Source organism: Amycolatopsis sp. (assembly GCF_025464955.1).
Classification (GTDB): domain Bacteria; phylum Actinomycetota; class Actinomycetes; order Mycobacteriales; family Pseudonocardiaceae; genus Amycolatopsis.
The window spans coordinates 1-53,655 of record NZ_JAODNM010000161.1 but is presented as its reverse complement, the minus strand read 5'-3'; the positions used below and the strand labels follow the sequence as shown (position 1 = coordinate 53,655).

The following is a 53,655-nucleotide window of genomic DNA, read 5'->3' as shown; positions in this document are numbered from 1 at the left end:
CCGAAGTCTCGGGCTGGCTCGGGATAGCCGTGGCCGCGGGGTGCTTCGCGCACTGCCTCGGGGACTCCTTGACGGTGGCGGGCTGCCCGTTTCTGTTCCCCATCCCGATCGCCGGCGAGACCTGGTACGAGATCCGGCCGCCGCGCGCGCTGCGCTTCCGGACCGGCAAGAAGGTCGAGAACAGGCTGATCTTCCCGGTCTTCGCGATCGCCGCGGTCCTCTTGGTACCCGGGGTCTGGGCGTTCACCACCAGCACCGCGCACCGGCTGTTCGTCCCGCCTGCCTCGCAGACCGCGAACCCGTGAACTGGCGCGGCTATCCTGCGCGGTTGTCGGCCTTCGGGCCGGTGCCCTCTCTGGCGCACATCGTCGCGGCCTGATCCACGTGCTCGGCCGCGGCGATCGCGAACCGGTCCCAGATCCGCTCGCTGGCGTCTTCCAGAAGCGGGTTTCCAGACAGGGCGTTCAGGCATCGGTGAAAGGTGAGGTTGGCCCCCCACACGGCGCTGGCGTCGTCCTCCGCCGCAAGCTCGTCCATCTTGTCGCTCGCTTCCCGAGTTCGGTGAGCTGACGTGGCGACAGGCGCGGCCTCGTTCAACACCTGAAGTCCACATAGGACATCAGAGTGCGGCGGCGTAGGCCTCGGCTAGGCGTTCCATGACGTTGGGGCCATTCCGTTCCGGTGCTGGTTCGCCGAGGTGGATGGCCCGCAGGTCGGCCATGAACTCGGCCCATAGTTCGGGGCCGCCGGCGGCGAGCAGTTCCGCGCGTACACGGAGCTGTTTCGTCGTCGGGCGGTGGCGCAGGCCCCAGTCGCCGAGTTGAGCGAAGATGGGCACCAGCTGAATCGACGACTCGGTCAGGCTGTAGGCCGCGCGCCGACCCGGTCCGGCGTCTTCGCGGGTCAGCAAGCCCGAGCCCACCAGCCGTTTCAGCCGATCGGCCAGGATGTTGGAGGCGATCCCCTCCTCGGAGGTGGTGAGCAACTCCCTGAAGTAGCGCCGATTCCCGAACATCACGTCCCGCAGCACGAGCAGGCTCCAGCTGTCACCGAACGCCTCGACCGCGGCGTTGATCGGACACCCCGACCGCGCCTCCGCCAACTCGCACCTCCTTTCCCAGCTGGTTGCAATCTACCACCAGTTGCCCTAGGGTGAGTCTTCCGGTTGCAAAACGCAACCAGATTCCAGGAGGCGTCGAATGAACGACACCGAACCGCAGACCGCAGGGGGGAAGGTGCTCTGGCACTTCCTGATGTCGCTGGACGGCTTCGTGGCGGGGCCGAAGCACGAGATGGGCTGGATGACCGGGATGTCGGTCCGTCCGGGCCTGCACACCGAATACATCGAGACCACGGGCGCCGTGCTGGGTGGTCGAGACGGCTGGGACGTCGTGAACGACAGCCGGCCGTACGGCGGCGCTTGGCAGGGCCCGATCTTCGTGCTCACCCATCATCCCGAGGACGCGGAACCCGCCGACGGAGTCACCTTCCTGAACTGCGGTCCGGCGGAGGCGGTGCGCATCGGGCTGGCCGCGGCCGGCGGCAAGAACCTCGAGGTCTTCTCGCCCGACATCGGCCGTCAGTTGCTCGAACTGGGCATGATCGACGAGATCGACCTGCACCTCGCGCCGGTACTGCTGGGCGAGGGCATCCGGCTGTACGACAACCCCGGCAAAGTGCCGATCCGCCTGCACCTGGTCGGCGCAGGCGATCCGACAGCCGTTGTCAACGTGCGATACCGACCCGTCACAACCGCGGTTCAGTGACTGCCCTGGATCAGCTTGAGCAGTTCGGGGTCACCGGCGATTCTGCGTTGCTGGATTTCCGCGATCCTGGACGGCAGGTCCAATTCGTCATCGTCACCGACATCGAACGCGCTGAGCAGGCTCGTGCATGTCAACCTGGCCCGTTCAGCGTCGGCGAGAGGCACTGGAGACCGGCTGGAAGCGACTGCAAGGACGTATGGAGTCGGGCCGTGCGATGGGAGACGCCAAGGTTACTTGACCGCGATGACGTCGATCGGCCGGATGTCCGGGTCCTTCGCCAGCAGGTCGGCGGCGACCTTGCCCAGTTCGATCGGGACCTGGCCGTTGAGGTGCGCCTGCCTGCCCTCCTCGGCGTCGAACGTGTCGAAGATGCCGTAGGTCGTGTCGCTCACCTTGAACGCGTACCAGGTGACGGTCTTCGACTCGGCGACGGCCAGTGCCCGGCCGGCCTCGAGGAACGCGGCCAGGTCATCGCCCTTGCCGGGCTTGGCCTCCAGGAGGGCGAGTAGTCCACAGCTGACGGTCATATCGTCGTTTCCCTTCTTCGGTTCGTCACCAGGCTATCGACGGGTTGGGCACGTCCGGCAGTGGCGGATGCGCCGTTTTTGATACTATTCCCGACATGCGGATCGCGGTGGCAGCGCTGGACGGACTGTTCGACTCGGGCCTGAGCGTGGTCCTCGACGTGCTGGCGACGGCGAACTCGCTCCGGGACGACGCCGCGGGCAGCCCGTCGCCGTTCGAGGTGGTCGTCACCGGACTGGGCAGCACGGCTCGCACGGGGCACGGCCTCGCCGTGCAGACCGTGCCGCTGTCCGACCTCGGCGGGGTGCCCGACGTGTTCGTGATGCCCGCGTTGGCGGTGCAGGCACCTTCGCTCGTCATCAAGACCGTGCGCGAGCATCCCCTGGTGGAGCGGATCCGCGACCTTCGTGATGCCGGGGCGATGCTCGCCGCGGCGTGCACCGGCACGTTCTTCCTCGCGGAGTCCGGTGTTCTCGACGGGCGGGTGGCGACGACAAGCTGGTGGCTCGGATCGGCGTTCCGCAGTCGGTATCCGGCGATCGCCCTGGACGACAGCCGCACCCTCGTCACCGACGGGCAGGTCACCACGGCCGGGGCCGCGTTCGCCCACATCGACCTGGCGATCTCGTTGGTACGCCAGCACAGTCCCGAGCTCGCCGAGCTGGTCGGCCGGTACCTGGTGACCGGCGACCGTCCTTCGCAGGCCGCCTTCGCCGTGCCGTCGCTGCTGGCCGGCACCGACCCGCTGACAGCCGAGTTCGAGCGGTGGATCCGGGACCACCTCGCCGAACCGTTGCAGGTCGCGGAGATCGCTCGGAAGCTCGGGGTCAGCGAGCGCACGTTGCAGCGCTCCACCGCGGCCGTGCTGGGCATGTCGCCGCTGGACTTCATTCAGGAGGTCCGCATCGACCAGGCCACCTACCTGCTGCGCACGACGAACCGGACCGCCGGCTCGGTCGCGGCCGCCGTCGGATACCAGAACGTCGGCACCCTGCGCGGGCTGGTCCGTCGGCGCCGCGACACCACGCTCAGCAACTTGCGCCGGACCTGAACCGCGGGAAGTGGTCAGCGTTCTGCTTGTCGCGTGGCCAGGGCGGTGCGCGCCTGTGCTGTCCACTGTGGCGCGTTCCAGCGTTCCGCGACGGCGATCGTCTGGGCGAACGAGCCGTATCCGTTCGCAACTCGCCGTCGACTTGCGGTCTCTTAGAAACTAAGAGACCGCACAAAAGTACAAAAGTGCCCCGCAGGGGGGTGGGAACACCGGCGGGGGCGGCGGTGTTGGAGCTGGGGTGACGGTCGAGAAGCCAGCGCTGCGCGCGGATGCCAGGCGCAACCGGGAGCGTGTCCTGGCTGCCGCCGAAGCGGCGTTCGCCGTCGACGGGTTGGCCGTGCCGCTAGACGAAATAGCGCGCCGCGCCGGGGTGGGTGCGGGCACGGTGTACCGGCATTTCCCCAGTAAGGAAGCGCTGTTCCAGGCCGTGGTGCTCGATCGGCTGGCGGTGTTCTCCGCGGAGGCGCGGACGCTACTGGAGGCGAGCGATCCCGGCGAGGCCTTCTTCGACTACTTCAAGCGCGTGATCGTGCAGGTGTCGCTGGACAAGGCGCTCTGTGACGCGCTCACGGAGACCACCGGCTCAGGGTTCAAGGCCGAGGCGGATGACGACTTCCGTGACGGGCTGGCCGAGTTGCTCGCCAGGGCCCAGCGCGCGGGCGCGGTCCGTGCCGACCTCGACCCAGCCGATCTGAGGGCGCTCGTGATCGGTTGCCTCGCGGTGGAACGGCACGCGCCGCCCGGGCACCATCATCTCGTCGACGTCGTCCTCGACGGACTCCGCGTCACGCAAGTCACTCGGCGTAGCTTCCGGTAGGTCGTGCAGGCGGCGCACCGGTGAGCACAGCAGCCAGATCCACGGGCCGACCATGCCGACGTAGAACCCCAGCGCCGGATCGGGTGGGTCATGACCAGCCCCAGCCCTTCCGCGATTTCGCTGCGAAGATCCTTCTGCGCAAGGGGTTCCGGTCGCGGTTCCGGCGCCCGGATGCGACGCAGCCACAGCGCCGACCACAGGAAGCTCAGCGCGTCGGCCAGGATCGCGGCCGGACCGCCGAACGCCTGGATCAGGAACCCCGCGGCACTCGGCCCGGCCACCGCGGCGACGGACTGACCAGGCGAGGCAGGTACGTCGGATGGGCGACGTCGAAGAAGACGCTGAACACCCCGGCCAGCAGCACCGCCGCGAGCAACCACCAGACGGTGAGGACGCCGAATGCGGCGGCGACCGGATCGCGGAGCAGTCCGCCCTTCCGCGTGGTGTGGATCTCCCCAGGCATCTCTTCACGATGACACTGGATACCGGGACTGTCGAGAAAGTTGAGCCCCCCACACTCAACTTTCTCGACTGTCTCCCCGTCGTGGTCACCCCCGTGAACCACGACACTGAGTCTGCCGCGCCGCCCGGTCGCCCGGTATCGGGAACAACCCTGGCCTGACCCGGAGATCTGACCCTGACGGGCGAGGCGCGGCGCCTTGCACACTGCGTAACAGAAACTAAGATCAACACGAGTTCACTAGTAGACGTTTCCGGCGTCAGAACGAGTTTGGTCGAGAGTTGAGGTAACTCTCCGTTATTTAGTCAGCTGTGACCTTCGGGCCGTGCCGAGGAGGTATCGGCGTGTTCGGACAGAGAGCTGAGCCAGGTCCGCTGGCGATCGGTGTGCTTGCCGGGTTCGCGCTCGGGCTGCTGGTCGCCGGGATCATCGTGGCCGGCCGCACGGATATGCGGCCGACCCTTTCGACGAACGTCACCGAGCCCGCGCCCAGTTCGCAGGCGGCCGTGCCGGTGGTCGAAACCGTGACGAGCCAGCCGACGCCGTTGACGGTCACCCACGTCGTGCCGCCGGTGCCGGCACCCACGGTGACCAGCACGGTCACCGTCACCGCGCCGCCGCAACCGCCGACCTCGCTGCCCGTGGCGACTGAGCAGCCTTCGCGCATCATCGCTCCCTCACGACCGCCCATCTGGCCGTGAGGGAGACGGGCTACCCGATGTCGCGGCGGCGGAAGGAAGCCAGTCCGACACCGAAGGCAGCGGCGGCGACGATCAGCAGCCACACCAGCGGAGTGGCAGTGAAGGGCGCGCTCGGCAGTTTCGGGATGTGGGTGAACGGCGAGATGTCCATGACCGCCTGGCCGAGGTTCGCGGCCGGGCCGATCAGCGTGATCAGCAGGAACACCGACACCACGCCCCAGGCCCCCGCGGACCAGCGCGGCCGGACGCCGTAGAGCAGCATCGCGGCACCGGCGACCACCCACACCGCGGGCACCTGGGCCAGCATCGCCTTGAGCATCGACGTCACCTGCCCGCTGACGTCGTGCATCTGCAGGCCGCTGAACAGGCCCGCCGAAGCACCCGCGACGACCAGCACCAGCACGCTCCCGAGCAGCGCGAACACCAGGTGCCCGGCCGCCCAGCGCAGCCTGCCGACCGACGTCGCGAGCAGCGGCTCGACCCGCATCCCGGTCTCTTCCGAGCGCATCCGCAACGTCGCCTGCACGGCGTACAGCGCGATCACGACACCGAAGATCGCGCCGAGCGACGCGATGTAGGCCTGGACGACGGCGGTCGAACCACCCATCCGTTCGAAGATCTGCCGTGCCTGCTCGGAGTCACCGATCACGCCGTCGATGCCGTTGACGAGCGACCCCAGAACGCCGCCCATCACCGCGAAGCCGATCAGCCAACCGATGAGCGCTCCGCGTTGCAGCCGCCAAGCGAGGGCGAACGGCGACTTCAGCCGCGCCGAAGCGCTGGTAGGACCGGGCCTCGCTGCCCACAAGCCCATGCCCAGGTCGCGGCGAGGCAGGAGGAAGTACGCCACGCCTGCCATGGCGGCGCTCGCGGTGAGGAGCAGCCCCAGGATCCACCAGCGTTCGCCCGCGTAGGCGCGGAGTTGTGTGTTCCAGCCGATCGGCGACAGCCACGAGAGCCAGCTGACGTCTTTGGACGAGTCGCCGGCGGCGCGAAGCAGAAAGACGACGCCGAGGATCGCCGAGCTGATCCCGTTCGCGGTGCGGGCGTAGGTGACGAGCTGTGCGGCGGCGGCCGCCACTCCGGTGAACACCCAGCCGACCAGTGCGAGACCGAGGCCGAACGCGACCGAGCCTGTCACGGGCAGCCCGGTGACGACCAGCCCGACAGCGGCGATCAGGCCGCTGGCTAGCGCGGCCGCGCCGGCGACCGACACGGCCGCGGTCAGCGGGGCGAAGCGCCCGACGACAGCGGACGCCAGCAGCTCCAGGCGTCCGCTGTCCTCTTCGGCCCTGGTGTGCCGGACGACGGCGAAGATGCAGGCCAGCGCCAGCAGCACCGGTAGGAATGTGCCGTACTTCCACGCCGTGTAGCCCCCGGCGGTGGACAGGTCGAACGCCGGGCCGTAGATCAGCCTCACCGACGGGCTCGCCCCGAGTCCCGCGGTGAGCGACGCACGAGAGGCCGCCGTCGCGTAGATCGAGTTGTAGGTGCTGACGGTCGCTGCCGGGATCAGGCCGATGACGTACACGCTGATCGGCAAGGTGATCCGGTCGCGGCGCAGGGCCAGGCGGAACAACTGCCAGGTGCCGGCGAACGAATGGGACGGCCCGGCCGTGACAGCGGGTGCGGGCCGGTCGAGCGTCGACGTCATCGCGCGCTCGCTTCGTCGGTGTAGTGGCGCAGGAACAGCTCTTCGAGGGTCGGCGGCTGGCTGACCAGGCTGCGAACGCCGACCTGCGTCAACTGCACCAACGCCTTGTCGAGGGAGTGCGTCTCGACGTCGAAGCGCACCTTGTTGCCGTCGACCTTGAGGTCGTGGACGTCGGCCAGCTTCGTGAGTCCGTTGGGCGGGCCGTTGAGTTCGGCGGTGATCGACGTCCGCGTCAGGTGCCGGAGCTCGGCGAGCGTTCCGGTCTCCATGTTGCGCCCGTTGCGAATGATGCTCACCTTGTCGCACAAGGCTTCCACCTCGGCGAGGAGGTGACTGGACAGCAGCACTGTGCGGCCCTGCTCGCGGTCCTCTCCGATCACGTACTGGAAAGTGGCTTCCATCAGCGGGTCGAGGCCCGAGGTCGGCTCGTCGAGGATCAGCAGGTCCACTCGGGACGACAGGGCCGCGATGATCGCGACCTTCTGCCGGTTGCCCTTGGAGTAGGTGCGGCCCTTCTTCTTCGGGTCGAGATCGAACCGCTCGATGAGTTCGGCGCGGCGGCGCTGGTCGAGCCCGCCCCGAAGCCTCCCCAGCAGGTCGATCACCTCGCCGCCGGACAGGTTGGGCCAGAGGCTGACGTCCCCGGGGACGTAGGCGAGCCGCCGGTGCAAACTCGCCGCGTCCTTCCACGGGTCGCCGCCGAGGAGCCGCACGGTCCCCGAATCCGCGTGCAGCAGGCCGAGCAGTACCCGGACCGTGGTCGACTTCCCCGCGCCGTTCGGGCCGAGGAAGCCGTGCACCTCACCGGTGGCGACCTGGAGATCCAGGCCGTCCAAGGCGTGTGTCCGGCCGAAGGACTTGTGGAGGCCGGAGATGGCGATGGCGTTTTCCATGGCCATGAAGGTACACTTATTTCACAAAGTTGTGAAGATACGTAAAAGTGTGGATCGAGTGGGTCTCGTCTGCCGGATCGGAGAAGATGACCTTCATGACGACGTCGGAGAACCGCGACGAGGATGCCGTGCGGCGCTATGTCGAGAATCTGGGCCTGGTGCTGTCCCAACTCGGTATGCAGCGAATGGCGGCGAGGGTGTTCGCCGCGGTCATGGTCACCGACGAGGGCAGGCTGACCGCGGCCGAGCTGGCCGAGCAGCTGTCGGTGAGTCCGGCCGCCATCTCCGGCGCGGTCCGGTACCTCGAACAGGTCGGGCTGCTGCTGAAGGAGCGCGAGCCCGGCGAACGGCGTGACCACTACCGCCTGTACGACGATCTCTGGTACTCGACGTTCCTCAAGCGCGACCGCAACCTCATCGTCTGGCGGGACGCGGCGGCGGACGGCATCGTCGCGCTCGGTGCGGACACTCGCGCCGGGAAACGGCTCACCGAGATGCAGGACTTCCTGTCGTACCTGCTCAGGGAGATTCCCGCGTTGTACGAGCGCTGGCACACCGAACGTGAAGCCCGCTTGAAATAGCCCTCGAAACAACCGTCTGTGACCGGTTGACCGCTGGACGTGTGAGGGACCGCGCTCATGTGAGCGCGGTCTCCTCGATTCCGGGGAAAAATAGCTTCTTTGTGTATCTGGCGGGATCCTCATTGCGTCTTATGGAGCAACAGAGGAGGACACGATGACGACGAACGACATCGCCGAAGAAGAGTCCACGGTCGAGCCACTGGCCACCGCCGGGACCACTTCGACCCTGCCGCCTGCCGAGCCGAAGACGAAGTCGAAGCCGAAGCCCAAACACAGCCTGCGCCCGAACAACGGCTGGGAAGCCAACACCCCGCCGCCGGAACCGCTGGTACCGCCGGAACCGCTGGTCAACTGAACCACCGAAGTTCCATCGAACTGGTGATGGCCGACAGCCGAGGGGGCCGCCGGCCATCACCTTCCGATCCCCGAGACGAGGGGCTAGGGGATCGGAACACCCAGGGGGAGTGCAGCCGCGGGGGACGGGGCTGCTCTAACGGGTGGGAAATGGCCGGCCGGTCTTCGAGAGTGATCTCGAAGACCGGCCGGCAACTCCTGTTTGCGCAGGTGAACGAAGTGAGTGACATTATGTATCTCGGCTCCACCCGTGCCCTCCTCTCCTGCGAAGGGCCCGCGACACTTGCATCGGATACTGGCAGCACTGATTTTTTGGACAGGCGAAGCGGGGCAGAAACGGTGACCGAAGTCGAAACCGCCGAGATGGACCCTCCCTGGGAGGGGCTGAGCGGACCCGAACTCCATGCGGCGTGCCTGCAGGCTGCGCGCGACGGGAACCGGCAGGCGATGAACCGCCTGGTCGAGGAGCTGACGCCACTGGTGTGGCATGTCGCCCGCGGCCATGGCCTTGATCGCCACACCGCCGAGGACGTCGTCCAGACCGTGTGGCTCGCGTTGTTCAGCAGCCTCGACTCGATCCTCGACGCGCGGGCGCTCGCGGCATGGTTGATCACGACCGCGCGCCGTGAAGCGCAGCGGCCGCACGGTCGCAAGGTCCAGCCCGTCCCGCTGTCGGACGAGGTGGCCGAGAGCATGCCGAGCACGCATCCGGCGCCGGAGGAAGAAGCCCTCCGCGCGGACCGCGATCGGCGGCTCTGGGCGGCTTTCACCCAGCTTCCGCAGCGCTGCCAGGAGCTGCTGAGGCTGACCGTGCTCGCCGGCCGGGCCGAATACCAACTGGTCGCCGACACGTTGCGCATGCCGCGCGGCAGCGTCGGACCGACCAGGGGCCGCTGTCTCACCACGATGCGCGAGCTGCTGGACAACGAAGGGGGAATCCGATGAAGGACATCGGAGGGGCGCCGGGACAGTTGTCTCCCGACGACCAGATGCTGCTTGCCGAGTTCGGCCTCCTTCTCGAGCAGGTGGATCCCCCGCCGGGCGGGCTGGTGGAGCGGGTCCAGTTCGCGATCGCGCTCGAGGACCTCGACGTCGAGGTCGCGCGCTGGGAGCGGGTCGACGCGCTGGCCGGGGTGCGCGGCAGCGACCAGGGCACGATCACGTTCACCGTCAGCGACCTCACCGTGATGATCAACCTGACCAAGATCGGGAAAACCCACCGGATCGACGGCTGGTTGGTACCTGCTGGTGAATACGGGGTCGAAGTCCGCGTCGCCGAGCACGGGTCGACCTCGACCACCGCGGACGTCGGTGGCCGGTTCGTGCTCGACGAAGTGCCGTGCGGAACCACGCAGATCGTCGTCCACATCGGCGATGCCGCGTGCCGTCGCACCGTGGTCACGCCCACAGTTGTGCTGTAAGCCCCGGACGGCTGCTACCGACCGGGTGCGTCGTGTGCTCCCATAGGTCAGTGCCCGAGCCGCGATCGTCAGTCAGTAGCGCCGTCAAGGCCGCTACCGACCTCTACTCGCGCGCCATGGCGGCGTCGGCGGACAATCGCCCGGTGGCCGCCGTGCGGTTGTTCAAGCTGGCGCTGCGCCGGCTCGGCACCCGCGGGTTCGACGATCCCGAATGGCTCGAGATCCGCGCGCGGACGCTGATCACGCTCTGCTCGGCCGAAGCGGAGGTCGCGACGTCGTCGGTCGCGCTCGCCCATCTCGACACCGCCGCGGAAACCTGGCAACTGCTTCCCGAAGGCGAGGTCCGGCGGTCCCTGCAGCTGCTCTCGGGGCTTCAACGCGCGCTCGTGTTGGCCAGGTGGGGGCACCTAGCCGACTCGATCGCGCTGTTCGACGTCCTGCTGCCGATGCTGGACGCGGAGGTCAGCGACGACAAGTTCGTACTGACCAAGAACGTGCTCAACCGCAGTTACGTCCACATCCTGATGAACAACCCCGAAGCCGCGCTGGCCGATCTGAAGTGGGGACTGCGGCTGGCCGTCGAACACGGCCACCGGCGGCTCGAAGCGAAACTGAGGCTCAACCTCGGTGAACAGGCCCAGCTTGTCGGCGACGTTCCGGCTGCGCTCAACCACTTCGAGGAGTCCGCGCGGTTGTTCGCCGAGGTGAGTCCCACCTCGCTGCCGCTAGTCCGGATGAACCAGGCCAGAGCGTTGCTTTCGGCAGGCCTGGGCGAAGAGGCCGGCCGCCACATGGACGAGGCGTTGCCCGTACTCCGCTCGAACGGCTCCGGGCAGGACATCGCCGAGGCGGAGGTCGTCCGGGCGGCCGCCGCGATCCTCGAAGGCGACTACCGCCTGGCCAGGAAGTTCGCCATCGCCGGTCGGCTCCGGTTCATCCGGCGAGGCAATACCCGCTTCGCGGAGATCGCCGCGCTCACCGCGCTGCGTGCCGACGCGATGGGCGCGCTCGACGAGCCGAAACGTCGGCCGCCCGCGCGGCTACCGGTCCAGCTCACCGAACTGGCCGAGCGGCTGGGCGCGCTCGGACTCCGGGATGAGGCCGCTGCAGCGTGCCTGCTTGCGGTGCGTGTCCGGCTGCGGCGAGGCGAGGTCGAGGAGGCCGAACGACTGCTCGCGCTGGTGCCGAAGCCCCGGCCGACGATGCCGATCGACCACCGGATGCTGCTGCGGTTGTGCCGGGCTGAGGTCGCGCTCGCCACCGGACGTCGTCGCGTGGCGCTGGCGCAGGCCAGAGCCGGGTTCACCGAGCTCGGGCACGTCCGCGACCGGATGGGCGGCCTGGACCTGGTGTGCGGCACGGCGGTGCACGGGCAGGCGCTCGGCCTGCTCGCGCTGGGGCTGGTGTTCGACGGCGCGCACACGCAGGCCGGCGCGCGACGGCTGTTCGCCTGGCTGGAACGCACCCGGGCACAGGTCTACCGCTACGAGCCGCTGCCGATCATCGAAGATCCGGTGCTGGCCAAGCACATCACCGAGATGCGGCACGTCCAGCGATCGATCCAGCAGAGCCGCCTCGCCGGGAAGCCCGTCGGCGCGTTGGAGCTGCGGTACACCTGGCTGCAGGGCGAAGTGAGCCGTCTTGGTTGGTACACCAGCCGATGGGGGCGCCCGCGGCCGGTCTGCGCGCCGGCCGAGGTCGCCGCCGAGCTGGGCGAGAGGGTGTTGGTCAGCCTGGTCACCGACGGCGTCGCACTGGCGGCGGTCGTGGTGCGGGACGGGAAGTTCCGGCGGGTCAAACTGGGTCCGCTCGCCGAGATCGTGGAGGCGGCGAAGCAACTCCACGCCGACCTCGACGCACTGGCGCCGGACCAGTTGCCCGCGCCGCTCGTGGAGGCCGTCACCGGATCCGCGCACCGGCGTGCCGACACGCTGAACAAGCTGATCGTCGAGCCGCTGCTGGAGCTCATCGGCGATCGCGAGCTGGTCATCGTGCCGATCGGTCCGCTGTACGCGCTGCCGTGGGGCGTGTTGCCGGGACTGCGCGGCAAGCCGCTCTCGATCGCGCCTTCGGCGACGGCGTGGGTGTCGGCGTCGGTCCGGCCACACAACGAGACCGTGCTGCTCGCGGGCGGGCCCGGGGTGCCGGGCGCCATCGGTGAGGTCCGGAAGCTGCGGTCGGTGTACCCGCACGCGATCCTGATCGACGGCACCCGCGCAACTAGCGCCGCCGTGCTCGCCGCCCTCGACGGCGCCGGCACCGCGCACCTGGTCGCGCACGGCGCGCACGAACCGGCGAACGCGTTGTTCTCCCGGCTGGAACTGGTCGACGGCCCGTTGTACGCCCACGAAACCGCGCGGCTGACCGAGCCGCCGGAGCAGGTCGTGCTGGCTTCGTGCGAGCTGGCGATGAGCCATATCCGGCCCGGTGAAGAGGCACTCGGCTTCGCCGGGACGTTGCTGGCGAGCGGGTCACGGACGGTCATCGGCGCCGTCGCGCGGGTCGGCGACATGGCCGCCGCGGCCGCGATGGCGGACCTGCACGGGCTACTGGCGGCCGGCACGCCCACCGCCGTCGCCCTCGCCGAGGCCATCGCCGTCGACCCCCTGCGGCGCCCCTTCCTCTGCCTCGGTGCGGGTTAGTCTTACCCCAGGAAGTCGGCGAGGGGGACGGGGGTGAGGCCGTCTTTCTTGGCTTCCGCGAGGAAGGCGTTGTAGTCCTCGACGAACGTCTTGCGGAAATGCATCAGCACGATGTCACCGGGCCGCAGCTTGTTGCCGACCTGGAACTGGACGACGCCGTCGTTGACCGCGGCCGACCACAGCACCGAGGCGCGCATGCCGCACGCGGCAGCCGCCTTCAGCGTGTTCGAGTCGTAGTTGCCGAAGGGCGGGCGGAACAGCGTCGGGCGCTGGCCGAGTCCCTTCTGCAGGTCGTCGGCGTCGTCGCAGATTTCCTTCTTCTGGAACTCGTACGGCTTGCCCTTGAGGTTCGGGTGGTCGACCGTGTGGTCGCCGAGCACGGCGCCGGTGGAGTCCAGGATCGACTTGAAGTAGGCCTCGTGCCCGTGCACGTACTTCTGGTTCAGGAACAGCACGGGATGCCCGCCGGAGTCCTTGATCAGCTGGGGCGCTTCCGGTTGCGGGATCGCGCCGTCGTCCATGGTGATGAAGACGTACGGCTTGTCGGTGGTGATCCGCCGGACCACCGGGACCTCGCCGTTCGCGATCGGCGCGGCCTTCTGCTGGATCTGGCCGTACGGGTACGGCCCCGAGGCGACCGGCACGGCTGGGGCGCCGGCCGCGGGGTTGGGCTGGTCCGGACTCGGTGTCGGCGAAGTCGTCGATCCTGGTGACGAGCATGCCGTCAACGCCAACGCTGCCACGCCCATCGCGGCCAGCGCTCGCCATCGAGCCCCCGACCGTGTTTTGTTGGTCACCCCGAGTCCCCTTTCCCTTGCGATGCAAGGTCTCCGGGGTCATCGACCCCGAAAGGAGGACGCGCTAAAGGGGGAAAGCGTTGTCAGCTCTTACTGATTGTGTTCGATCCCACTGATGATCATGCGCGCTCGGCGGCCTTGATGAGCAGTTTCGAGATCAGCTGAAGCGCGCCGCGCAACGCGGCGAGCGTCGCCGGACCCGTCCCGGGCATCGCCTCGGTGAACGAACCGCTCCAGCGAAGGTCCGTGCCACCGGCCGCGTTCGGGGTGAGCAGCAGCTCGGCGGTGTAGTCCTTGGCCGGGTTCGGCGGTCCGATGAGCGTGTAGACGTGCCGCCGATCCAGCTCGTATTCGAGGGTCTTCTCGCGGACGAACACCGGCCACATGCCCAACTTGCGGATCGCCCCGACCCCGCCCGGCGCTGGATCCCCTTGGCGTTCCCAGCTCGACTGGACGATGAGCGGCTTCGCCCAGTCCGACCACCGGCCGCCGTCTGTCTCGAGCCGGAACAGCGTCGCCGCGGACGCGCTGCTGACCCGGTTGATCTCGAACGAAAACGTCCTAGCCGGCATGTCGCCCCGCCCTTGTTGACATGGGGATAATTAACTTCGCCGCGAACCCTACCGGACAGTGTTCGGCTCGGTCGGTGTTCCTGCGCACACGCAGAGCGGCGGTGGCGCCCGCGACCAGGGCAAACGTTCGCGTCCGGTTTGGCCGCGGCCACTGGTGGCCGTCAAGATGGAGGCGTGAGCACCACGCGCCCCGACCTGGCCGCCCCGCACTGGCTGGTCCAGCTCCTCCGCAGCAAGCAGGCGCCCGTGCCGTGGAACATGGTGGCCCGCGCGGTCGTCGCGTTGGCCGTGCCGCTCGCCCTCGCCTACGCACTCGGGGACATCTCCGTCGGCGCGTTGATCTCGACCGGCGCGCTCCCGGCTGTGCTGTCGGAGTCGCCTGGCCCGTACCGCTACCGCGCTCGTCGTCTGGGAGGGGCGTCGGCGGCGGCGGCGATCGGGTACCTGATCGGCCTGCTGGTCGGCGCCCAGCCGCTCGTTTCGCTCGTAGCCGTGTCGCTCGTCGCGGCGGTGTCCGCGCTGATCAGCGCGGCCGGCAGCAACGCTTCCGTTGCCAGCCTGCAGATGTTCGTCTTCTGTGTGCTCGGGACCGGCCAGCACGCGGTCGGCGCGCCGCGGATCGAGCTGCTGCTGGGCTGTTTCGTCGTGGGCGGGGTGTGGAGTGTGCTCGTCGCGCTGGTGACCTGGACGGTCCGCGCGACCAGTCCGGAGCGCACCGCCGTCGCCCATGTCTACGTCGAGTTGGCGGCCATGCTGTCCGCGCCTGACGAGCCGGTTTCGAGGGTCGCGCGGCACCGGCTGACCACCGCGATGAGCACCGCATACGACCGGCTTCTGACCGCGAGGTCGTGGCTTTCGGGCCGTGACGACGCCTACCGGGAGCTGCTCAACCTGCTGTCCGCGACGACACCGGCGGTCGAAGCGGGCGTCGCGACGGTGAACTCCGGCGTCCGCGCGCCCGCCGAGGTCGTCGACTACCTCGTCGCCGCGTCGACGGCGGTGCTGGCTCACCATCCGCTGCCGCTCGCGCCGAAGCCGCCTTCCGACGTCGACGGGCGGCCGGTGATCGCCGCGCTTTACCGCGGGCTGGCCAAGATCAGCAAGGGTGACGACCGGGAACGACGCCGGCCCGAGCCGCTCTACCGGCGGTTGAAGGGCTGGGTGTCGTCGCTGGCCTCCGGGCCGTTGACGTGGTTCGCGGCCGGCCGGCTGACGTTGTGCGTGGTCCTCGCCGAGCTGTTCGGCATGGTGGTGCCGCTGGAACGGAGCTACTGGATCACCCTGACCGTCGGGATCGTGCTCAAACCGGACTTCGGCTCAGTGTTCGGCCGCGCCGTGCTGCGCGGGATCGGCACGGTCGTCGGGGTCGGCATCGGCGCGGTGGTGCTGGGCATCGGGACGCACGGCTGGGTGCTCGTGGTGCTGATCGGGGTGCTCGCCGGCGGGCTGGCCGTTGGCAAGGTTCGCAACTACGCCATCCAGAGCGGGTTCGTCACGCCGTTGATCATCCTGCAGATGGACCTGGCCAGCAACGGGAACTGGTCGGTCGTGCTCGCCAGGCTCGTCGACACCGTGATCGGCTGCGCGATCGTGCTGATCTTCGGCTACCTGCTCTGGCCGGGCAGCAGGCGCCCGCAGGTCGGCGGCAGGCTCGCGGCCGGGCTGGACGTCGTCGGCGGATACGTCACGAGCGCGTTGACACCGGCGGAGACAAGCACGGCGGAGGTCCGGCTGGAGCGGTCGAGGGCACGCCGCAAGGCCTACCGTGCGCTGGCGGATCTGCGGACGGCGTTCCAGCAGGTCGTCGTCGAGCCGTCGGCGAACGGACGGCAGGCCATCGCGTGGTGGCCGGTGATCGCCGGGCTGGAGCGCGTCGCCGACGCCGTCACCGAGGTCGCCGTCACCGTCGAACTCGGGGCGCCGACACCCGCGCCAGCCGACGTCGAGCTCGTCACGACCGCGTTGGCAGAGTTGGCAGTGGCAGTGCGTGAGCAGCGGCTCCCGGTGGAGACCCCGCTGCCCGAGACCGACCAGCTTTCCGGGGTGGCCGACCAGGTCACCGCCGCGTTCGAGGCGGTGCACGGCCCGGACCTCAGCGATCACCCCTCGCCGAAGCCGGTCCGCTGGTTCCAACCACGCCGTAGGCAGGCATGACCGAAATGCCGTTCAATGGGACCTATGGGTATCAATTTTGATGAACTAAAGAACAAGGCCACCGAAGCGCTCAAGGAGCACGGCGACAAGATCGAGCAGGGACTCGACAAGGCCGGCGACTTCGCGAAGTCCAAGCTCTCCGGCCACGACGAGCAGATCGACGGCGCGAAGGCCAAGGCCAAGAGCTTCCTCGGCAAGTTCGACGACAAGCCCGGCACTGACCCCAACACCAACCCGGACACCCCGCCGACCCCGCCCCCTGCCCCCTGAACCGCAACTCGCCGTCGAGTTGCGATGGTTGCCATCCGCAACGATCGCAAGTCGCCGTCGAGTTGCGGTTAGTTGACCTCGCCGGTGGCGGTGTCGCCGGCGAGGGCGGTGATGCGCCCGCCTCGCTCGCCCAACGCCGTCAGGCCGCTTCGCGCGTCGGGCGCGGTCAGGCTGACCTGGACCTCCGCGCGGTGTGCCTCACGGCTGGACGCAAGCGCTTGCGCACCCTCGTGCCCGGCGTTGATGGTGGCCGCCAGCCCGCCGGTGGACGCGAGCGAGCCGCGGGTCGCGCCGAGCCTGCCGAGCGCGTCGTCCAGCACCGGCAGCAACGCCGCACGATTGCCCTCGGTCATCGCGCGCACGAGCTCCGGGCGAGTCCCGGCGACACGCGTGCCGTCGGTGTACGAACCCGCCGCGAGCGACATCGCGAGCGGGCCGCCCTGCGCGCCCACCGCGGCGAGCACCGCCGCCAGCAGGTGCGGCAGGTGCGAGATACGCGCGACCGTCTCGTCGTGGGCCATCGCCGACAGCGGGACGACGTGAGCGCCGACGTCCAGCGCCAGCTGCGCGACGTCGGCCCAGACGGTCAGGTCCGTGTCCTCCTCGACGCAGGCCACCCACGCCACGCCGCGGAACAGCTCAGGGCTGCCGGCCGTCCAGCCGGACTCCGCGGTGCCCGACATCGGGTGACCGCCGACGTACCTGCTCCACGGCACGAGCCGCCGGACGGCCGCCAGCATGGTGCCTTTGACGCTCGCGACGTCGGTCAGCAGGCAGTGCGGGGCGTGCTCCGCAACCCGTGTGAGCACCTCGTTCACGGCGGTCAGCGGCACCGCCAGCACCACCAGCGCGTCCGCGTCGGCCGCCCGCCGCAACGCGGTGTCGACATCGGTGACGACGTCGAAGCCCGTCCTGCTCGCGGCGTCGGCGTCCACTTCGGACGTCGTGGCGCCCCACGCCGTCCGGCCAGCCGAGGCAGCCGCGCGCAGCAGCGACCCGCCGATTAATCCGAGCCCGATCACGCATACGTCTCGCACCCCCTGATCCTGCCAGGGTGCGCAAGGTCTCACCCGAGACGGGCCGGTCGGATTTTCGTCAATCGCCGCGCAGGGCGTCGAGTGCGAACGCCGCGTGCAGCGCCACGCCGTGGGCCATCGCGTCCTCGTCGAAGAGCACGCGGTTCGAGTGGTTCGGCGGCGCGTCTTCGGGATCGAGCTCGGGCGGGCAGCCGCCGAGGAACGCGAACGCCCCGGCGACCCGTTGCAGCACATAGGAAAAGTCCTCGGCGCCCATCACGGGATTGGGCATCGGGTCGACGTAGGCCTCGCCGAGAACCTCGGCCGCCAGGGTCAGGACGTGCTCCGCGACGGCGTCGTCGTTGACGGTCACCGGGTAACCGGGCTTGACGTCGGCCATCACCCGGCAGCCGTGTGCCTCGCCGATCGCTTCGCACACCTTGAGCAGTTCGTCGCGGACCAGCTCCCGCGTGGGCTCGGAGAGGGCGCGGATGGTGCCTTCGAGCTCGGCGGTCTCCGGGATGATGTTCGTGGTCGTGCCCGCGGTGATCTTGGTGACCGAAACGACCGCGGGCTCGAACACGCTCACCCGGCGCGTGATCATCGTCTGCAGCGCGCCGACCATCGCCGCGGCGGCAGGCACCGGGTCGATCGCCTGGTGCGGCGCCGAGCCGTGGCCGCCCTTACCGGTCACCCGCACGAAGAAGCTGTCCGCCGAAGCCATGATCGAACCGGGACGGCACCGGATCGCGCCGGCCGGGGCGTTGGCGGTGATGTGCAACCCGAACGCCCGCTCGACGCGCGTACCCGCGGCGTCCAGCACGCCTTCGTGGATCATGTGCCGCGCGCCGTGGTGGCCCTCTTCACCGGGCTGGAACATGAAGACGACGGACCCGGACAGCTCGTCCGCGTGGGCCGCCAGCAGCTTCGCCGCCGACGCGAGCATCGCGACGTGGGTGTCGTGCCCGCAGGCGTGCATCGTCCCGCCGGAGTCGGAGGCGAACTCCAATCCGGTGTCCTCCTGCAGCGGCAGCGCGTCCATGTCGCCGCGCAGCAGGACCGCCGGGCCGGGGCGGCTGCCGCGCAGAACCGCGGTGACCGACGTCGTCGCCTTGCCGAGGGTGATCTCCAGCGGCAGCTCGGCCAGCGCGTCGACAATCGCCTGCTGGGTGCGCGGGAGCGCCAGCCCCTGCTCCGGATGCTGGTGCAGTTCGCGCCGCAGGGCGACGGTTTCGGCCTGCAGGGCCTTGGCCTCGTCGAGCAGTCCGGCGAAGCGCGCGTCGGGCAGGGTCGGCAGGTCAGTGGGTCCACTCATGCCTCGATAGTGTCACCCGCCCGTCGCCCACCACCACCCTCACCGGAGACGCTGGCGCGTCGCCAACCCCTTTCGGGTCCCTTCACGTGCACCGTCCGTGCGCTGTTCGGGCGACGGGAATACGGTGTGCGCATGGCGGTGGAGGAGCCCATCACGGGGTTCGCGGTGGCCGTGGTTCGTGAAGACGGCCGATGGCGGTGCAGTGACCTGGGTTCCGGGGCGCTGTCCGAACTCGACGCCGCGATCTCGGAACTCGGCAAGTTGCGGTCGACAGGTGCTTCGTTCGGGCTGCTGGCGGTGGACGACGAGTTCTTCGTGATCGTCCGGCCGAGCCCCCGAGGGCCGTCGTTACTGCTGTCGGACGCGGCGGCGGCGCTCGACTACGACATCGCCGCGGACGTACTCGACCTGCTGCGTGTCGAGCCCCCGGTGTCCGACGACGAGTCGGTGTGGCCGGAGGGCGACCTCGAGATCCTGGCCGACCTCGGCTTGCCGGGCGCCGAGCTCGAGGTGATCGTCGGCGAGGTCGACCTCTACCCCGACGAGCAGCTGCAGATGATCGCGCAGCGCTGCGGGTTCGCCGACGAGTTCGGCGCGCTACTGGACGAGATCTGAGTTTGCCCAGCGACACCGGCGCGGTCCGGGCGGCCATCGAGGCCGCCGGGACGGCCGGTGCCGACGTGCCCATCGGCGCCGTCGTCTTCGCTCCGGACGGAACCGAGCTCGCGCGCGCCCGCAACGCGCGGGTCGAACTCAGCGACCCGACAGCGCACGCCGAGGTACTCGCGCTGAGGGCCGCCGCCCGCGTCTACGGGGACGGCTGGCGCCTCGACGGCTGCACCCTCGCGGTGACGGTCGAGCCCTGCACGATGTGCGCCGGCGCACTGGTACTCGCCCGCGTCGCACGGGTCGTGTTCGGTGCGTGGGAGCCGAAAACCGGGGCCGTCGGTTCGTTGTGGGACGTCGTCCGCGACCGGCGGCTCAACCACCGGCCCGAGGTCATCGGCGGGATACTCGCCGACGAGTGCGCGGCCCTCCTGGAAGACTTCTTCGCCCGCCGCCGAGGTCAGCCGTCCGAGTGACCTACGCCGCATCGGCGGGTTCGTCCGGCGCCCGATGGGTACCCCATCGGAGACCGGTTAGTCCGCAGGCGAAGGAGTAAGGAGCTTCCCGATGAGTATTTTCGACAAGGCCAAGGACAAGGTCGAGCAGGCCGTCGGCGCCGCGAAGGAGAAGGTCGGCGAGGCCACCGGCAACGAGGACCTCAAGAACTCGGGCAAGGCGGACCAGACCAAGGGTGAGGTCAAGGAAGCAGGGCACGACGTGCGGGACAAGGCCATGGGCGCAGTTCAGGACGCCAAGGACAAGTTTTCCGACAACTAACGGCCAGGCCCTGTAGACGCGCTGAAGCCGTCCGGTAGTGTTCTCGGCGGTGGCGTGTCCGAGCGGCCGAAGGAGCACGACTCGAAATCGTGTGACGGGTAACCCCCGTCCGTGGGTTCAAATCCCACCGCCACCGCCAGCAGCGCCGGCTCCCCCTTCGGGAGCCGGCGCTCTTTGCTTTCCACCCCCGCGAGTCCCCCGCTCACGCACGCGAGTTTGCCGTTCGACGACGTGAGTTCGACGTTCCCACACGTGAGTTCGACGTTCGCGGTGCGGCCGGGGTGCTGTCGGGCAGGTGGTCGAATGGCGTTCAGCCAGTTGGCCGAAGCGTGAATTTTGTTGCGGTATAAGGGTTTCTTTACCGCAGTTGCGGGGCATTCCACTGAGGTCGGGGGCGTAGCTCGACGAAACCCAGAGGAGAAAACAATGCCCACGTGGGTGGTTGTCATCATTGTCGTCGCGGTGGTCGTGGTGATCGGCGCGGTCGCCTGGCTGGTGAGCCAGGAGATGAAGCGGAAGCGCCTGCGGGAGAACTTCGGCCCGGAGTACGAGCGGACCGTTTCCGATCACGAGAACCCGCGCGCGGCGCAGCGTGAACTGGCCGCGCGGGAGAAGCGTCATGCGGAGCTGGACATCCGTCCGCTGACCCCGTCGGCGCAGGAGCGTTATTCACACCAGTGGGCCTTGATCCAGGAGCAGTTCGTGGATCGGCCGGCCGGCGCCGTCACCGAGGCGGACCGGGTGCTGGAGGCGTTGATGGCCGAGCGCGGTTATCCCACCGACGGGTACGACCAGCAGCTCGCGGACCTGTCCGTCAAGCATTCGCGGACGCTCGAGCATTACCGCACCGCACACGAAACCATGCGAGGACACGAGCGGACCCAAGCGTCCACAGAGGAACTTCGGGACGCGATGGTCCACTACCGCACGGTTTTCGAGGACCTCCTGACCGACGGCGAGGAGAACGCGCGCGGTGGGCACCGAAACGGGACTCCTGCCGAAGACCACGACGTAGCGAATGGCGGTAAGTGACCATGGAGCAGGACAACGTAGGAACTGGCCGAGCGGTGAGCACTCAGGACCTGCTCGCGGTCGAACCCGACGTCGAAGAAGAGTCCAATCAGGACTCCCCGACGCCGAACGAGGAAGCCGTGCCCGAACTGTTCACAGTGAACGAAGTGACGACCTTCCGCGCCGACTGGCAGGACATCCAGACGGCCTTCGTCGACGATCCGAAGTCCGCGGTCCGCGAGGCCGACGAACTCGTCGCCGCGGTCATCCAGTCACTCGCCGCGACCTTCGCCGAGCACAAGAGCGAGCTGGAATCCCAGTGGAGTCAGGGTGAAGCGCCCACCGAGGACCTCCGGATCGCGCTGCGCCGGTACCGCTCGTTCTTCAACCAGCTGCTCAGCAACTAACGCGTTTCGTCAAGGCCACCTTCGATACCAAGTGGCGAAGGTGGCCTTCACGCACGGCGGAAGTACCAGAGTTCGGCTCCCAGATGATGGAAAGGTTGACGCCGGGCTGCTAGCGGCCGATCATCAGGGGCATGCCAACCGTTCGGGATAGGAAGCTCGTCCCGTGGTCGAACCGCGCCACGCCGCGTTCGATGGGTGAAGGCGTCGCCGCGTTGCTCGTTCGCCGCGGCCGCCTCGGCTCGCCGCCCGCGTAGCGGATCCCAACCCAGCACCACGTCCACTGCGGACGTGGTCGTTTCCGCACGCCCAGCGCGATCTCCGAGGAGCAACGCCATGTCCGTCGAACTGCCCGCCCGTCCACAGCTGAGGTCCGCCCTCGTCCCCGCCGACGGCATCCTGGAGGGCCCTCGAGTCCTCCGCAGGTTGCCGGAAGGCGTTCAAGAACGTCCCTACGAGCTGTTCGCTCTGCGGCCGCTGGGCCGGGTGATCGGCGCCGAGATCGAGGGTGTCGACCTCGGCGAGCCGGTGAGCACGCCGCTCAAGGCCGAGCTCAACCGCGCGCTGCTGGAGTGGAAGGTGCTGTTTTTCCGCGACCAGCGCATCACGCCCGCACAGCAGCGAGCCTTCGCCGCCGAGTGGGGAGACCTCGAAACGAACCCCTTCATCCCGAAGGGCGACACCGACGAGGTCACCCGGTTCTCACGCGGCGCGTCGATGCCGGGCTACGAGAACATCTGGCACACCGACGTCACGTTCCGGCCCAACCCTGCGCTCGGTTCGGTGCTGCGGCTGATCGAGGTCCCGCCCGTCGGCGGCGACACGATGTGGGCCGACATGGCTGCCGCGTACGACAACCTCGCCGCCGACGTCCAGCGGCGGATCCTCGGTCTGCGCGCGGTGCACGACTTCATCCCCGGCTTCGACCGCTTCGCCGACCCGGAGCTGCTCGCGCGGTGGCAGGACGAGTTCCCGCCGGTTGAGCACCCCGTCGTCCGCACGCATCCGGAAACCGGCCGCCGCACGCTGTTCGTCAACCAGGCCTTCACCACGCACATCGTCGGGTTGCCGCGCGACGAAAGCGATCGTCTGCTGCGCCTGCTGGTCAACCAGGCCCACGTGCCCGAATTCCAGGTCCGCTTCCAGTGGCGGGAGAACTCGGTCGCGTTCTGGGACAACCGGGCGACCCAGCACTACGCCGTCAACGATTACCACCCGTACGCAAGGGTTGCGGAGCGTGTCGCGATCGCCGGGGACCGCCCGTTCTAGGCTGAGCGCATGGCTGAGGCGAGAGCGCTGGAGTGGGCGGCGCGTGCGGTTGGTGCGGCGGTCGTCGACGCGCGGGGGATGCGGGAGGGCGGCAGCCCGTGGCTGGTCCGCTTCGCGAACGAAGACTCCGCGATCCTGCGGCTCGGCGACGCAGGTGCGGCGTACGTCCGTCAGCGCTTCGCCACCGAGGTCGCGGCGTTGCAGGTCGCGGCGGAGCACTCGCTGGTCACGTCGAGGTTGATCGCGAGCGACCTCGACGGGACCGATGCCGGGGCGGCAGCGATTCTGAGCACCGTTCTGCTCGGGATCAGCCGCGTCCCACGGGATCCGTCCCCCGAGCGCCTGCGTGCGTTGGGGGCCGCGGCCGCCGCGCTGAGCGCCGTCGAACTGGAGCCGCGACCGGGCTTGCCCCTCCTACGGCATTCGATGGACACCAACGAGTTCGACTTCTCGATCGGCCGGCGCGCGGACGAGCTGTTCGCGGAAGCAGAGGATCGGCTGAACGGCCTACCCGTGCCGCTGGGGCCGACCGTGTTCGTGCACGGCGATCTGTGGCAGGGCAACGCACTGTGGGTCGGCGACACCTGCACGGGCCTGATCGACTGGGAATACGCCGGTGTCGGCCATCCCGGGATCGACCTCGGCAACCTGCGCTGCGACGCGGCGATGCTGAACGGACCCGTCGAGGCCGAGCTCGTCCTCGACGGCTGGGAACAGGCTGCCGGGCGTCCGGCTGAAGACGTCGCTTACTGGGATGTCGTTGCGGCGTTGAGTACTCCAGTTGGCCTAGAGAAGTGGTTAAGTCCGATTCACGACCAAGGTCGTACTGATTTGCGTGCACAAGCGGTAACGGACCGTCGTAACGCGTTTTTGCGAGCCGCCCTCGATCGGCTACCTGAGGCATAATCGCAGCTCAGCGACTTGCGGTTCGAGTGGCTTGTGGCGTGCCGCGGCCAAATGTTGCGAATTGTTGCAGCATTGTCTTCTTTCCTCTCACTTAATTGGGGGACGATGCGTCGACCGTTCTAGTGATGAGGGGACTCAGGGTGACCAATACCCGAAGAACTCGCCTGCTCACCGCAGTCGTGACCACCGGCCTGGCGATCGGCGTCGTAGCCGCGCCCGCGGCCATGGCGACGCCGAGTGCAGACGCCGTCATTTCCGAGGTTTACGGCGGTGGTGGCAACTCGGGGGCCACGCTGACCAACGACTTCATCGAGCTCGGCAACCGCGGCACCGCCGCCGCCGTGCTCGACGGCTACACCGTGCAGTACCTGCAGGCGGCGCCGAGCGCGTCGAGCACCTGGCAGACGACGCCGCTGACCGGCAGCGTGACGCCTGGGGGCCGTTACCTGGTGGCCGAGTCGAAGGGTTCCGGCGGCACGACCGCGCTGCCGACCCCGGACGCCACCGGCACCATCGCGATGGCCGGTGGCGCGGCCACCGTCGCACTCGTCCAGGGCACGGCAGCCCTGACCTGCAAGACCGCCGCCGACTGCGCCGCCGACCCGCGGATCAAGGACCTCGTCGGCTTCGGCGCGGCGACCGTCCGCGAGGGCAGCCCGGCGCCGGCCGCGTCCAATACGGCGTCGGTCGCGCGCGCGATCTCGCTCGCCGACACCGACGACAACTCCGTCGACTTCACCGCCGGCGACCCGACACCGACGAACACCAAGGGTGAGACGACCGGGAGTGGCGGTCCCACCGGCCCGCCGCCGATCAGCGAGAAGATCCACGACATCCAGGGCACCACGCGGATTTCGCCGGTCAAGGACCAGAAGGTCGGCGACGTCACCGGCGTTGTCACGGCGATCCGGATGTTCGGCTCTTCGCGCGGTTTCTGGTTCACCGACCCGAATCCCGACGCTGACCCGCGCACCAGTGAGGGCCTGTTCGTCTTCACCGGCTCGACCACCCCGGCCGTGGCCGTCGGTGACGCGCTGACCGCGACCGGCACCGTCCGCGAGTTCTACCCGGATGCGCCCGCGACCTCGAACTACCAGTCGACGACCGAGCTCACGGCTGCCACCTGGACGATCAACTCCAGCGGCAACCCGGTGCCCGCGCCGACCGTGATCACGCCGAACCTCGTGCCCGCGGTGTACGCGCCCTCGGCAGGCGGAAACATCGAGTCGCTGCCGCTGGAACCGGCCAAGTACGCGCTGGACTTCTGGGAGTCGCACGAAGGCGAGACCGTCAGCGTCAGCGACGCGCGTGTCGTCGGCGCGTCGAACTCCTTCGGCGAGCTGTACGTGACCGACAAGCCGCAGGAGCACCCGACCGCGCGCGGCGGCACGGTGTACCTCGGCTACGACAAGTTGGACACCGGCGTGCTCAAGGTGACTTCGTTGATCCCGTTCGCGCAGCAGCCGTTCCCGCAGGTCAACGTGGGTGACGTGCTCACCGGCCTGACGTCGGGCCCGGTCGAGTACAGCAGCTTCGGCGGTTACACGCTCGACGCCAGCATCCTGGGCGCGGCGAAGGACAACGGCCTCAAGCAGGAAGTCACCCGCAAGCAGCGCACGGGTGAACTCGCGGTCGCGACCTACAACGTGCAGAACCTGTCCGCGGTCGACCCGCAGGCGAAGTTCGACCAGCTCGCGAAGGGCGTCGTCGTCAACCTGGCGACCCCGGACGTGGTGAACCTCGAAGAGATCCAAGACAACAACGGCCCGGCTGTCGTCGGTGATGGCGTGGTCGCCGCCGACCAGACGCTGACGAAGTTCACCGACTCGATCGTCGCCGCGGGCGGCCCGCGCTACCAGTGGCGTGAGATCGACCCGCAGGACGTGACCGACGGCGGCCAGCCAGGCGGCAACATCCGGGTGGTCTTCCTGTTCAACCCGGCCCGGGTGTCCTTTGTGGATCGTCCGGGTGGCGGCACGAACATCGCGGACGGCGTCACCGCCGACCACGGCCAGGCGCACCTGACGCAGTCACCCGGACGCATCGACCCGACCAACGTGGCGTGGAAGTCGAGCCGCAAGCCGCTGGCGGGCGAGTTCGTCTTCGGTGGCCGCACGGTGTTCGTCATCGCGAACCACTTCGACGCCAAGCTCGGCGACCAGCCCACGCACGGCCGCAACCAGCCGCCGTCCCGGAGCTCGGAGGTGCAGCGCCTGCAGCAGGCGACCGAGGTGCACCAGTTCGTCGGCCAGCTCCTGGCCGCGGACAAGAACGCCAACGTGATCGTCGCGGGTGACCTGAACGACTTCCCGTTCTCGCCCGCGATCGCGCCGCTGACCGCCGGCGGCCAGCTGAAGGACCTCGTCGCCGGGCTGCCCGAGAACGAGCGGTACACCTACGTTTTCGAGGGCCAGTCACAGGTTCTCGATCACCTTCTAGTGTCGCAGGCACCGCGAGGGGTGGACTACGACGTGGTGCACGTCAACGCTGAGTTTGCGAAGCAGGCCAGTGACCACGACCCGCAGGTCGTGCGTTTCCGGCCGAGTACCGGGAACTTCATCGGTGACGCGTACTACGAACTGCTGGATTACCTCGACCAGCTGCTGCACCGGCCATAGAGACTCGTAAGCGTTGCGGCCGGTTAGAACCGGCCGCAACGCTCACGAGTCCTGACCAGCGCCTGTGCCGCCCCCTACGCGGCGCAGGCGCTTTTGTGCGGGTGTTACGGGTGGCGCAGGACGCCGAGCAGACCGTGGGTCTCGTCGCTGATGCCCGCGCTGAACCAGATCGAGTCGGTGCCGCCGGCGGTGGCGGTACCCGGCAGCAGCGCCCAGAGGCCCGGGATCGAGATGGCCTTGCCGGTCGTGCTGTCGGTCAGCTGACCGCTGATGCGGCTGTCGAAGTGGCCGTAGCGGTCCGGCGAGATGACGTTGACCTTGCCGTCGCCGAAGTTCCCGACCAGCAGCGAACCGGCCAGCTTGCCCCAGCTCGCGGGCGCGATCGCCAGGCCCCACGGCGCGTTCAGGTCACCGCGGGACGCGATGCGGGTGACGAACCGGCCGTCCGGGGTGAACTCGTCGACGAAGCCGAGGCCCTTGCCGCGCGCTTCGTGGGTCTTCGGGTCCGGCTTCGCGTATGTCACAAAGATGTTGCCGTTGAGCTGCTGGACGTTGAAGGGCGCGAACCCCTGCGGCAGGAAGAAGTCCTTGAAGGCAAAGAAAGAAGTCTTGACCTGCTTGAACGACGTGTCGAAGACGTCGACCCGGTTCTGGCCGAAGTTCGCGGCGTAGAGCTGGTCGCCGGCCTTGGCCGTCGCCAGCGCGAGGCCGGTGTAGGAAGCGCCGGGGACGACGGCCTTGGTCTCGGCGTCACCCTGCAGCGGGTCGGCCGCCGGGCTCCAGGCCTCGATCTGGCCGGTGATGGTCGAGAAGATGAACTTCGCCGGGCCGGTGCCCTTGGCCGTGGTGAGCGCGAAGTTCGTGCCGTTGTTGGCGACCTGGCCGGTCGGCAGCGTCGGCTTGCTCGGGAACGTGACGCGGACCGCCGCAACCTTCGCGGCCGCGGTCGCACCGGGAGCCGAGCTGTACAGCGTCGAGGTGTCGCTACCGGCGTTGGCCACCCACAGCGGCGACGTCGTGCCGAGCGCGAGACCCCACGGGTTGACCAGGTCGGGATCGACCAGCGGAGCCTGACCCGGAACGTCCGAGACGAGGTTCACCTGCTGCGTACCGAGACCGTTGTGGTCGTTGCGGTATGCGGGGCTGGCGCCGGCCGACGCCGGGACCGCGAGCGCGAGACCGCCGGCGGCGACCGCGAGCACGGCCAGTGAACGTCGTACAGGGGAAAGAATCGACATGACACGTCCTGTCCGTAGAAGACTGAATCACCTCCTACACGGACCCCGCCCAAGGCAGGTTCACCCCACTTTCAGCGCTGCCCTTTTGGACACCCGTCCACGCCTCACGCCCACCGACCTCCCACTTTTGCGCTTTTGTGGGGTCGTTGCGCGCACGCATTACCCGCGTGCACAACGATCGCAACTCGCCGTCGAGTTGCGATGCTTAGCGTGTGCAAGGAGGGCACAAAAGTGGCTCTTGTGTCGTACGTGTGGGTCCGCGACGCCTCAGTGGGTGCCGGGTGATGTTCTTGAGGTCAGCGGGTGTGGTCGGCTGGTGGTGACTGTGGGACTCGTCGGCTTGAACGTGGGACTCGCCGGGCCGGAGTGTGGGACTCGCCGATGTGCTGTGCGAGTCCCACGTTCAGCGAGGGCGAGTTCCACACTCAGACCGGCGAGTCCCACACCCAGCTGCGGACGCCGGCATTCGCCGTACACCGACACGACCCGGCCCTTGCTGCGCTAAAACGCTGCCAGTCCACAGCAACCAGCACCCACACAGACGACCGAAGAGCCACAAAAGTACAAAAGTGCCCTCCCTTGGCTAGCGTCGGGCGCGCCATCCGAGTGCTAGGACGGCCTGGACGAGCTCCTGGTAGCTCGGCTTGACCTCCTCCAGGTACCGGTCGACGTACTGCCAGCGCGCGTTCGGCGTCGGCTGAGGGTTTTCGCCGATCTCGATCCACGGCAGCCGCGACACGTTGTGCACGGCCATTTTCCACCACCTGGTGGCCCGCTCACCGGCCCGAGCTTCGCGTTCGACGGCCTCTTCGACCGCGAGCGAAGCCTGCGCGACAGCGGTCTCGAGCTCGTCCGACCTGGCCAGTTCCCAGGTGCGCAGACCTTCCGCGGACGACCGCGCGAGACCGACGATTTCCTTGTACCGCATAGCGGCCGTCGCCGCGTCGTGCTCGGTCACCGCACACCTGCCTGCTGGAACGGGGTTCGCTGGAACGGGATGATGACCTCGGGCGCGCCGTGGGTGCTGCGGTCGAAGAACAACGCGCGACCAGGTCGCGGCGACCAGTGCACGAGCTGACCGGCGGCGAACGCGGCGAGGTCGTTGCCCTGCACGTCCAGCGCGGCCCAGGAACCGATGTCGTCCGTACCGGCGAAGCCCAGCGTGTCCTTGAGTCTGGCCACGCTCCGCCACCAGCCGACGGTGTGCAGCCCGCGGCTCGGCCCCTGCTTGAGCACGAGCCGCAGCTGGTCCAGACCGCTCTTGAGCACTCCCGGCTGCTTGTTCTCCAACGCCGGCAGCACGGCATCGACGCCGTAGAGCAGCAGGAACTTCGGTTCGTCCGGTTCGGACAGTCCCTCGGCCAGTTCGCCGATCCTGGCCGAAAGGTCACCGGTGGTGACCACTTCGGTCGTGTGACCCGCCGCGTGCAGCCGGTCGACGAGATCGGTCACCGCGGGCAGGCAGGTCTCGATCGGACAGCTCAGGATGAACCTGACCTTCCCCGGTTCGTACTGCCGAGCCAGTGAGCGCGTCGCCGAGTCCATGATGGACAGTGCTTCGGCGGTGGCCGCGCCGAGCACGGCCACGTTGCGTCCCGGCCCGGCGGGCAGCTCGACCCCGCAAGCCACGTCGGTGACGTCGATCGACTGGCCCAGCAACGCCCGGGGCTTGCCGTCCGGCTTCAGTTCCGCGAACGCCGCTGCCCCTTCGAGTACCGGTGAATGCGCACCGTCGAACAGGCGCGGTTGCCGGTACGACGACGAGTACCGCTCCCACAGCCGGTGCTGCAGCTTGACGAACACGTCCTTGCTGCTCGCGTCCGGGATGTGGGCGAGCTGGTTCCCGTGTGCCACCCCGGAATCGTGGTTGAGCACGGCGTGCCACTTCGGCGCGGACACCGCGGCGTTGTTGGTCTCGGCGAGCACCCGGCGCGCCTTCGGCATCGCGATCCGCAGCGTGCACTGCTCGAACACGGCCGGTTTGCCCCAGAACGCCTCGATCCCGGCGACGTCCTGGCTGGCCAGCACCAGGTGGATCCCCTGCGAACGGCCTCGGCGCGCGATGTCTTCGAGCAGCTGCGTCGCCTGCGAGGTGACGCCGTCGCGCCCGGCGAAGAGGTACTGGAACTCGTCGATCACCGCGACGATCCGCGGCCAGTGTCCCTCAGGGTCCTGTTCGCGCAGGTCCGCGAGGTTCGTCACCTCGTGCTCCTTCGCGGCCGTCGACCGGCGCCGCAGTTCGTCGGCGAGGAACCGCAGCAGCGCCAGCCCGAACTCACGGTCGGTGTTGACGTTGACCCCGATCAGCTTCGCGTGCGGCAGCCAGCTGGCGTCCTTACGACCCGGCGCGAGCCCCGCGAAGGACACGCCCTCCTTGAAGTCCAGGAGATACAGCGCGAGCTCCTCGGGCGAGTAGCGGGCGGCGAGACTGCCGAGCATGGCGTACAGGAAGTTCGTCTTGCCCGACCCGCTCGGGCCGCCGATCAGCGCGTGCGGGCTCGCGTCACCGATCACGACGTCGACCGCTTCGCCCTCATAGAACCCGACCGGGGCACGAAGCTCGCGCGCGGAACTTTCCTTGCCGAGTTCCGTCGGGAGCAGGTCGGCGAACGAACGCGGACCGCCCTGCTTGGCGATCAGCGCCTCGGCGATCCGGCCCGCGGCCCGCATGACCTGCGCCGACGGCATCGGCGGATCGAGGTCGACCGGCAGGTCGGTCCCGGTCATGCTGCTGATCACGCGCCGCTCGTCGAGCAGGCTGATCGTCTCCACGGCGGTGCTCGGCGTCGTCGGGACGTCCACCAGGATGAGCGTGATCCCGGCCGCCAGCGCGCCGCTCGCGACGCGCTTGAGATCGCGCACACGCTCAGGCTCGAGCGCTTCGCCGTTGCCGTACAGAACGGCGATGCGCCACGGCTCGCCGCGCTGTCCGGTCGTGCGCCGGATCTCGCGCAGGGACGCGTTTCCGGACTGCATCGCGGTCGCGTGGATCCGCCGGATGTGCCCGGCGAGCTCGTCGAGGAGGTCCGCGAGCCCGCTCGGGTCGTACAGCGTGAGCGCGCTCGTGCGGCTCAGCGGGTACAGGTCCGGCAGGATCGCGGTGAGCTGCCCGATGTCCCACAGATGCACCCGGACGGCACCGGGCTCGAACGTGCTGAGTACGCGCAGCAGCAGGTTCTGCACGATTCCGTCCACCGCGTGCCGGGTTTTCGGTGCGGACGTGATGGCCAGGTGCGACTCGTCGAGCAGTGGCACCGCGACGTCGAACGTGCGCGAGATGTCCCTGCCGTCGACGGTGGCCGAGCCGATGCGCCAGAGCCCCGGCGCGGTGAAGCCATCGTTGGTCCCGACGCGGCCCAGCCAGTCGCCCGGCGGCCGGCCGGCCGGGCCTGGCGCGTTGGCTGCGACCAGTTCGCGCAGGGTGTTCGGCGCGTGGGTCCAGCCCGTGTAGAACTCGTCGCGGACCGCCTGCAGCTTCGGGAAGACGTCCGCGGACGACGGGTTTCCCCGCCATTCGGCCAGTTGGGTGCCGGTCGCGCGGTTCATCCCGGTCGTGACGATCACCCGTTCGAGATGCAGTTTGGCCAGCTCGGCCTCCGCCGCCCGGCGGGCTCCGGCGGCCGCTCCGAGAACGAGCCCGATCTGGCCGCGGACCCGTTCGAGCGCGGCGGCGACGCGGTTGCGCTGTTCGTCGGTCCTGTTGCCCATCAGCGAGTTCGCCAATCTGGACACCGCACTACAGGCGTGCCTGGTATCCGTTCAGTAGATCGTCGGCGGTGGAAAAGCGGGCGAGCTGGGTCTCGAGCCCTTCGATGGCCTGCGCCAGCTGCGGGGGTAACCACGGCTGGGCCTGGGCCTGCGCGTCGGTGATGACCTGCCGCGCCTGTTCGAGGAGGAGTTTCGCGCGGGTGGTCGCCGCGTGCGCGTCGGAGATGCCGGCGCGCGCGGCGGCCAGCAGCTGGTGGATTTCGGCGATTCCTGGCACGGCGGGCTAAAGGCGGGCGGAGTAGGAATCCGCCGAGGATATGCAGGCCTGGATGGTGCTCTGCATACCGCTGATGCCTTGCAGGGCCTCGGCGAGCAGGCCGTGCGCCTGGCTCACCTCCTGCTGGTTGCTGCCCGACGTCGCCATCGCGAGCGACTGCTGGGCTTCGACAAGCGCCTGTTCGGCTTGCTGAAGTGCGGCGATGCCCGCGGACGCCTGCTCGTTCGCGAGGGCGATACCAGCGCGGATCTCTTCCACTCCGGCCATGGGGGCGGACTCCTCAGGATGTGGGTTTCTCGGCAGTCTTCGAAACAAACTTAGCGTGATCGACTGACTCTGTTGAGTGAAGGTGGGTCTGGGAACCAACAAGGCCCCGGACGTCGTGACGTCCGGGGCCTTGCGGGCTGCGGAGGATACAGGATTCGAACCTGCGAGGGCTTGCACCCACCACGCATTCCAATGTCTTTACGGCCTCCGTACACGCGGGTGCGCGTCTCGTCCGCCCCCAGCTCAAGGCGGATTTCTTGGCACCGTGACTCCTCCTGAATCGGTACGAACGAGATTGGACGTGAGACTAGCGCGAGCGGTACGAGGCATCGCAGTTGAGGTCTCAACGTCCCATCCAACGCGCCATGCACAGGGGGACGGGATGCCGCGGCAGGGGTCGCAAAAAGCGGAGCGACCCCTCGCGAAGGGAGGGGTCGCCGTGCCGCTACCGGTCAGTGGAAGGTCAACGAGGCCGAGTTGACGGTTTCCGTGCTGGGGCACAGAGCGCCGCCGCCGCTCAGGTTGGCGGTGAAGGGGCCGCCGGTGTAAGCCCGCGCCGTTCCCTGGCGGGCGTACGACGCGTTGGTCACCTTGTACGAGCAGGTGATGCTGAGCACTGTCCCGTTGACGTCGACCTCAGGCGCTGACACGGTGCCGGCCGCGTCGTCGAACGTGACCGTCGGGTCGTTGGTCAGGCTCGCCGCGATGCTGCCGCTGCAGCTCGGTTGGACGGTGGTGTGGTCGATCGTCAGCGTGTTCGGCGGCACGTCGCTGGTGGTCGCGTTGGTCCACGAGCAGCTCGATCCGCCCACGGTGATGTTGCCGTCGACCTGGCCGGTGGCGGCGAAGGCGGGGACTGCCAGGAGCATGCTGCCGGCGACGGCGGCGATGCCGACGAGGAAGCGGGTGGCTTTCATGTGGTCCTCCTACTGAGTTTCTTGTCTTCGGCGGTTCCTCCGCCGCCGTGGACGCGCCGGCGCGTACAGGATCAGTAGGTTCGGCCTCGACCGTAGAACGTGAAGATGATTCATGGCCCAGATGGTCGCATGGTTTAGACCAAGTCTCCAAGTGGATCGTTAATTGTTCACCTATGTGCGAGTCAAGGTCCCGACGAGTGGCTTGAACAGGGCAACTGAGACTAAAAGTGGACCGAGACGACAAAACGCCGGGTCGCCCCCATGGGGGTAACCCGGCGTTTTGCCTGGTGAAGAGCGGAGGATACAGGATTCGAACCTGCGAGGGCTTGCACCCAACACGCTTTCCAAGCGTGCGCCTTAGGCCGCTCGGCCAATCCTCCGTGGAAGAGATTACCGGACGCCCCCGGTGCCTGGGGACGCCGGGGGCGGGCGGGTGGCTAGGGGCTATCCGGGTGAACCGGAAAACGACTGCTACCAGCGGTTTTCGTCCCTGATCGAAACTGCTGTCGGTGCGGCCGGGCGAGGGCGAGCATCTTGTCCGGCCGGACTTCTTCCCGGCTGGGAGATCCGGTCTTCGCAGCGGACGGAACTCCCGGAATGCCGAGCACGTCGTGTCGAGCCAGACGTTCGGCCCGCTCACCATCGAAACAGCGAATCCCCGCCGCACCGAGGTGCGGCGGGGATTTTGCCGGAAGCAGCCCGAAGCAGCGTGCGGGTCACCGGCCGACGGACGCGAGCTCCTGCCGGTCCGCGGCGAGCCGGAGGCCGGAGCGCTGGACCCGGGAGTAGGTCAGCAGGCTCTGCATGCCGATGCTCGCTCCGACGGTCAGGCAGATCGACGCCGACGCGAGCGAGCCGGTGACCCCGATCGCGCTGCCCAGCGCCAGGAAGCCGACGCGGGTGCCGATCGTGACGAGCCAGAGGACCAACGTCATCGCGGTGCCCTTCTGGAACGCGTAGCCGTCGACGCTCGTCAGCTTGGTCGTGGCGCTGCGGGCGGCGCCGAGGACCAGCAGGACGCCGAGGTCGGCCAGCATCAAGACGATCTCCGCGCCGGACGCCTGCGGCAGCACTTTCAGCGTGAAGTACCCGCCAAGGGCCACGAGGATCAGCGGCATGGCAATGAGGCCCTTCCGGCTGAGCAGTGTGCCCCTGAGCTGCTTGTAGATGACCTTGTAGACCACGAGGACGGCGATCGCGCCGTACAGAAGGATGTCGGTCGGGCTGTTCATGCTGGTGCTCCCTGCTGGCGAATCCGGTGCTTCCGATGTGCTCAAGCATCGGCGAATTCGCAGGTCAGAACATCAGCGCAGGGATGGCTTCCGGGTGGAACCCGAGCTCCACCCGGAGGTGGACCCGTCAGTCCTCCCAGACGGGCTCCGGCGGCAGGCCGCGTTCGGCACGGGCCGCGTCGGTGAGTTCCTGGATGAGGTCGGTCTTGGCGACCGTGTAGGCGTCGCCTTCGATCCCGTCCGCGATGATCTTCCGCTTCAGCTCGGCGTAGCGGCGGGCCGCCTCGGGGTATTTCCGCAGGTGGGCGGCCAGCATGCGCTCCTTGAGCAAGTACCACCGCTCCGGTTGGAAGATGTGCAGGTGATGCGTGCGCTCGCTGTTGTGCCGGCGCACGTAGAGCAGCCGGCCGGGGGCGCCGAAGTCCTGCTCGACGTAGCCGAGCGGCTCGAAGAGGTCGCTGGTGATCAACGTCAGGTCGGGGGTTTCCGCGGCCATGTCGATGACCGGTTTCGCGGCCAAGCCCGGCACTGACGTGCTGCCGATGTGCTCGATCTTCGTCAGCAGGCCGTTCGCGGCCGCCAGCAACTCGTCGCGGGACCTCTCGTACTCGTGCGGCCAGGACGGTTGGTACTCCGTGATGATGGGCATATTCAGGATGATCTCGAAATCGTGACCTTCTGTCGCCAACTTTTTCGGGAGGATGGCCGTCTTAGCTGGCAGAAGTGAAGAAACTCGACTGGCAGGGGACAGCAGCCGTGAAGAAGATCCTGGTGGGGATGTCCACGTTGGTGGCGACGCTGGCGCTCGCCGCCTGCTCCGGCGGCGGCAGCACGCCGGTCGCGGTGGGGAACGCCGCCGCGACGACGTCAGCCACGACTTCCACCCCGGCGCCGGTGACCACGACATCTTCGAGCGCGCCGACGTCGACCACGCCCCCGGCGCCCAGCACGAGCACGTCGAAGCCGGCTCCGAAGACGACAACGAAGCCGAACGCTGCGACGCCCGCGAAGCCCGCGGCGGATCCCGGCGTGCCGTGCACGAACGTCACGACCGGCGCTTGTGTCGATCTCTCCGCGCACAAGGCGTGGCTGCTACAGGGCGGCCAGGTGATTTACGGGCCGGTGCCGATGTTGCCGGGGCGCAAGGGCTACCCGACCCCGGTTGGCACATTCCATGTCTACTCGCGGGAGAAGATGCACCTCTCCAAGGAGTTCGACAACGCCAAGATGCCGAACTCGGTGTTCTTCTACCCGGGCGACGCGTTCCACACCGGGAGCCTTTCGGTGTACTCGCACGGGTGCATCCACCTGTCGAGCAGCGCGTCGCTGAAGTTCTTCGACACCCTGCGCATCGGTGACACGGTTCAGGTTGTGCCTTAGAGCGCGTCTGAGGACCTCCTCCGAGTTGCGCGGCGGAAAGCGTGGTTCTCAGACGTGCTCTCACGCAACCAACGCCGTTTTGGGGCGTCTTTAGCTGTGTAAGCCAAGAAAAATCACTACGGGGGATTCCGTGCGCTTGAACAAGATTCTGGTCGGTGTTTCGGCTCTGGTACTGGCTGGTCTGCTCGGTGCCTGCTCGTCGGGAACCACGGACGGTGCCGCTGTCGCACCGGCGGCGAACACCCAGTCGACCACGGCCCCCGCTCCGTCCACATCGGACTCGGCACCGTCGTCGACGCCGGCGCCCCCGACCACGCCCAAAACGACCAAGCCGACGGCCGCGAAACCGGTGGCCGCCAAGGTCGACGGCGTGCCCTGCGCGGCCGGGGTGGACGCCTGTGTCGACCTTTCCGCGCACAAGGCGTGGTTGCTGAAGGACGGCAAGATCCTCTACGGCCCGGTCCCGATCATGCCCGGCAAGAAGGGCAGCACCACCCCGGTCGGCAGCTTCCACGTGTACTCCAAGGAAAAGCTGCACCTGTCGAAGGAATTCAACAACGCGCCGATGCCGAACTCGGTGTTCTTCTACCCCGGTGACGCCTTCCACACCGGCAGCCTGGACAACTACTCCAACGGCTGCGTGCACCTTTCCTCGACCGCTTCGCTGAAGTTCTTCACCAACCTTGCGGTCGGCGACGCGGTTCAGGTCGTCCGCTAAAGCACCGTTTTGAGTCGGCCCGCCGCCGTCGTGATCGCACCTGCGAGCGCGGCGGCGGGTTCGCGTAGGGCCGATTCCCGGCCGCTCAGCATGAATTCGACTTCGCCGAGTTCCGGTAGCCCGAACTCCGACGGCAGTTCGACCAGGCCCGACGGCAGCAGACCTCGGGCGAACACCACCACACCGAGCCCAGCCAGCGCCGCCGCGCGAAGCCCGTTCAGGCTCGCGCTCGTGCACGCGAGCCGCCATTCACGCCCGCCGAGCCGCAGCCCTTCGACAGCGCGGGCCCGGGTCACACTCGGCGGCGGATAGGTGATCAGCGGCACCGGCGCCCCCGGGTCGACTTCGACGCCCTCCGCGCCCGCCCACACCAGCTGATCGGTCCACAGTGGAAAGCCCGAGTCTTCGGGGTTGAGCCGTTTGCCCAGGATCAGGTCGAGCTCGCCGGCCCGCAGCTGCTCGTGCAGGATCCCGCTCAGCTCGACGGTCAGCTTGACCTCGACGAGCGGATGGCTCGCGCGGAACCGCCGCAGGATCTCGGGCAGTCCGCCGAGGACGAAGTCCTCCGAGACGCCGAACCGCACCTGCCCCCGCAGCTCCGGCTCTGTGAAATACGTCATGGCGCGGTCTATGGTGTCGACGATGCCGCGGGCGAACCCGATCATCGCCTCACCGTCGCCGGTGAGCTCGACCGAGTGCGTGTCGCGGAGGAAGAGCTGCCGCGAGGTGGCCGCTTCAAGCTTGCGAATGTGCTGGCTGACGGTGGATTGACGCACTTTGAGCCGCTCGGCGGCGCGGGTGAAGCTGCGGGTCTCCTCCACGGCGAGGAACGTCTTGAGGAGCACCGGATCGAGCATTAGTCCGGTATATCACAATCCGCGATAACAGTGATAATGGCCATCGTGGTACACAATCAGCGTTCAAGGGGTGAACATGTAACCAGGCCACCTAGCTGAGATGAGGACGCGTGATGCTCGCCAAACTCAGGATCGACCCGTTCATTCTGGGCATCCTGGCCGCGGTGGGGATCGCCTGTCTGCTCCCGGCCAGGGGCGGCGCAGCCACGGCGGCTTCCGACGTCAGCACGATCGGCGTCGGCGCGTTGTTCTTCCTTTACGGCGCAAGGCTTTCGACTTCGGAAGCGATCTCGGCGCTGAAGCATTGGCGGCTGCACCTGCTGATCTTCGCGGCCACCTTCGTCCTGTTCCCGGTGCTGGGGCTGCTGACCGGGTTCCTGGTGCCGCATGTGCTTTCACCCGAGCTGTACGCCGGGGTGATCTTCCTGTGCGCGCTGCCGTCGACGGTGAACTCGTCGATCGCGTTCACCTCCATCGCCAAGGGCAACGTCGCGGCGGCGATCTGCAGCGCGTCCTTCTCCAGCCTGATCGGGATCATCGCGACGCCGGTGCTGGTCGGCCTGCTGCTGCACGCCAACGGCGGCGGGTTCTCGGCGCATTCGGTGGTGTCGATCGTGCTCCAGCTGCTCGTGCCGTTCGTCGCCGGGCAGCTGCTCCGCCGCTGGGTCGGGGGCTGGATCGCGGCGCACAAGAGCGTGCTCGGTCGCCTCGACCGCGGCGTGATCCTGGTCATCGTCTACACCGCGTTCAGCGAAGGCGTGGTCGGCGGGATCTGGCACCAGCTGACGCCGCTCGCGCTTGTCGTGCTCCTGGTCATCGACCTCGCGCTGTTCGGGGCGGTGTTCGCGGTGATGTCGTTCGCTTCGCGGCGGTTGGGTTTCTCCCGCGAAGACCGGGTGGCGATCATCTTCTGCGGCTCGAAGAAGAGCCTGGCCAGCGGGTTGCCGATGGCCAGCGTGCTGTTCGCCGGGCACACGGTCGGCCTGATCGTGCTGCCGCTGATGCTGTTCCACCAGGCGCAGCTGATGATCTGCGCGGTCCTCGCCCGACGCTGGGCCGACCAGGCCGACGCTCCAGCCGAGGACGCTCCGGTCCTGGTCGGCGACGAAGCCAAAGTCAGCTGAGGTCGGCCGGGGTGGTGCCGGTTTCGGTGAGCGGGAGGCCGAGGCCGGCGCGCTCGGTGAGCCAGCGGCTCGGCCGGTAGCGCTGGTCGCCGGTGGTGCGCTGCAGGCCACGCAGGATCCGGACGACGACGTCGCTGCCGACCTCCTCACCCCAGGCGAGCGGACCGCGCGGGTAACCGAGCCCGAGCCGGACGGCGGTGTCGATGTCGGCGGGCAACGCGAGGCGCTGGTCGGCGATGGCGCACGCGGTGTTCACGATCGACGCGAGGAGCCGCTGCGCGATCGAGCCGGGGGCGTCGCGGACGACCGTGACCGGACGTCCCGTCGCGGCGAGCGCGTTCCACGCGACACGGCCGGCTTCGGCGTCCAGCCCCGGGTGCACCGCGAGCGTCAGCCTCCCGACGGACTCGCCGAATCCGCCGAACGGGTCGACGCCGCAGGTACGGTCGGCGGGCAGTCCGGTGGCGAGCGCGGCGTCCACTGTGGACCGGCCGAGTGGGGTCAGCAGGATGACGGCGTCGTCGGACGGCTGCTCGGCTCGCTCGACGGTGACGCCGGCGCCGCTGAGGAGCTTGGCGAGCCGCTCGTCGTCCGTCCACACTTGCTTTGACGTCGTGACCTGCGGAGCGGCTGGTTCGGCCGGAACCTGCTGGACGCCGTCGACATAACGATAGAAGCCCTCGCCGCTCTTGCGACCGAACAGCCCGGCGGCGACCCGGGGCGCGGTCAGGTACGACGGACGCAGTCGCGACTCGCTGTGGAACCCGGACCAGATGCTTTCCAGGACGGCGTGGGAGACGTCGAGTCCGGTGAGGTCGAACAGCTCGAACGGGCCGAGCTTGAGCCCGAGCACGTCGCGCGCGATCCGGTCCACATCGGACGGCGAGCAGAGCGCCTCGCTCAGGATCTGCAGCGCTTCGGTGCCGAGCCCGCGGCCGGCGTGGTTCACCAGGAAACCGGGGGTGTCCGGGGCGAGCACCGGCTGGTGCCCGAGCCGCCGGACGAGGTCGCACACCGCGGGCGGCAGCCACTCGGGCGTCCGCGCGCCCGGGATCACCTCGGCGACCCGCATCAGCGGCACCGGGTTGAAGAAGTGCAGCCCCACCAGCCTGGTCGGATCGGCCAGGGTCGCGGCGATCGAGGTCACCGACAGCGAGCTGGTGTTGGTGGCGAACACGGTTTCCGGCGGGCAGACGCGCTCGAGTCCGGTGAACAGCTCGCCCTTGACCGCGAGGTCTTCCTTGACGGCCTCGATCACCAGGTCGACGCCGTCGGCCGGGGCCAGCGGCCCGTCGACCGGGCGCAACCTGGCCTTCGCGAGTTCGGCGTCTTCGGCGGTCATCCGGCCTTTCGACGCGAGCCTGTCGAACATGCCGCTGACGTAGTCGATGGCGTTGGCTACCGCGTCCGGCTGCGCGTCGGCGAGCTCGACGGTCAGCCCGGAAGCGGCCGCGACCTGCACGATCCCTCGTCCCATCACGCCGGTGCCGATCACCCGGATCTTGGCGACCCGTTCCGCCCACTGCTCCACGTTGAACTCGCTTCCCTAGAAAAGACGCCCGCCCCGAACCTATCCCGCCCCGGGTTTCCGGAGGGTGTGGCGACCGCCACGGAAGACTTCGCAAGATTTTCTTCGCGGATGTGTCGATTCCGCCGACGTCGTTCGACGCGTTGGTGAAAGCTGAGACGGACACCTACGGAGGAATCACCCATCATGCGCAAAATCGTCAACGCCACCTACATGACCCTCGACGGCGACTCCGCGAACATGCAGGACTGGCACATGGACTACTTCGGCGAAGACGCGAAGAAGGCCGCCACAGCGCAACTCTTCGGCAGTGACGCGCTGATCATGGGCCGCAAGACCTACGACGGCTTCTACCCGGCGTGGTCGCCGCAGTCCGACGACTTCGCCGACCGGATGAACGGCATCCAGAAGTACGTCGTGTCGTCAACGCTGGAGAACCCCGAGTGGACCAACTCGACAGTCGTCGGCGGGGACGTCGTCGCCGAGGTCAAGAAGATCAAGGAAGGCCCCGGCGGGAACATCCTGCAGTACGGGTTCGGCTCGGTCACCCGCCTGCTGCTGGACAACGGCCTGCTCGACGAGTTTCGCATCTGGCTGCACCCGGTCCTGTCCGGGAAGGCCACCCCGGACCAGCTCCTCTACCGGGACGCGCTGCAGACGAAGTTCACCTTCAACGGCAGCGAGGTCCACAGCACCGGCCTGATCATCCTCAGCTACCTCCCGGTGAACGTGGCTTGAGCGCGTGTGGACCGCCGAGCGCGACGACGCCCGCGGCGACACCGAGCGCGGCCGCGGCGAGGTAGACGTCGTGCGGCCCGCCGATGACACAAAGATGCTCAGCGACAGGGGAATCAGCGCGAGTCCGGTCCGGACAGGACTCAGCCCGAGTCCTGATTGGAGCCAGCTCGAGGTGAAAGCCAAGCAGGCGAACGCGTTGCCGTGCTCGACGCCGTCCGCAGCACGGAAACCGCCCCCGTCATCCGCACCGTCAAACGCGCCGGCGCCCGCCTCCCCGCCTGACCCATCGCAACTCGACGGCGAGTTGCGATGGTTGTGAACGCTAACGATCGCAACTCGACGGCGAGTTGCGAGTGGAAGGGCGGGGGTGGCGGGGTGGTCGCATTAGGGTGATCGACTGTGAAGTCCTTGCGTGAACGACGGTTCGTGGCGCTGGCCGCGTGTTCCCTGCTGCTGCTGGCCGCGTGCGATCCGGCCCAGTCCGGCAGCTCGAAAGCGCCTTCCTCCGGCGAGCAGGGCGGGGAGACAAGCGCGGTGGCGAACAGCGCACCTTCGATCGGCAATCCGCTGACCGCCGACCAGTTCGTCGCCGCCCCTTGCGCGAGTATGAGCCCGGCGCAGCTGGCCGACCTCGGCGTGGCCTCCGGTCAGGTGAACAACTCGGACAGCGGTCCCGCCTGCGACTGGAGGGCGGGGGAGGGCACCGACATCCACGTCGCCTATCTCGAGACCAAGCGGGGCTTGACCAACTACTACATCCTGAACGACTCGGGAAGCTGGAAGCCCGGCTACTTCGAGCCGCTGGACGTCCAGGGCTATCCGGCCGTGTACGCCTCGGATTCCGACAAGCGCCCCGCCGGCGTGTGTCTCCTCTCGGTGGGGATCACGAACCAGCTGATCTTCACCGTCACTGTCACCGCGCAAACCGGCGACGGCTCGTGCGCCACGGCGAAAACGGTCGCGGACGACATCCTGACGACGATCAAGTCCTGACTGGGCAGGCTTCAGTCAGGGGAGGCCGATGAAGTCGGCCATCTCCTGGGTCGTGTGCGCGAAGAAGGCGTCGGCTGGGTCGGCGCTGCCGACGTACTGCCCGAACAGCTCGAAGCTGAGCATGCCGAACAGCTGCGTCCAGGTGACCAGCAGCCGGGCCAGCGTCAGCTCCGGCAGGTCGACGTCGAGTGCGGCCGCGAGCTGCCGGGCCTGTTGCTGCAAGACATCCGGCAAGGGCCGGCCTTCTGGCAACGGCCGCAGCTCGGCGTTTTTCACCACGTCGACGAGCAGAAGCGCGACGCGGCCGGCCGGTGCGATGGTGTCTTGCGGCGCTTGGTATCCCGGGATGGGCGAGCCGTAGATCAGCGCGTACTCGTGCGGGTGTTCGAGGGCCCACCGCCGTGCCGCGGACCAGACCGATTCCCAGCGTCGGCGTGGTTCCGTGCCGGGGTTGTCGGCGGCTTGCGCGGCGTCACCGAGCGCGTCGTACGCGTCGACGATCAGTGCGGTGAGCAGCAGATCCCGGCTCGGGAAGTACCGGTAGAGCGCCGACGAAACCATGCCCAGCTCCCTCGCCACCGCGCGCAGCGAGAGCCCGTTCGCGCCGACTTCGGCGAGCTGGCGCCGGGCGGCGTCCTTGATCTCGCTGGTCAGTTCGGCTCGGGCGCGTTCGCGTGCGTTTCGGATGGCGGGCACGGTCTCAGTCTGCCACTGATGGAAGCGCCGCACAAATTCGAGAGCACTGCTCTTGACAGGCGACGCGCGACCGTGTTGACTGCTCTTAACCGAGAGCACTGCTCTCCCAAACTCAAGGAGACATCATGATCGCCGACAACTCGCCCCGGTACGTCGTCCCGAAGAAGGGCGACGAGGTGTTCAACAAGGTCATCAGCAAGCTGACCAACCTGGGGATGAGTGTCTGGGGCAGCCGCGTGCTCACCGTCCGCGGCCGCAAGAGTGGAGAGCCGCGATCCAACGCGGTCAACCTGCTGACTGTCGACGGCGTGCGCTACCTGGTCGCCCCGCGCGGGGTCACCCAGTGGGTGCGCAACCTGCGGGTGGCGGGCGAGGGCAGCCTTCGGGTCGGCAAGCGCGTCGAGGAGTTCACCTACGTCGAGCTTGCCGACGACGAAAAGCCGGCGATCCTGCGTGCCTACCTCAAGCGCTGGAAGTTCGAGGTCGGCGTGTTCTTCGACGGTGTCGACGCGAAGGCCTCGGACGAGACCCTGCTCGACATCGCGCCCGGCTACCCGATCTTCCGGATCACCGGTAAGTAAGGGTTCAGCTGACCTTGCGGCGCGACCTGACCGCCGCGACGAGCAGGCCGATCCCGATGACCAGGCAGACCAGGCCGATCAGGAACCACTGCTTCTCGCCGCTCATCACGCTGCCGGTGATGATGCCGGCGCCCTGACCGGTCCAGACCAGGCCGATCAGGGTCAGCAGCGCCCCGACGATGATAAATGCCCAGCGCTTCATTCTCGTGCTCCTATTTTTCGCCGTGAGTACCCAGCGTCAGTGATACACCCGGACGGCGGTTCCGAGCTCAGTCGCGGGCGAACGCCCGACGGAGCGCGTCGAGGTGATCGGCGGCCATCCGCTTGCTCACGGCGGCCTCCGCCACCAGGCCGGAACCGTGGAAAGTCCCAGGGTAGTGGTGGATTTCCACGCTCACCCCGGCCTGCAGGAGCCGCTGTGCGTAGTTCAGCCCCTCGTCTCGCAGCGGGTCGAACTCGCAGGTCGTGATGTAAGCAGATGGTAAGCCTTTGAGGTCCTCGGCACGGGCGGGCGCGGCGTAGTGGATCCCCTCTTTCCCATCCACAATGGATCCCCCGGACAAATAGTACTTCCAGCTGAGCACCGCGTTCGGCCGATTCCAGAGGGGGGTGTCGGTGAACTCCTGCATCGACGTCGTCTCGAGCCGGTCGTCCAGCTCCGGGACCCCCAGGAACTGGAAGGCGATCGCGGGGCCGCCGCGGTCGCGGGCGAGGAGGGCGAGCCCGGCGCTGAGTCCACCGCCGGCGCTTTCCCCGCCGATGGCCACGCGTGCGGTGTCGATGTTCAGCTCGGCGGCGTTGTCGACCGTCCACTTCAGCGCGGTGTAGCAGTCTTCGAGCCCGCCGGGGAACGGGGTTTCCGGCGCGAGGCGGTAGTCGACCGAGACGATGACAGCGCCGACGTCGGCTGCCGTCTTGGCGAGGCCGTCGCTGACCATTTCGATGTCGCCGAGGATGAACCCGCCGCCGTGGATGTAGACCTGTGCGGGCAATGGGCCGGTGAGGCCGGTCGGGGTGTAGACCCGGACGCGGACGTCGGGGGAGCCGGGGATGACCACGTCCTGGATCTCGAGGTTCTCCGGCAGGTCGATGGCCGGCATCTGCGCGCGCAGCCCGCCCATCCCGCTGCGGACGGCCGCCAGGTCCGTCAGGTCCCCCTTGGGCAGCATGTCCACCCACGGTGCCAGTTCGGGATCGAATCGGTAGCCCATTCGGAGCCTCCTTGCTCGGCGTGCCGGTCTACCAGCAAGTCTGGTCCGGGCGGTGACCCCGACGCAGCCGACGGTTGGCGGGCATTTCGGGCACTGTGACCGCCATTATGGCGTTCCCCGGCCCACCAGCCCGTTTCTGTACGCGAAGACGACGGCGTGCACCCGATCCGGCAGACCCAGCTTCGCCAGCACCCGGGAGACGTGGGTCTTCACGGTCTCGTCGCCGATGCTGAGCCGCTCGGCGATCTCGGCGTTGCTGCGGGCATCGGCCAGCAGCAACAGCACTTCGCGTTCGCGGGACGTCAGCGTGGCCAACTCGGGGACGGGTGTCACCGGTTCGATACCGGTCGCGAAACTGGCGACCAGCCGCCGCGTCACTGACGGGTCGATCAAGGCATCCCCGCGCGCGGCGACCCGCATCGCCGAGACGAGCTCCTCCGGCGGCAGGCTTTTGAGCAGGAACCCGCTCGCGCCCGCCCGCAGCGCGCGGTACACGTACTCGTCGGTGTCGTAGGTGGTCAGCACCAGCACGCGGGTTTCGTTGCCTGGCGTGGAAAGGATGGCCTCGGTCGCGTCGAGGCCGTCGAGTTTCGGCATCCGCACGTCGAGGATCGCCACGTCCGGTCGAAGCCGAGCGGTCTCCGCGACGGCGGCCCCTCCGTCGCCGACCTCGGCCACGCAGGCGAAGTCGGACTGCGTGTCGAGGACAGCGCGCATCCCGGACCGGAACATGGCGTGGTCGTCCGCGAGCAGAACCCGGATCATGGCGTACTTTCCTCTTCCAGTGGGAAATCGGCCCGCACCTGCCAGCGGGTGGAGCCGGAAAGCGGGCCGTAAGTGACCTGTCCGCCGAACAACGTGACGCGCTGGCGGATCCCGGCAAGGCCGCGGTGCCGGAAATCGGTGGCCACTTCGGGCGCGGACGGCGAGAAATCGTTGGTAACGCTCAGGGTTACGTTCGGCGGCCGGAAGTCCAGCTCGAGTTCGACCGCGCCACCGCCGCCGTGGCGCAGGGCGTTAGTCAGGGCTTCCTGCGCGATCCGGTAAAGCGCGACGTCCAGCGAGCTCGGCAGGGAGCGTGCTTCGCCGAGCGTGCTGACGGTGGCGGGCAGGCCGGCCGCGCGGACGCCGTCGAGCAGTTCGTCGAGGTTGTCGAGCCCGGGTTGGCGTTCGGCGGTGCCGGAATCCTGTCCGTGCAACAGATCGAGCAGCCGGCGCAGGTCGACCATCGCCGAGCGGCTCGACGACTCCACCGCCGACAACGAACGTTTCGCGGGGACGTCGTCGCCGGGAAGGCCGAGCCGGGCCGCGCCGGCGTGGATCCCGATCGCGCTGACGTGGTGGGAGATGACGTCGTGCAGGTCGCGCGCGATGGCGATGCGGTCTTCGGTGATCGCGCGGCGGATCGCTTCCTGCTCGTCGTGGCGCTGGCGTTCGGCGCGTTGCTGGAGCTCGGCGAGGTAGGCGCGGCGGGCTGTCGTGTAGCGCCCGACGAGCCACGGCATCAGACCGGAGGCAAGGAGGTTGACGGTGATGAACCGCCAATCGTGGCTGCTCCGGCCGATACTGAGTAGGTGGCTCGTGGCGAGTCCGGCGACCAGCGTGACGAGTGCCGCCAAAGCTGGGATCGTCTCCAGCCAGGCGCCCGCGCGGTACCCGGCGACGAGGATGCCGGCGTTGTTGCCGACGGGCGATCTCGGCAGCAGACTGGCCGAGACCACCAGCATCACCGCGTGACCGGCCGCGACCCAGCCGGACGACCGCGCGGGGCCGGCGAGCGCCGCGTCCACCACCACCGAGCCGACCAGAACCAGCCACACCTGCCAACCGCTGGTCAGCGAGGGGCCGCCGGTGAGGAACAGACCGACATCGGCGACCAGGCAGACCCCGGCGACGAGCATCGACTGCCGCGCCAACGACCCGCTGATATCCCGCACGCCCCAACTCTGCCCGATCCACCCCTTGCCTGACCGCAACTCGCCGTCGAGTTGCGATGGGCAAGGAGGGCACAAAAGTGGAAAAGTGCCCTGGTCGGGTGGTGGGGCGGTGGCGACCAGGGCACTTTTCCGGGGGAAGAAGACGACGTCAGGCGGTGGGTGGGGCACCTTGGCCGTCGGTGGGCGGGACGCCCTGGCCGCCGCCGCCGTAACGACGTCCGCCGGCGCCGGCCTGCAGCTGGGCCGCCTCGCCGACCGTGGTGGCGGTCGCCGTGGTGCCGCTGACTTTCGCCACGACCGTCACGTCGTCACCGGTCTTCGGCGTCCCGGTCGTCTTCGTGGTCGAGTCGATCGTGTAGGACTGCTTGTAGCCGTCCTTGCTGGTCAGCGTGATCGACGTCGCGCTGAGCGTGGTCACCGAGCCGGTCTGCAGCCGCTCGGTGAGGTACCCGCCGGCGGGGTTCGCGACGACGAAGTCGCCGTGCAGCGCGCCCACCAGAGCCGCCGCGCCGCCGCCGAAGTTGCCGCGGGCACCGCCGCCGAAGCCGCCGGGGCCGCCCGTGCCGCCGGGCCCTTGGCCCTGTGCGGGGCTGGCGCTGCTGCTGCCGCTGGTGCCGACCGCGATCGCTACCCCGCCGCCGGCCGCGATCAGCACCGCGACCCCGACAGCGACCGCGGTTTTGCGTCCGGTCCAGCCCTTCTTGGCCGAAGGCGCGGCCGCCGGAGGTGTGTCACCCCAGCTGGAGCCCTCGGGCGGGTTGATCGGTTCGGTGGTCATCGTGTCCTCCGGTCGTGTCTGGCGGCGCTCTCCGCCCCTTCGCCGACCAGCGTCACGACGTTGACTGTGTACGGCCTGTGCGACGTGCGTGTGCTCCCTGTGGACTGACACGATCACCGCATGGAGTTGCGTCTGCTGCGGTACTTCGTGGTCGTGGGCCAGGAGCTGCACTTCGGCCGTGCGGCGGCGCTCCTGCACATTTCGACGCCGACGCTGAGTCGGCAGATCCAGCACCTCGAACGCGAGATCGGCGCTCCGCTGCTGGTCAGGAACAGTCGTTGCGTCGAGTTGACCCCGGCGGGCGCGGTGCTGCTCGACGAGGGCCGCCGGACGCTGCGGGCCGCCGCCGACGCCGTCCGCGAGACCCGGCTGGCCGCCGGACTGGCCGACCCGGTGCTTCGGCTCGGCCTGCTCAACGGCGTGCCGGAATCGGTTCCGCTGGGGATCGAGCGGCTGGCCGAGGAGCACTTCCCCGGCTGCCGGATCATCCTCACCGGCGGGACCACCACCGAGCAGCTCGGCCTGCTGGCCCGTGACGACGTCGATCTCGCGCTGGTCCGCACGCCCGTGCGGCTCCCGGCGGGGTTGCGGCAGGCGGTCGTGGGCACCGAGCCGCTCGGGGTGCTCATGGCCGAGGGGCATCCGCTCGCCGAGTCCGCCGAGCTCGCGCTCACCCAGCTGGCCGGCGTCGAGGTGATCCTGTTTCCCCGTGACAGGGCGCCGGACTTCTACGACGTGCTCCTCGGGCACCTCGGCGACATCGTCGTCAGTGAGAGCGCGACGCCGCATGCCCAGCTGCGTTCGGCGCTGCTCGTGCGGCGTGACGCCGTCAGCCTCGGGTCGGCTCGCGCCGCCCAACCCGGAATCGCTTGGCGACCGCTTGCCGGCGAACCGATCGTGGTCACTTTCGCCGCGGTGTGGCGGGCCGCGAGTCGTCACCCAGTGCTCCGCGCAGTGGTGTCCCACCTGCAACGTTAGTTTCTGGCTAACGCTCGTTCGCGGACAGGACGTGGATCTTTGCCGTCTGCCGCGATGAGCTTGGGGCGTGAAATCCCAGAGAGTTCTCGTGGTCGGTGGCAGCTCGGGCATGGGCTTTGCCGTCGCCGAAGCCTGCTCGCCGCCGGAGCCCGCGTCACCATCGCAGGCCGGTCTGCCGAACGGCTCGAAGCCGCGGCTGCCCGGCTGGACGGAGTCCGGTCCTTCGCGGCCGACGTGACCCGCGAAGCCGACGTCGAGCGGTTGTTCGCGGAGACTGGCGAGCTCGACCACCTCGTCGTCACAGCCGCGGACATCGCCGGGGCTTACCGGTTGATCAGTGAACTCGACGTCGCCGCCGCACGCGGCCTGGTGGACTCGAAACTCATCGCCGCGCTGCTGCTGGCCAAGCATGGCGCACCGCTGCTCGCCGAAGGCGGATCGATCACCTTCACCTCCGGGATCGCGGCCTACCGCCCGGCCCCGAAGGGCGTCATGGCCGCCGCGGTCAACGCCGCGCTGGCCGGACTTGCCCGTGCGCTCGCCGTCGAGCTCGCGCCGCTGCGCGTCAACGTCGTCTCCCCGGGCTGGGTGGACACGCCGATCTGGGACACCCTGGCCGGCGCCGGGAAGGCCGAAACGCTCGCCGCGATGGCGGCCCGGCTGCCCGCCGGGCGGGTCGGGCGGCCGGAAGACGTCGCACAGGCCGTGCTCGCGTTGGTCGGGAACACCTTCATCACCGGCACGGTCCTGCACGTTGACGGCGGTCACCGGCTCGTGTGACTCTCACAGGAAACACACAGTCTGGACAAAGCTCGCGCTTACAGGACGCCGTGAACATGTCACCATGAGCAGCATGAACCCTGTCCCGGCTGAACATGGGAAGGCCGATCTGCGGCGCGCGGACGGCACTCCCGTACGGGTGCTGGTGGTCGACGACGAGTCGACGCTGGCCGAACTGGTGTCGATGGCCCTGCGGATGGAGGGTTGGGAGATCCGCAGCGCGGGCGACGGCACCGAGGCCGTCCGCATCGCGCGGGAGTTCCGGCCGGACGTCGTGGTGCTCGACGTGATGCTCCCCGACTTCAGCGGGTTCGAGGTGCTCCGGCGGATGCGTGCCGAGTCGCCGAACCTGCCCGTCCTGTTCCTGACCGCGAAGGACGCCGTCGAAGACCGCATCGCCGGGCTGACCGCGGGTGGTGACGACTACGTCACCAAGCCGTTCAGCCTGGAGGAGGTCGCGTTGCGGCTGCGGGCGCTGCTCCGCCGCGCGCACGGGGTGTCCGGCAGCCGCGGTTCCGCGCTCGTCGTCGGCGACCTGACGCTCGACGAAGACAGCCGCGAGGTGTTCCGCGGTGGCGACTCCGTGCCGTTGACCGCGACCGAGTTCGAGCTGCTGCGGTTCCTCATGCGCAATCCCAAGCGCGTGCTGAGCAAGGCCCAGATCCTCGACCGGGTGTGGAGCTACGACTTCGGCGGGCAGGCGAACATCGTCGAGCTGTACATCTCCTATCTGCGCAAGAAGATCGACGCCGATCGGGAGCCCATGATCCACACGATGCGTGGCGCGGGGTATGTCCTTAAACCGGCCGGCTGAGCCATTGGTCCCCAAGCGGGTCCGGCGGCCGTGGTCGCTGCGGCGGCGGCTCATCGTCCAGTTGGCGGCGCTGCTGGCTTTGGTGTGCCTCATCGTCGGCGTGGTCACCGAGTTCGCGCTGCAGGACTTCCTGATCTCCCAGCTCGACAAGCGCCTCGAGCAGACCAGTGAGCGGATCCCGCGCGGTGCGCCGCAGGGGCGTCCGCCGGGCGGGCGGCCGTCCGCCGGGGCCGGGCAGGGGCAGGACACGCTGATCCTGGTCTCCGCGGCCAACGGCTCGGTCAGCGCGGGCATCCTCAAGCCGCCGCCGGGCGCGGCGGCCGGGGACCCCAACGTCTTCCAGAGCATCACCGCCGGCCAGACCGCGTTGCTGCTGAAGGTGCCGTCCAACGACCGGCCGACGACCGTCTACCTCGGTTCGGTGCTCGGTGACTACCGGGTGACGGCCCATCGCACCCCGGGCGGCGAGGTCGTCCTGGCCGGCTTGCCGACAAAGGACGTCACGGATACGTTGTGGCGACTGGGTTTCATCTTCGGTGGGGTCGCGCTCGGCGGGTTGGTGATCGCCGGCGCGGTCGGCGCGGTGACCATCCGCCGGACCATGCGGCCGCTGGACCGGCTGGCCGAGACGGCGTCGAAGGTCGCGGAGCTGCGGCTCGACCGCGGCGAGGTCGCGCTGTCGGTCCGGGTGGACGAAAGGGACACCGATCCGCGGACCGAGGTCGGCAAGGTCGGTGACGCGCTCAACCGCATGCTCGGGCACGTCTCCAACGCGCTGACCGCCCGCCAGGCCAGCGAAAGCCGGGTGCGCCGGTTCGTCGCCGACGCCAGCCACGAGCTGCGCACGCCGTTGGCCGCGATTCGCGGTTACGCGGAATTGACCAGGCGCAGCAAGGAAAGCGTGCCACCCGACATCGCGTTCGCGATGAGCAGGGTCGAGTCGGAGTCCGCGCGGATGACCACGCTCGTGGAGGACCTGCTGCTGCTCGCGCGCCTGGATGCCGGGCGCCAGGTCGTGCACGAACCGGTCGACCTGTCGCGGCTGGTGGCCGACGCGGTGGCTGACGCGCATGTCGTCGCCGCGGACCACAAATGGCTGCTGGAGGTGCCTGCCGAGCCGATCACCGTGCTGGGCGACGGTGACCAGCTGCTCCAGGTGGTGATCAACCTGCTCGTCAACGCGCGCACGCACACTCCGCCCGGCACCACGGTCACCACCGCGTTGTCCACCACGGCGGCGCTGGTGACGCTGTCGGTCACCGACGACGGCCCGGGCATTCCCGAGGACGTGCTTCCGGAGGTTTTCGAGCGGTTCGCGCGTGGTGACAATTCACGATCTCGCGCGGCCGGCAGCACTGGCCTCGGGTTGGCGATTGTCGCCGCGGTCGTCAGCGCGCATCGCGGTACCGTCCGAGTCTGGAGCAGACCGGGTAAAACGGACTTCGTGGTGACCTTTCCGTCGAACCGGAGATATGTAGGTTATTCGCACACAACGGCTATTGATCCGCCGGTGGGCTAACGGAATTAGCCCATTCGGGCGCCACTCACAGCTGGTTCATAGCTTTGCCACATCCGGAGCACATCGGCGTCCGAAAAACTGCGGATCATGACGAAAACCGAAAACGGCATCGTCGAGCCCGCCGCTTTCGTCGAGGAACCCGGTTGAGAGCCGGGGTACCGCCGACACTGACCAGGCAGCTCGTCCGGTTGGGCGGGCGTCGGCAAGCACCAGTTCGAAGGGCTGATCGTGTTCTGCCTCGGGCTCGGGCTGACCAGTGGCGCGCTGGCGCTGCTGCACACCTACGTCACCGATCACCCCTCCGCCGAACTCGGCGTGTTGGTGCTGGCCAACCTGGCCGCCACCGTCCTTCGTTTTTTACTGCTGCGGCACTGGGTTTTCCGCGGCGGACGTACTGGCAACCAAGAAATCTAGGAGATCCACGAGCATGACGAGTGCGCCCGCTTTGACCCTGCCGGACGCGGCCGAGCCCGGGGCGAAACCCGAAGTCGCCGAACGGGAGCGGTGGGTACGACCGGCTGTCGCCGTCCTACTGGTCGCGACCGCCGCGCTGTACCTGTGGAACCTGTCGGCGAATGGCTGGGGCAACGACTTCTACGCCATGGCCGTGCAGGCCGGGACCGAGAGCTGGAAGGCGTTGTTCTTCGGCTCGCTCGATCCCGGAAACATCGTCACGGTCGACAAACCGCCCGCGTCGCTGTGGATCATGGGCCTGTCGGGCCGGATCTTCGGCTTCTCCAGCTGGAGCATGCTGATACCCGACGCGTTGGCGGGCGTCGCGTCGGTCGGGTTGCTGTACCTGGCCGTCCGGCGGACCTCCGGCCCGGTCGCGGGGCTGCTCGCCGGTGGCACGCTCGCGCTGACCCCGGTCGCCGCGCTGATGTTCCGGTTCAACAACCCGGACGCGTTTTTGGTGCTGCTGCTGATGATCGGCGGATACTGCACGGTTCGCGCGATCGAGGTCGCGAGCACCAAATGGCTCATCCTCGCCGGGGTCGCGATCGGGTTCGGCTTCCTGGACAAGATGCTCCAGGCGTTCCTGGTGCTGCCCGCGTTCGTGCTCGCGTACGCGTTCGCCGCGCCGACGTCGATCGGGCGTCGGCTCTGGCAGCTACTCGCGGCGGCGGGCGCGGTGCTGGTCTCGGCCGGGTGGTGGGTGCTGGCCGTCGCCGTCTGGCCGACCGCGGATCGTCCGTATATCAGCGGATCCACGAACAACAGCGTGTTGCAACTGGCCTTCGGCTACAACGGGCTCGGCCGGATCTTCGGCCAAGGCAGGGGCGGCGGGGGCGCTGGTGCCGACCTCACGGCCGGTGCGCTTCCCCCGGGCATTCCCGCCGACATCGCCGAGCGGTTCGCGCGCGGTGGCGGCGGTGGTTTCGGCGGGTTCGGTGGGGCGACGGGGATCGGCAGGCTGTTCAGCGACTCGTTCGGCGGTGAAGCGTCCTGGTTGCTGCCCGGCGCGTTGATCGGGCTTGTCGCGGGGCTGTGGTTCACCCGGCGTGCGCCGCGGACCGACCGCACACGGGCCGCGCTGCTGCTGTGGGGCGCCTGGATGGTCGTCTCGGCGCTGGTCTTCAGCTACATGAGCGGGACCATCCACCAGTACTACACGGTGGCGCTCGCGCCGGGCATCGCCGGGACGATCGCGATCTCCGGGCACGAACTGTGGAAGGGGCGGAAGAACGTCGCCGCGAGGGTCTCGCTCGCGCTGATGATCGCCGCGACCGTCGCGTGGGGCTTCGTCCTGTTGTCGCGCGACTCGTCCTGGCAGCCGTGGCTGCGCTACGCCGTGCTGGCGATCGGGGTACTCGCGGTGGTCCCGATCCTGATCGGTCCCGACCGGCTTCGCCGCGCGGCACCTGTTGTGGCCGTGCTGGCGTTGTGCGCGACACTGCTCGGAAGCGCCGGTTTCACCCTCGCGACCGCCGCGACCGCGCATACCGGCGGGTCGCCGATGTCCGGACCCGCGAGCGCGGCCGGCCGCGGTGGCTTCGGCGGCCCGGGTGGGGCCGGCGGACGCAGCGGGGCTCTTCCCGGCGGGGCGGGCGTGACGACGCCTGGTGGGCGTGGCGGCTTCGGCGGCACGCAGTCCAGCCCGCAGTTGGAGGCCCTGATCAAGGCGACCACGAACAAGTGGGCGGCCGCGCAGGACGGCGTCCAGCAGGCGGCCGGGCTCGCGCTCGACACCGACCGGCCGATCATGGCGATCGGCGGCTTCAGCGGCAGCGACCCGGCGCCGACCCTCGCGCAGTTCCAGCAGTACGTCGCCAGTGGGGACATCCACTACTACATCGGTGGCGGGCGCGGCGGGTTCGGCGGCCGCGCGGGCACGTCGACGCAGATCTCGGCCTGGGTCGTGGCGCACTACACGGCGAAGACCGTCGGCACCTCCACCGTCTACGACCTCACTGCCCCGGCGCACTAGGGGTCTCGTCACGTTCCCTCGGGGCCAGCCTGATGGCGGCCGCCGCAGTGGCGTTGGAACCTAAGGCGGGTCGGGATGGTCGGCCCTGTCCAGGGCAGCAAGGACCGGGGCGAGTGGGTGCTGGTAGCGGAACTGAAAGCCAGTCGCGTTGTTCTTGTGGTGCTGGTGATGGCGATGTGACTGTTGGGACCCCTGAAGGCACTTTCCAGGCATTGGCGTTCAACGCCACGAGGGTGGCCCCGAGGGGTCTTTTGCGCACCTGCCCCACCGCGGCGCCCCACGCGAGCCGCCCGCTACACTCGTCCATGGACCCCGCGCGGCGTCCACCCTGTGAACCTCCCCAGGGCCGGAAGGCAGCAAGGATAAGCAGGCTCTG

At 68.7% G+C, this 53,655-nt stretch carries 61 protein-coding genes, 2 tRNA genes, 1 other RNA gene and 1 pseudogene (1 of these 65 only partly in view); 36 read left to right on the top strand and 29 right to left on the bottom strand.

Annotated features, from left to right (window positions below; translation table 11 throughout):
* Positions 1-305: the final stretch of a metal-dependent hydrolase gene (locus JWQ81_RS41180; RefSeq protein WP_297550655.1), read on the top strand. The gene continues 481 nt to the left of window position 1, outside the view; only the last 305 of its 786 coding nucleotides appear in the window; its start codon lies beyond the left edge, outside the window; it ends in the stop codon at positions 303-305.
* A 10-nt stretch (positions 306-315) separates the two neighbouring features.
* Here JWQ81_RS41180 and JWQ81_RS41175 read toward each other — a convergent pair whose 3' ends face one another.
* The gene (locus JWQ81_RS41175; protein ID WP_297550606.1) at positions 316-600 is read right to left on the bottom strand and encodes an FCD domain-containing protein; all 285 of its coding nucleotides are present in this window, start codon (positions 598-600) and stop codon (positions 316-318) included.
* A gap of 19 nt (positions 601-619) precedes the next feature.
* Positions 620-1,102, bottom strand: a complete 483-nt coding sequence (locus JWQ81_RS41170; protein WP_297550604.1) for a helix-turn-helix domain-containing protein — start codon at positions 1,100-1,102, stop codon at positions 620-622.
* A 97-nt stretch (positions 1,103-1,199) separates the two neighbouring features.
* Between JWQ81_RS41170 and JWQ81_RS41165 the strand changes: the two genes are divergently transcribed.
* Positions 1,200-1,766, top strand: coding sequence for a dihydrofolate reductase family protein (locus JWQ81_RS41165; protein WP_297550602.1), 567 nt, complete (start codon positions 1,200-1,202; stop codon positions 1,764-1,766).
* Here the strand turns inward: JWQ81_RS41165 and JWQ81_RS41160 are convergent.
* Positions 1,760-1,930, bottom strand: a complete 171-nt coding sequence (locus JWQ81_RS41160; RefSeq protein ID WP_297550600.1) for a hypothetical protein — start codon at positions 1,928-1,930, stop codon at positions 1,760-1,762. The genes JWQ81_RS41165 and JWQ81_RS41160 overlap by 7 nt on opposite strands.
* Positions 1,931-1,996: 66 nt before the next feature.
* Complete coding sequence (locus JWQ81_RS41155) at positions 1,997-2,293, bottom strand: antibiotic biosynthesis monooxygenase (RefSeq protein ID WP_297550598.1); 297 nt, start codon at positions 2,291-2,293, stop codon at positions 1,997-1,999.
* A 95-nt stretch (positions 2,294-2,388) separates the two neighbouring features.
* Here JWQ81_RS41155 and JWQ81_RS41150 point away from each other — a divergent pair, with 95 nt between their 5' ends.
* Entirely contained in the window at positions 2,389-3,342 is a 954-nt protein-coding gene (locus tag JWQ81_RS41150) for a helix-turn-helix domain-containing protein (RefSeq protein ID WP_297550596.1), read from the top strand.
* A gap of 238 nt (positions 3,343-3,580) precedes the next feature.
* Positions 3,581-4,159: a TetR/AcrR family transcriptional regulator gene (locus tag JWQ81_RS41145; protein ID WP_297550595.1), complete on the top strand. Its 579-nt coding sequence runs from the start codon at positions 3,581-3,583 to the stop codon at positions 4,157-4,159.
* 250 nt (positions 4,160-4,409) lie between these two features.
* Here the strand turns inward: JWQ81_RS41145 and JWQ81_RS41140 are convergent, their stop codons facing one another.
* A complete protein-coding gene (locus JWQ81_RS41140; protein ID WP_297550593.1) occupies positions 4,410-4,622 on the bottom strand; it encodes a hypothetical protein in 213 nt (70 codons plus the stop codon).
* A gap of 341 nt (positions 4,623-4,963) precedes the next feature.
* Between JWQ81_RS41140 and JWQ81_RS41135 the strand changes: the two genes are divergently transcribed.
* Positions 4,964-5,320 carry a hypothetical protein gene (locus JWQ81_RS41135; RefSeq protein ID WP_297550591.1) on the top strand — a complete coding sequence of 119 codons (357 nt, stop codon included), beginning with the start codon at positions 4,964-4,966 and terminating at the stop codon, positions 5,318-5,320.
* A 10-nt stretch (positions 5,321-5,330) separates the two neighbouring features.
* Here JWQ81_RS41135 and JWQ81_RS41130 read toward each other — a convergent pair whose 3' ends face one another.
* Both JWQ81_RS41130 and JWQ81_RS41125 read right to left on the bottom strand, forming a co-directional pair.
* Entirely contained in the window at positions 5,331-6,974 is a 1,644-nt protein-coding gene (locus tag JWQ81_RS41130) for an ABC transporter permease (RefSeq protein WP_297550589.1), read from the bottom strand.
* Positions 6,971-7,867 (bottom strand): ABC transporter ATP-binding protein, encoded by an 897-nt coding sequence (locus tag JWQ81_RS41125; RefSeq protein ID WP_297550587.1) that lies wholly within the window; start codon positions 7,865-7,867, stop codon positions 6,971-6,973. Before JWQ81_RS41125 ends, JWQ81_RS41130 begins: the two co-directional genes overlap by 4 nt.
* A gap of 95 nt (positions 7,868-7,962) precedes the next feature.
* Between JWQ81_RS41125 and JWQ81_RS41120 the strand changes: the two genes are divergently transcribed.
* The 5 genes from JWQ81_RS41120 (at position 7,963) to JWQ81_RS41100 (ending at position 12,865) form a co-directional block, all read left to right on the top strand.
* On the top strand, positions 7,963-8,448 hold the full coding sequence (locus tag JWQ81_RS41120) for a MarR family transcriptional regulator (RefSeq protein WP_297550585.1): 486 nt from the start codon (positions 7,963-7,965) through the stop codon (positions 8,446-8,448).
* 154 nt (positions 8,449-8,602) lie between these two features.
* The gene (locus JWQ81_RS41115) at positions 8,603-8,803 is read left to right on the top strand and encodes a hypothetical protein (RefSeq protein ID WP_297550582.1); all 201 of its coding nucleotides are present in this window, start codon (positions 8,603-8,605) and stop codon (positions 8,801-8,803) included.
* 338 nt (positions 8,804-9,141) lie between these two features.
* On the top strand, positions 9,142-9,747 hold the full coding sequence (locus JWQ81_RS41110; protein ID WP_297550581.1) for a sigma-70 family RNA polymerase sigma factor: 606 nt from the start codon (positions 9,142-9,144) through the stop codon (positions 9,745-9,747).
* Positions 9,744-10,223 (top strand): carboxypeptidase regulatory-like domain-containing protein, encoded by a 480-nt coding sequence (locus JWQ81_RS41105; protein WP_297550579.1) that lies wholly within the window; start codon positions 9,744-9,746, stop codon positions 10,221-10,223. The genes JWQ81_RS41110 and JWQ81_RS41105 overlap by 4 nt, the downstream gene beginning before the upstream one ends.
* Positions 10,224-10,339: 116 nt before the next feature.
* A complete protein-coding gene (locus JWQ81_RS41100) occupies positions 10,340-12,865 on the top strand; it encodes a CHAT domain-containing protein (RefSeq protein WP_297550652.1) in 2,526 nt (841 codons plus the stop codon).
* A gap of 2 nt (positions 12,866-12,867) precedes the next feature.
* On the opposite strand, the gene JWQ81_RS41095 is transcribed toward JWQ81_RS41100, so the two are convergent.
* Together JWQ81_RS41095 and JWQ81_RS41090 are read right to left on the bottom strand one after the other, a co-directional pair.
* Positions 12,868-13,662, bottom strand: a complete 795-nt coding sequence (locus tag JWQ81_RS41095) for a polysaccharide deacetylase family protein (RefSeq protein WP_297550577.1) — start codon at positions 13,660-13,662, stop codon at positions 12,868-12,870.
* 119 nt (positions 13,663-13,781) lie between these two features.
* Positions 13,782-14,234 (bottom strand): SRPBCC family protein, encoded by a 453-nt coding sequence (locus JWQ81_RS41090; RefSeq protein ID WP_297550575.1) that lies wholly within the window; start codon positions 14,232-14,234, stop codon positions 13,782-13,784.
* Between the two features lie 174 nt (positions 14,235-14,408).
* Here JWQ81_RS41090 and JWQ81_RS41085 point away from each other — a divergent pair, with 174 nt between their 5' ends.
* Both JWQ81_RS41085 and JWQ81_RS41080 read left to right on the top strand, forming a co-directional pair.
* Positions 14,409-16,388 (top strand): FUSC family protein, encoded by a 1,980-nt coding sequence (locus JWQ81_RS41085; protein ID WP_297550573.1) that lies wholly within the window; start codon positions 14,409-14,411, stop codon positions 16,386-16,388.
* Between the two features lie 24 nt (positions 16,389-16,412).
* Positions 16,413-16,658, top strand: coding sequence for an antitoxin (locus JWQ81_RS41080; protein ID WP_297550571.1), 246 nt, complete (start codon positions 16,413-16,415; stop codon positions 16,656-16,658).
* 68 nt (positions 16,659-16,726) lie between these two features.
* Here the strand turns inward: JWQ81_RS41080 and JWQ81_RS41075 are convergent, their stop codons facing one another.
* Both JWQ81_RS41075 and JWQ81_RS41070 read right to left on the bottom strand, forming a co-directional pair.
* The gene (locus JWQ81_RS41075) at positions 16,727-17,695 is read right to left on the bottom strand and encodes a prephenate dehydrogenase (RefSeq protein ID WP_297550569.1); all 969 of its coding nucleotides are present in this window, start codon (positions 17,693-17,695) and stop codon (positions 16,727-16,729) included.
* A gap of 58 nt (positions 17,696-17,753) precedes the next feature.
* On the bottom strand, positions 17,754-18,989 hold the full coding sequence (locus JWQ81_RS41070) for a M20 family metallopeptidase (protein WP_297550567.1): 1,236 nt from the start codon (positions 18,987-18,989) through the stop codon (positions 17,754-17,756).
* Positions 18,990-19,121: 132 nt separating this feature from the next.
* Between JWQ81_RS41070 and JWQ81_RS41065 the strand changes: the two genes are divergently transcribed.
* From JWQ81_RS41065 to JWQ81_RS41020, 10 genes are all read left to right on the top strand, one after another.
* A complete protein-coding gene (locus JWQ81_RS41065) occupies positions 19,122-19,604 on the top strand; it encodes a tRNA adenosine deaminase-associated protein (RefSeq protein WP_297550565.1) in 483 nt (160 codons plus the stop codon).
* The gene (locus JWQ81_RS41060) at positions 19,601-20,071 is read left to right on the top strand and encodes a nucleoside deaminase (protein WP_297550651.1); all 471 of its coding nucleotides are present in this window, start codon (positions 19,601-19,603) and stop codon (positions 20,069-20,071) included. The genes JWQ81_RS41065 and JWQ81_RS41060 overlap by 4 nt, the downstream gene beginning before the upstream one ends.
* Before the next feature lie 91 nt (positions 20,072-20,162).
* Complete coding sequence (locus JWQ81_RS41055; RefSeq protein ID WP_297550563.1) at positions 20,163-20,372, top strand: CsbD family protein; 210 nt, start codon at positions 20,163-20,165, stop codon at positions 20,370-20,372.
* 48 nt (positions 20,373-20,420) lie between these two features.
* Positions 20,421-20,511: transfer RNA gene (locus JWQ81_RS41050), tRNA-Ser, on the top strand.
* A gap of 287 nt (positions 20,512-20,798) precedes the next feature.
* The gene (locus JWQ81_RS41045) at positions 20,799-21,404 is read left to right on the top strand and encodes a hypothetical protein (RefSeq protein WP_297550561.1); all 606 of its coding nucleotides are present in this window, start codon (positions 20,799-20,801) and stop codon (positions 21,402-21,404) included.
* 35 nt (positions 21,405-21,439) lie between these two features.
* On the top strand, positions 21,440-21,790 hold the full coding sequence (locus tag JWQ81_RS41040) for a hypothetical protein (RefSeq protein WP_297550559.1): 351 nt from the start codon (positions 21,440-21,442) through the stop codon (positions 21,788-21,790).
* A 131-nt stretch (positions 21,791-21,921) separates the two neighbouring features.
* On the top strand, positions 21,922-22,044 hold the full coding sequence (locus JWQ81_RS41035; protein ID WP_297550557.1) for a hypothetical protein: 123 nt from the start codon (positions 21,922-21,924) through the stop codon (positions 22,042-22,044).
* A 79-nt stretch (positions 22,045-22,123) separates the two neighbouring features.
* The gene (locus JWQ81_RS41030; RefSeq protein WP_297550555.1) at positions 22,124-23,056 is read left to right on the top strand and encodes a TauD/TfdA family dioxygenase; all 933 of its coding nucleotides are present in this window, start codon (positions 22,124-22,126) and stop codon (positions 23,054-23,056) included.
* A gap of 9 nt (positions 23,057-23,065) precedes the next feature.
* A complete protein-coding gene (locus tag JWQ81_RS41025; protein ID WP_297550553.1) occupies positions 23,066-23,962 on the top strand; it encodes an aminoglycoside phosphotransferase family protein in 897 nt (298 codons plus the stop codon).
* Positions 23,963-24,186: 224 nt separating this feature from the next.
* Positions 24,187-26,580, top strand: a complete 2,394-nt coding sequence (locus JWQ81_RS41020; protein WP_297550648.1) for an endonuclease/exonuclease/phosphatase family protein — start codon at positions 24,187-24,189, stop codon at positions 26,578-26,580.
* Positions 26,581-26,684: 104 nt separating this feature from the next.
* On the opposite strand, the gene JWQ81_RS41015 is transcribed toward JWQ81_RS41020, so the two are convergent.
* The 10 genes from JWQ81_RS41015 to JWQ81_RS45210 form a co-directional block, all read right to left on the bottom strand.
* Entirely contained in the window at positions 26,685-27,818 is a 1,134-nt protein-coding gene (locus tag JWQ81_RS41015) for a TIGR03118 family protein (protein ID WP_297550551.1), read from the bottom strand.
* A 583-nt stretch (positions 27,819-28,401) separates the two neighbouring features.
* Positions 28,402-28,746, bottom strand: coding sequence for a hypothetical protein (locus tag JWQ81_RS41010; RefSeq protein ID WP_297550646.1), 345 nt, complete (start codon positions 28,744-28,746; stop codon positions 28,402-28,404).
* A gap of 26 nt (positions 28,747-28,772) precedes the next feature.
* Complete coding sequence (locus tag JWQ81_RS41005; RefSeq protein WP_297550644.1) at positions 28,773-31,526, bottom strand: FtsK/SpoIIIE domain-containing protein; 2,754 nt, start codon at positions 31,524-31,526, stop codon at positions 28,773-28,775.
* A 28-nt stretch (positions 31,527-31,554) separates the two neighbouring features.
* On the bottom strand, positions 31,555-31,803 hold the full coding sequence (locus JWQ81_RS41000; RefSeq protein ID WP_297550549.1) for a hypothetical protein: 249 nt from the start codon (positions 31,801-31,803) through the stop codon (positions 31,555-31,557).
* Between the two features lie 6 nt (positions 31,804-31,809).
* Complete coding sequence (locus JWQ81_RS40995) at positions 31,810-32,070, bottom strand: hypothetical protein (RefSeq protein ID WP_297550547.1); 261 nt, start codon at positions 32,068-32,070, stop codon at positions 31,810-31,812.
* A gap of 452 nt (positions 32,071-32,522) precedes the next feature.
* On the bottom strand, positions 32,523-32,987 hold the full coding sequence (locus tag JWQ81_RS40990; protein ID WP_297550545.1) for a hypothetical protein: 465 nt from the start codon (positions 32,985-32,987) through the stop codon (positions 32,523-32,525).
* A 295-nt stretch (positions 32,988-33,282) separates the two neighbouring features.
* Positions 33,283-33,367: transfer RNA gene (locus JWQ81_RS40985), tRNA-Ser, on the bottom strand.
* 336 nt (positions 33,368-33,703) lie between these two features.
* Entirely contained in the window at positions 33,704-34,219 is a 516-nt protein-coding gene (locus JWQ81_RS40980; protein WP_297550543.1) for a hypothetical protein, read from the bottom strand.
* Between the two features lie 127 nt (positions 34,220-34,346).
* Positions 34,347-34,868, bottom strand: coding sequence for a GrpB family protein (locus JWQ81_RS40975; RefSeq protein ID WP_297550541.1), 522 nt, complete (start codon positions 34,866-34,868; stop codon positions 34,347-34,349).
* Between the two features lie 61 nt (positions 34,869-34,929).
* Positions 34,930-35,268, bottom strand: a complete 339-nt coding sequence (locus JWQ81_RS45210) for a hypothetical protein (RefSeq protein ID WP_366942383.1) — start codon at positions 35,266-35,268, stop codon at positions 34,930-34,932.
* Between JWQ81_RS45210 and JWQ81_RS45205 the strand changes: the two genes are divergently transcribed.
* A complete protein-coding gene (locus JWQ81_RS45205) occupies positions 35,249-35,599 on the top strand; it encodes a L,D-transpeptidase (protein ID WP_366942382.1) in 351 nt (116 codons plus the stop codon). The genes JWQ81_RS45210 and JWQ81_RS45205 overlap by 20 nt on opposite strands.
* A 130-nt stretch (positions 35,600-35,729) precedes the next feature.
* Positions 35,730-36,317 carry a L,D-transpeptidase gene (locus JWQ81_RS40965; protein WP_366942381.1) on the top strand — a complete coding sequence of 196 codons (588 nt, stop codon included), beginning with the start codon at positions 35,730-35,732 and terminating at the stop codon, positions 36,315-36,317.
* Here JWQ81_RS40965 and JWQ81_RS40960 read toward each other — a convergent pair.
* Positions 36,314-37,174, bottom strand: a complete 861-nt coding sequence (locus JWQ81_RS40960) for a LysR family transcriptional regulator (RefSeq protein WP_297550537.1) — start codon at positions 37,172-37,174, stop codon at positions 36,314-36,316. The two genes, JWQ81_RS40965 and JWQ81_RS40960, sit on opposite strands and share 4 nt — an antisense overlap.
* Positions 37,175-37,287: 113 nt before the next feature.
* On the opposite strand from JWQ81_RS40960, the gene JWQ81_RS40955 reads away from it, so the two are divergent.
* Positions 37,288-38,298: a bile acid:sodium symporter family protein gene (locus JWQ81_RS40955; protein WP_297550535.1), complete on the top strand. Its 1,011-nt coding sequence runs from the start codon at positions 37,288-37,290 to the stop codon at positions 38,296-38,298.
* On the opposite strand, the gene JWQ81_RS40950 is transcribed toward JWQ81_RS40955, so the two are convergent.
* Positions 38,291-39,829 (bottom strand): 3-hydroxyacyl-CoA dehydrogenase, encoded by a 1,539-nt coding sequence (locus tag JWQ81_RS40950; protein ID WP_297550533.1) that lies wholly within the window; start codon positions 39,827-39,829, stop codon positions 38,291-38,293. The genes JWQ81_RS40955 and JWQ81_RS40950 overlap by 8 nt on opposite strands.
* Positions 39,830-40,012: 183 nt before the next feature.
* On the opposite strand from JWQ81_RS40950, the gene JWQ81_RS40945 reads away from it, so the two are divergent.
* Both JWQ81_RS40945 and JWQ81_RS40940 read left to right on the top strand, forming a co-directional pair.
* Positions 40,013-40,564 (top strand): dihydrofolate reductase family protein, encoded by a 552-nt coding sequence (locus JWQ81_RS40945; protein WP_297550531.1) that lies wholly within the window; start codon positions 40,013-40,015, stop codon positions 40,562-40,564.
* Positions 40,565-40,963: 399 nt separating this feature from the next.
* Positions 40,964-41,557: a DUF3558 family protein gene (locus tag JWQ81_RS40940; RefSeq protein WP_297550529.1), complete on the top strand. Its 594-nt coding sequence runs from the start codon at positions 40,964-40,966 to the stop codon at positions 41,555-41,557.
* Positions 41,558-41,572: 15 nt separating this feature from the next.
* On the opposite strand, the gene JWQ81_RS40935 is transcribed toward JWQ81_RS40940, so the two are convergent.
* On the bottom strand, positions 41,573-42,253 hold the full coding sequence (locus tag JWQ81_RS40935; RefSeq protein ID WP_297550528.1) for a TetR/AcrR family transcriptional regulator: 681 nt from the start codon (positions 42,251-42,253) through the stop codon (positions 41,573-41,575).
* 125 nt (positions 42,254-42,378) lie between these two features.
* Here JWQ81_RS40935 and JWQ81_RS40930 point away from each other — a divergent pair, with 125 nt between their 5' ends.
* Entirely contained in the window at positions 42,379-42,834 is a 456-nt protein-coding gene (locus JWQ81_RS40930) for a nitroreductase family deazaflavin-dependent oxidoreductase (protein WP_297550526.1), read from the top strand.
* 4 nt (positions 42,835-42,838) lie between these two features.
* On the opposite strand, the gene JWQ81_RS40925 is transcribed toward JWQ81_RS40930, so the two are convergent.
* From JWQ81_RS40925 to JWQ81_RS40905, 5 genes are all read right to left on the bottom strand, one after another.
* Positions 42,839-43,036, bottom strand: a complete 198-nt coding sequence (locus tag JWQ81_RS40925; protein WP_297550524.1) for a hypothetical protein — start codon at positions 43,034-43,036, stop codon at positions 42,839-42,841.
* A 67-nt stretch (positions 43,037-43,103) separates the two neighbouring features.
* Positions 43,104-44,045, bottom strand: a complete 942-nt coding sequence (locus JWQ81_RS40920; RefSeq protein ID WP_297550521.1) for an alpha/beta hydrolase — start codon at positions 44,043-44,045, stop codon at positions 43,104-43,106.
* Positions 44,046-44,150: 105 nt separating this feature from the next.
* The gene (locus JWQ81_RS40915) at positions 44,151-44,810 is read right to left on the bottom strand and encodes a response regulator transcription factor (RefSeq protein ID WP_297550519.1); all 660 of its coding nucleotides are present in this window, start codon (positions 44,808-44,810) and stop codon (positions 44,151-44,153) included.
* Complete coding sequence (locus JWQ81_RS40910) at positions 44,807-45,982, bottom strand: histidine kinase (RefSeq protein ID WP_297550517.1); 1,176 nt, start codon at positions 45,980-45,982, stop codon at positions 44,807-44,809. The genes JWQ81_RS40915 and JWQ81_RS40910 overlap by 4 nt, the downstream gene beginning before the upstream one ends.
* A gap of 148 nt (positions 45,983-46,130) precedes the next feature.
* Entirely contained in the window at positions 46,131-46,760 is a 630-nt protein-coding gene (locus JWQ81_RS40905) for a hypothetical protein (RefSeq protein ID WP_297550515.1), read from the bottom strand.
* A 120-nt stretch (positions 46,761-46,880) separates the two neighbouring features.
* Here JWQ81_RS40905 and JWQ81_RS40900 point away from each other — a divergent pair, with 120 nt between their 5' ends.
* From JWQ81_RS40900 to ffs, 8 genes and pseudogenes are all read left to right on the top strand, one after another.
* Positions 46,881-47,738 (top strand): LysR family transcriptional regulator, encoded by an 858-nt coding sequence (locus JWQ81_RS40900; protein WP_297550513.1) that lies wholly within the window; start codon positions 46,881-46,883, stop codon positions 47,736-47,738.
* A 67-nt stretch (positions 47,739-47,805) separates the two neighbouring features.
* On the top strand, positions 47,806-47,976 hold the full coding sequence (locus JWQ81_RS40895; protein ID WP_297550657.1) for a hypothetical protein: 171 nt from the start codon (positions 47,806-47,808) through the stop codon (positions 47,974-47,976).
* Positions 47,898-48,518, top strand: a complete 621-nt coding sequence (locus JWQ81_RS40890) for an SDR family oxidoreductase (protein ID WP_297550640.1) — start codon at positions 47,898-47,900, stop codon at positions 48,516-48,518. The genes JWQ81_RS40895 and JWQ81_RS40890 overlap by 79 nt, the downstream gene beginning before the upstream one ends.
* Positions 48,519-48,582: 64 nt before the next feature.
* Entirely contained in the window at positions 48,583-49,332 is a 750-nt protein-coding gene (locus tag JWQ81_RS40885) for a response regulator transcription factor (protein ID WP_297550511.1), read from the top strand.
* Positions 49,310-50,851, top strand: coding sequence for a cell wall metabolism sensor histidine kinase WalK (locus JWQ81_RS40880; RefSeq protein ID WP_297550509.1), 1,542 nt, complete (start codon positions 49,310-49,312; stop codon positions 50,849-50,851). Before JWQ81_RS40885 ends, JWQ81_RS40880 begins: the two co-directional genes overlap by 23 nt.
* Before the next feature lie 195 nt (positions 50,852-51,046).
* A pseudogene (locus JWQ81_RS40875) lies at positions 51,047-51,265 on the top strand (glycosyltransferase family 2 protein); the annotation flags it as partial.
* Positions 51,266-51,278: 13 nt separating this feature from the next.
* Positions 51,279-53,279, top strand: a complete 2,001-nt coding sequence (locus JWQ81_RS40870; protein WP_297550507.1) for a glycosyltransferase family 39 protein — start codon at positions 51,279-51,281, stop codon at positions 53,277-53,279.
* Between the two features lie 303 nt (positions 53,280-53,582).
* Positions 53,583-53,655: signal recognition particle sRNA small type (gene ffs, locus JWQ81_RS40865), an RNA gene on the top strand; the annotation flags it as partial.

Bases quoted from the DNA above. Each gene is read 5' to 3' on its own strand.
- JWQ81_RS40885 (WP_297550511.1), top strand. From the start codon at position 48,583: ATGAGCAGCATGAACCCTGTCCCGGCTGAACATGGGAAGGCCGATCTG.
- JWQ81_RS41065 (WP_297550565.1), top strand. From the start codon at position 19,122: ATGGCGGTGGAGGAGCCCATCACGGGGTTCGCGGTGGCCGTGGTTCGT.
- JWQ81_RS41105 (WP_297550579.1), top strand. From the start codon at position 9,744: ATGAAGGACATCGGAGGGGCGCCGGGACAGTTGTCTCCCGACGACCAG.
- JWQ81_RS40955 (WP_297550535.1), top strand. From the start codon at position 37,288: ATGCTCGCCAAACTCAGGATCGACCCGTTCATTCTGGGCATCCTGGCC.
- JWQ81_RS40925 (WP_297550524.1), bottom strand. From the start codon at position 43,036: ATGAAGCGCTGGGCATTTATCATCGTCGGGGCGCTGCTGACCCTGATC.
- JWQ81_RS41120 (WP_297550585.1), top strand. From the start codon at position 7,963: ATGACGACGTCGGAGAACCGCGACGAGGATGCCGTGCGGCGCTATGTC.
- JWQ81_RS40900 (WP_297550513.1), top strand. From the start codon at position 46,881: ATGGAGTTGCGTCTGCTGCGGTACTTCGTGGTCGTGGGCCAGGAGCTG.
- JWQ81_RS41130 (WP_297550589.1), bottom strand. From the start codon at position 6,974: ATGACGTCGACGCTCGACCGGCCCGCACCCGCTGTCACGGCCGGGCCG.
- JWQ81_RS41165 (WP_297550602.1), top strand. From the start codon at position 1,200: ATGAACGACACCGAACCGCAGACCGCAGGGGGGAAGGTGCTCTGGCAC.
- JWQ81_RS40980 (WP_297550543.1), bottom strand. From the start codon at position 34,219: ATGAACAGCCCGACCGACATCCTTCTGTACGGCGCGATCGCCGTCCTC.
- JWQ81_RS41150 (WP_297550596.1), top strand. From the start codon at position 2,389: ATGCGGATCGCGGTGGCAGCGCTGGACGGACTGTTCGACTCGGGCCTG.
- JWQ81_RS41020 (WP_297550648.1), top strand. From the start codon at position 24,187: ATGGCGACGCCGAGTGCAGACGCCGTCATTTCCGAGGTTTACGGCGGT.
- JWQ81_RS40930 (WP_297550526.1), top strand. From the start codon at position 42,379: ATGATCGCCGACAACTCGCCCCGGTACGTCGTCCCGAAGAAGGGCGAC.
- JWQ81_RS41070 (WP_297550567.1), bottom strand. From the start codon at position 18,989: ATGAGTGGACCCACTGACCTGCCGACCCTGCCCGACGCGCGCTTCGCC.
- JWQ81_RS41030 (WP_297550555.1), top strand. From the start codon at position 22,124: ATGTCCGTCGAACTGCCCGCCCGTCCACAGCTGAGGTCCGCCCTCGTC.
- JWQ81_RS40915 (WP_297550519.1), bottom strand. From the start codon at position 44,810: ATGATCCGGGTTCTGCTCGCGGACGACCACGCCATGTTCCGGTCCGGG.
- JWQ81_RS41155 (WP_297550598.1), bottom strand. From the start codon at position 2,293: ATGACCGTCAGCTGTGGACTACTCGCCCTCCTGGAGGCCAAGCCCGGC.
- JWQ81_RS40880 (WP_297550509.1), top strand. From the start codon at position 49,310: ATGTCCTTAAACCGGCCGGCTGAGCCATTGGTCCCCAAGCGGGTCCGG.
- JWQ81_RS41125 (WP_297550587.1), bottom strand. From the start codon at position 7,867: ATGGAAAACGCCATCGCCATCTCCGGCCTCCACAAGTCCTTCGGCCGG.
- JWQ81_RS40960 (WP_297550537.1), bottom strand. From the start codon at position 37,174: ATGCTCGATCCGGTGCTCCTCAAGACGTTCCTCGCCGTGGAGGAGACC.
- JWQ81_RS41015 (WP_297550551.1), bottom strand. From the start codon at position 27,818: ATGTCGATTCTTTCCCCTGTACGACGTTCACTGGCCGTGCTCGCGGTC.
- JWQ81_RS41055 (WP_297550563.1), top strand. From the start codon at position 20,163: ATGAGTATTTTCGACAAGGCCAAGGACAAGGTCGAGCAGGCCGTCGGC.
- JWQ81_RS40870 (WP_297550507.1), top strand. From the start codon at position 51,279: ATGACGAGTGCGCCCGCTTTGACCCTGCCGGACGCGGCCGAGCCCGGG.
- JWQ81_RS40945 (WP_297550531.1), top strand. From the start codon at position 40,013: ATGCGCAAAATCGTCAACGCCACCTACATGACCCTCGACGGCGACTCC.
- JWQ81_RS41045 (WP_297550561.1), top strand. From the start codon at position 20,799: ATGCCCACGTGGGTGGTTGTCATCATTGTCGTCGCGGTGGTCGTGGTG.
- JWQ81_RS41010 (WP_297550646.1), bottom strand. From the start codon at position 28,746: ATGCGGTACAAGGAAATCGTCGGTCTCGCGCGGTCGTCCGCGGAAGGT.
- JWQ81_RS41005 (WP_297550644.1), bottom strand. From the start codon at position 31,526: ATGGGCAACAGGACCGACGAACAGCGCAACCGCGTCGCCGCCGCGCTC.
- JWQ81_RS40995 (WP_297550547.1), bottom strand. From the start codon at position 32,070: ATGGCCGGAGTGGAAGAGATCCGCGCTGGTATCGCCCTCGCGAACGAG.
- JWQ81_RS40920 (WP_297550521.1), bottom strand. From the start codon at position 44,045: ATGGGCTACCGATTCGATCCCGAACTGGCACCGTGGGTGGACATGCTG.
- JWQ81_RS41100 (WP_297550652.1), top strand. From the start codon at position 10,340: ATGGCGGCGTCGGCGGACAATCGCCCGGTGGCCGCCGTGCGGTTGTTC.
- JWQ81_RS41090 (WP_297550575.1), bottom strand. From the start codon at position 14,234: ATGCCGGCTAGGACGTTTTCGTTCGAGATCAACCGGGTCAGCAGCGCG.
- JWQ81_RS40990 (WP_297550545.1), bottom strand. From the start codon at position 32,987: ATGAAAGCCACCCGCTTCCTCGTCGGCATCGCCGCCGTCGCCGGCAGC.
- JWQ81_RS40905 (WP_297550515.1), bottom strand. From the start codon at position 46,760: ATGACCACCGAACCGATCAACCCGCCCGAGGGCTCCAGCTGGGGTGAC.
- JWQ81_RS40975 (WP_297550541.1), bottom strand. From the start codon at position 34,868: ATGCCCATCATCACGGAGTACCAACCGTCCTGGCCGCACGAGTACGAG.
- JWQ81_RS41025 (WP_297550553.1), top strand. From the start codon at position 23,066: ATGGCTGAGGCGAGAGCGCTGGAGTGGGCGGCGCGTGCGGTTGGTGCG.
- JWQ81_RS41115 (WP_297550582.1), top strand. From the start codon at position 8,603: ATGACGACGAACGACATCGCCGAAGAAGAGTCCACGGTCGAGCCACTG.
- JWQ81_RS41140 (WP_297550593.1), bottom strand. From the start codon at position 4,622: ATGCCTGGGGAGATCCACACCACGCGGAAGGGCGGACTGCTCCGCGAT.
- JWQ81_RS41035 (WP_297550557.1), top strand. From the start codon at position 21,922: ATGCCAACCGTTCGGGATAGGAAGCTCGTCCCGTGGTCGAACCGCGCC.
- JWQ81_RS41080 (WP_297550571.1), top strand. From the start codon at position 16,413: ATGGGTATCAATTTTGATGAACTAAAGAACAAGGCCACCGAAGCGCTC.